Here is a 52,586-nt window from a genome sequence, read left to right on the forward strand (position 1 = left end):
TGGGGCGCCTGAACCCGTTCCGCAAGGATCGCCGTCGGTGGGGGCGCAGGCACAACCCCGATGGCACCATGACGCTCGTCGATCACCTCTACGAGCTGCGGTACAGGTTGGGCGTGGCCATCGTGGCGGTGGTCGTCGGCGCGATTTTCGGGCTCTGGTGGTTCTCCCACTCGCTGTTCGGGCTGCCCACGCTCAGCCATGTGCTGCTCGAACCGTACTGCCAGCTGCCGGTCACCCAGCGCCTGAGCCCGAATGGGACATGCCAGCTGCTGCAGACCGAGCCGTTCGAGATCTTCATGCTGACGCTGAAGGTTGGCGTGTCGGTCGGCGCGGTGCTGTTCAGCCCGGTGTGGCTCTACCAGTTGTGGGCGTTCATCACGCCCGGGCTGTACGCCAAGGAGCGTAAGTTCGCCCGGCTGTTCGTGAGCTGCGCGACTGTGCTGTTCGTCGCCGGGGCGGTGTTGGCGTACTACATCCTGCCGACGGCCCTGGGGTTCATGTCCGGGTTCGGCGGGGACGCGTTCTTCACCGCGCTCACCGGTGGCAAGTACATCAGCTTCATGCTGCTGCTGCTGATGATCTTCGGCGTCAGCTTCGAGCTGCCGCTGATCCTGGTGATGCTCAACCTGGCCGGGATCGTCAGCTACGTCAAGCTGAAGAGCTGGTGGCGGGGGCTGGTCTTCGCGCTGTTCGTCTTCGCTGCGATCGCGACGCCCGGGCAGGACCCGTTCTCGATGCTGGCGCTGGCGTCCGCGCTGTGCGTGCTGTTCGCCATCGCGATGCTGATCTGCCGGGTCAACGACAAGCGCCGGGCCAAGAAGCTCGAAGGCCAGGGCCTGGAGGGCCTGAGCCCGGACGAGGCTTCGAAGATCGACTTCCGAGCCTCCGAACTGGACAGCACGCCGTCGCCGAGCCCGAAGCAGCACGACGACGTGACCTGAGATCCGCAATTTCCATTTGAAATCGAAGATCCGATTTCCATTTAAATTGCCGCGTCGCTGACCAAGGCGGGGCCGCGGGGGAGCGGATCTTGCCTCGCGCGCGGCGTTTGCGACCTGCGGACGGTGCTCGCCGCTGATGCCCACGGCACCGCCGGTACGGGCTGGCGGTGGTGCGGGAGCTGGTGGGCCTGCGCAAGACGAGCCTGGAAACAGTTTCAGGTTGTTGTGATGGGTTGCGCATGGCTTCTGGCGCTGGGGCTGCGACGCACGTCGGTGTGATGTGAAAGCCTTGGGGTGTGGCTGCCAGCCGTTCATACCCCACCAAGCTGTCTCCGGCCGACGCCTTCTCGGCGCACGCCCGTCGCAGCGCGCACCCCCAGTTGGCCGGGTTCGCGGGCGAGCTGTCCTTCGAGCTCGACCCGTTCCAGCGCACCGCCTGCCAGGCCCTGGAGGCCGGGCACGGCGTGCTGGTGTGCGCGCCCACCGGGGCCGGAAAGACCGTGGTCGGCGAGTTCGCCGTGCACCTCGCGCTCAAGGAGGGCCGGAAATGCTTCTACACCACGCCGATCAAGGCACTGTCCAACCAGAAGTACGCCGACCTGTGCGAGCGGCATGGTAGTGACGCGGTCGGGCTGCTGACCGGCGACACCTCGATCAACGGCGAGGCGCAGGTGGTCGTGATGACCACCGAGGTGCTGCGCAACATGCTCTACGCGGGCTCCCGCAGCCTCGACCAGCTCGGCTATGTCGTGATGGACGAGGTGCACTACCTCGCGGACCGCTTCCGCGGCGCGGTGTGGGAGGAAGTGATCCTGCACCTGCCGGAGTACGTGCAGGTGGCGAGCCTGTCGGCGACGGTCAGCAACGCCGAGGAATTCGGCGAGTGGCTGCAGGAAGTGCGCGGCGACACCACGGTCGTGGTCGACGAGCACCGGCCGGTGCCGCTGTGGCAGCACATGTTGGTCGGGCCCCGGATGTTCGACCTGTTCGGCGGCGAGAACCCGGACCGGGAACTGCAGATCAACCCGAACCTGGTGCGGCAAACCCAGCAGCTGGCCCGCGTGCACGTGCCCTACGGCGGTCGGCGAGGCGGGCCGAACGCCAAGCGCAAGGGCCCGCGCCCGCCGCGGTTCTACCCGCCGTCGCGGGTGGAGATGCTCACTGGGCTGGACGCGGCCGGGCTGCTGCCGGCGATCGTGTTCATCTTCAGCCGCAACGGCTGCGACCAGGCCGTCTCCCAGTGCATGCGGGCGGGGCTGCGGCTGACCACCGACGCGGAGATCGACGAGATCCGCGAGGTGATCGACGAGCACACCGCCAACCTGCCGGAGTCCGACCTGGCGGTGCTGGGCTTCTGGGAGTGGCGGGAGGCGCTGGAGCGCGGCCTGGCCGCGCACCACGCGGGCCTGCTGCCGGCGTTCAAGGAGACGGTCGAGGAGCTGTTCGTCCGCGGCCTGGTCAAGGCCGTGTTCGCCACCGAGACGCTGGCGCTGGGCATCAACATGCCCGCCCGCACGGTGGTGCTGGAGCGGCTGGTGAAGTTCAACGGCGAGTCGCACGTCGACCTCAGCCCCGGCGAGTACACGCAGCTCACCGGCCGGGCCGGGCGGCGCGGCATCGACGTCGAGGGCCACGCGGTGGTCGTTTGGCAGCCGGGCGTCGACCCCAAGCAGGTCGCCGGGCTGGCCTCGACCCGCACGTACCCGCTGCGCTCGTCGTTCCGGCCCGGATACAACATGGCGGTAAACCTCGTGCAGCGCGTCGGCCAGGACGCCGCGCGGGAACTGCTGGAGCAGTCGTTCGCGCAGTTCCAGGCCGACCGCTCGGTGGTCGGCCTGTCCCGGCGCGTGGAGCGCAACAACGAGGCGCTGACGGGCTACTCCGAGGCGATGCACTGCCACCTGGGCGACTTCGACGAGTACTTCCAGTTGCGTCGCCGCATCTCCGAGCGGGAGAAGCACCTGGCCCGGCAGAACCGCCAGTCGCGGCGCGCAGAGGCGGCGAAGTCGCTGGAGAAGCTGCGCAAGGGCGACGTGATCGCGGTGCCCGCCGGGCGGCGTTCGGGGCTGGCGGTGGTCATCGACCCGGGGCTGGAGCTGCTGGGCGAGCCGCGACCGCTGGTGGTCACCGAAGACCGCTGGTCGGGGCGGCTGTCGGTCGCCGACTTCACCTCGCCGGTGGAGCCGCTGGGCAAGATCAAGTTGCCGAAGCACGTCGACACCCGCTCGCCGAGGTCCCGCCGGGACCTCGCCTCGACGCTGCGCAACACCGGCATCGAGGCTCCGGGCGGACGCGGTCGGCGGCGCTCCGACGCGACCGATGACGCGGAACTGGCGACGCTGCGGCGCGCGTTGAAGGCGCACCCGTGCCACGGTTGCGACGAGCGGGAGAGCCACGCCCGGTGGGCCGAGCGGTACGAGCGGCTGCGGGGCGAGAACGAGAACCTGCTGCGCAAGGTCGCCACGACCACGCACTCGCTGGCCCGCTCCTTCGACCGGATCGTCGCGCTGCTGACCGAACGGGACTACCTGCCGGTGGCCGGTCCATCGGAGGGCGCAGTCACCGAGCACGGGCGGCGGCTCTCGCGGCTCTACAGCGAATCGGACCTGCTGGCTGCCGAATGCCTGCGGGTTCAGGCGTGGCGCGGACTGGGGCCTGCCGAGCTGGCGGCCGTGGTGTCGTCGCTGGTCTACGAGTCGCGGCGGGAGGGTCTGGCGCCGCAGGTGCCGGCCGGTGCGGTCAGCGACGCGCTGGCCGCCACTTGGCGGCTGTGGGCGGAGTTGGAGGACGACGAGCGGCGGCACAAGCTGGACCGCACCCGCGAGCCGGACGCCGGTTTCGCCTGGCCGGTGTTCCGCTGGGCGCGCGGCGAGTCGCTGGAGAAGGTCCTCACCGCGGCCGAGTCCAGCGGGCACGAACTGTCGGCCGGTGACTTCGTCCGCTGGTGCCGCCAGGTGATCGACCTGCTCGACCAGATCCGCGAGGTCGTCGGGGTGGCGGACCCGGTGGGTTCGTCGGCGGCGAAGGCGGTCACCGCGATCCGCCGCGGCGTGGTCGCCGCCGGCGCCGTGTGACCGCCGCCCGGCCGATTCGGGCGGCAGGGCGGTTGTGGTTGGATCTCCTGGCGTCGGGAATGTCGCGATGGCCAGGTGAACTTCGTCCGGAGGTGCAGATGTCGTCCCCCTACGGCCAGCCGGGGAGCTATCCCCAGTGGGGGCAGCAACCCCAGGGGCCTGGGATGCAGCCGGCAGCGCCGGGCTACCCGCAGCCGGGTGGTTTCGCTCCGCAGCGACCCGCGCGGCAGCCACCCCAGCCGCAGCCTTACGGCTACGGCCAACCGCAGTACCCGCAGGGCGGGCAGTACCCGGCACCGGGCGGCCTCGGGCAATTCGACCAGTTCGAACGGCCGAAGAAGAAGCGCTCGGCGCTGCCGTGGGTGCTCGGCGGGATCGGTGCGGTCCTCGTGGTCGGCGTGGTGCTGGTGCTCGGGTTCCTCACGCCGGGCTGGTTCGTGCGGCCGGTGTTCGATGCGGCCAGCGTGGAGAAGGGCGTCACGCAGACCCTGAAGGGCTCCTACGGGCTGCCGGGGGTCGGGAACGTCAGCTGCCCGAGCGGGCAGCCGGTCGCGGTCGGTCAGCGCTTCGACTGCAAGGTCAGCGTCGACTCGGCGACCAAGACCGTCACGGTGACGGTCAAGAACGAGAAGGGCGTCTACGAGGTCGGCCACCCCAAGTGAAATTCGGTCGACGCCTGCCGGGGAGGCAGGCAAGATCGCTGGCGTGAGCCGGCACGAAGTGCGCGCGTTGTCCGAATCCGGGTTCCGCGGGGCGAACGACCTGTTCCGCCGTGCCCTGCTCTGGCAGCCGTTGAGCGACGAGGAGTGGGCGGGCAACGCGGCCCTGCACGAGCCGGGTCGGGTGCTGGGGGCGTTCGTCGACGGTGAGCTGGCCGGGACGACGAGAACGATTACGAACGTGTTGGCGGTGCCGGGCGGTCGGCGGCTGTCGGCGGGCGCGGTGACGGGTGTCGGGGTCCGCGCCGACCAGACGCGTCGCGGGGTGCTGACGTCGCTGATGCGCGCGCAGCTCGAGGAGGTGCGCGAGCGCGGCGAGGCCGTGGCCATGCTGCACGCGTCCGAAGCGGTGATCTACGAGCGGTTCGGTTACGGCGTGGCCACCAGGTGCCGGAGGGTGGAGCTGGACCGGCCCAGTGTGACGGTGCGCGCCGAGGTGCCGCGCGGCGGCCGGGTGCGGCTGGTGGACCAGGCGAAGGCGGAGCCGCTCCTGCCAGCCATCTACGAGCGGTGCGGCCCGGACCGGCCGGGCCGGATCGGGCGCCCCGACGCCTGGTGGTCGGCCCGGTGGTCGATGTGGGGCAAGGGACTCACCGTCGCCGTGCACGCCGACGAGGACGGAGTGGACGACGGGTTCGTCATCTACGAGCCGAAGACCGACGACAACTGGTCCACCACGGTGCGGGTCATCGACGTTTCGGCGGCCGATGCCACGGCGGCGGCGGAGCTGTGGCGCTTCCTGCTCGACCTCGACCTGGCGGACCGGCTGGTGGCCGGGATCCGGCCGGTGGACGAGCCGCTGGAGTGGTGGCTGACCGATCGCCGCCAGTGCCGGATCACCACGGTCGAGGACGACCTCTGGGTGCGATTGGTGGACGTGCTCGCTGCCTTTCGCGCGCGGACCTTCGGCGCGGCCGATCCGGTGGTGGTCGAGGTTCGCGATGCGTTCCTGCCGGAGAACGAAGGCCGCTACCGCGTCGCCCCAGACGGCGTGGACCGGTGTTCCGGGCAACCCCAGCTCAGCCTCGACGTCGCCACGCTCGCGGCGCTGTACCTGAGTGACCAGTCCGCGTCGGCGCTCGTGGCGGCGGGCCGCATCCAGGCGCACGACCCGGCGGCCGTCCCGGCAGCGGACTCCCTGTTCGCCACCGTCGTACCGCCTTGGTGTGGCACCAGCTTCTGAGCGCCGAGCGGGCCGCGCGAAGGGGTAGTCGCGGCGAGGATGGCGCATTTCGCGCAGGCACTGGAGGGACCGGATTTCAGCAGCGGCTGCCCGGGAGCCGGGACCGCTGCACGACCTGGTGACCGCTCACCGGGCCGAGATCGACGTGTTCTGCGCGCACGACCCGATCGAATTCGAGTGCCACCTCCGGGAAGACTCCACAGTGCATGGATAAACCAGCGCTGCTCCTGAACTCTCAGGGGGTCAGTGCCGCGATCAGGCGGTCGATGCTGGCACCCAGGCCCCAGGAGTGTTGGAGCTCGCGCAGGCGGTCGGTGTCCACAGGGGACTGCAGGAGCGCATCCGGGCGGTCCTGGACCACCGGGGCGTCGCGGGCCACGCGGACCACGGACGGGGCCGCGGCCAGGTAGTCGGCCGCCTCCGCGAGCTTGCCCCGGATCCTCGGGGTCAGGCGGGAATCGCCGCTCTCGGCCGCCGCGAGGAGCGTTTCGAGCGAGCCGAACTGGGTGATCAGCTTCGCCGCCGTCTTCTCGCCGATGCCTGCCACTCCGGGCAGCCCGTCCGACGGATCTCCGCGCAGCACCGCCATTTCCGCGTAGTCGTCGCCGGCGCGGTCGGCCGACAGGGCGTACTTCTCCGCTAGTTCGGCGGGGCCGTAGTCCTGCGCCTTCGCCAGGCCGGCGCCGACGTAGATCACCCGGACCGCGGTGGGCTGTGTGCGCACCAGCTGGAACAGGTCCCGGTCGCCGGTGACGACCGCCACCGCGTCCCGGTCCTCGCGGTCGGCTAGCGCGCCGATGACGTCGTCGGCCTCGTAGCCCTCGGCTTCGGCGGTGGCGATGCCCGCGGCGTCGAGGACGTCGAGGATCACCGGGATCTGCGGGGACAGCGTGTCCGGGACCTCTTCGGCCGCTGGGTCGTCCTCGGCGACGCGGTGCGCCTTGTAGGACGGCAGCGCGTCGACGCGGAACTGCGGCCGCCAATCGTTGTCCAGGCACGCCACCAGCCGCGACGGGCGCCGGTCGGTGATCAGCTTGGCGAGCATGTCGCAGAAACCGCGCACCGAGTTCACCGGCGTGCCGTCCGGGGCGGTCAGCGAATCGGGCAGTGCGAAGTACGAGCGGAACCACAACCCGGCCGAATCGACGAGCATCAGGGGACCAGTCACAGTTCGCCAGCTTGTCACGTCTTCGCCCACCGGTGTGCACGACCTGCCGTGCAGCGCTCGGCCGCTGGATCGGCTGGCGCCTGATCGGGCAACCGGTCATGAACCCGCCCAACCGGGCCTGCCGCCTTGCCGGGGCTGATCGGCGACCCCCTGCAGCGTGGGCATGGGCGTCTACCAGATCACCGACGCGCCGCCGGTCACCGACAACTTCGACGCCGCGAACCGATGTCCCTGGGCGCACAGCACGGTGAGGAGGTCGAGCTCTCCGGCAGCGACGAGGCGGCCCTGGACGAGCTCGTCGCCCTGCTCGAACAGGACCTGGACAAGGCCCCGGCCTGACTCGGTGCCGCGTGGCGCGAACTCCGACCAGCCGGGCGGCGGGTCGCTGCCCCGGGATTAGGCTTGGGGGCTATGGCCACCGTCTCGATTGAGCAGGATCCATCAGTGTTCGCGGCCCGGCTGACCAAAGCCGCGGAAACCGCTGCCGCGGCGGAACTCGACGCGCTGCTGATCACGCCCGGCTCCGATCTGCGCTACCTCCTCGGCGCGGGCGGGGAGTCGCACGAACGGCTGACCTGCCTGGTGCTACCGGCCGGTGGTCGGCCCGCGCTGGTGCTGCCGAAGCTGGAGGAGCTCGGTTTCGCCGACATTCCGCTGGCCGAGCTCGGCATCGACGTCGTGACCTGGGTCGACGGCCAGGAGCCGCACGCGATGGTGGCCGACCTGGTCCGCCGCGGCGGGGCGCCCGCCCGGTTGGCCGTCGCCGACATGATGCCCGCGTTGCACGTGCTCCCGCTGCGCGCAGCCCTGCCCGATGCGGAACAGGTGCTGGCCGGGACTGTGCTGCGCGAACTGCGGATGCGCAAGGACACCGCCGAGATCGAGGCGCTGCGCAAGGCCGGGGCCGCCATCGACCGGGTGCACGCCCGGATGGCCGAGTTCCTCAAGCCGGGCCGGACCGAGGCGGAGGTCGGCGCCGACATCTCCGCCGCGATCCTCGAAGAGGGCCACACCGAGGTGGCGTTCGTCATCGTCGGCTCGGGGCCCAACGGCGCCAGCCCGCACCACGACGTGTCGAACCGGGTGATCGAGCGCGGCGACGTGGTCGTCATCGACATCGGCGGCCCGAACGACGAGGGCTACAACTCCGACTGCACCCGCACCTACGCGATCGGCGAGCCCGCGCAGGCGGACGTCCGCGAGACCTACGCGGTGCTGGAGGCCGCGCAGCGCGCCGCGGTCGAGGCGGTGCGGCCGGGCGCGACCGCCGAGTCGATCGACGCCGCCGCCCGCGAGCCGATCGTCGCCGCCGGGTTCGGCGAGTTCTTCGTGCACCGCACCGGGCACGGCATCGGGCTGGACGTGCACGAGGAGCCCTACATCGTCGGCGGCAATGCCCTGCAGCTGGAGGCGGGCATGGCGTTCAGCGTCGAGCCGGGCATCTACCAGCCGGGGCGCTGGGGCGCGCGGATCGAGGACATCGTCATCGTCACCGAGGACGGTGTGGAAAGCGTTAATAACCAGCCGCACGAGTTGGTGGTGCTGCCGGCGTGAGCGACAGGTCCGCGACGCCTGGCGTCCTGGAAGCCACCGACCGGGCCATCCTACGCGAACTCGCGCGGGACGGACGGTGCAGCTTCACCGATCTGGCCGAACGCGTCGGTTTGAGCGTTTCCGCCGTGCACCAGCGGGTCCGCCGCCTGGAACAGCGCGGTGCCTTGCAGGGCTACACGGCCAAAGTGGACGGTGACCAGATCGGGTTGCCGCTAACCGCGTTCATCTCGTTGACCCCGATCGACCCGGCCGCGCCGGACGATTACCCGCAGCGGCTGGAGCACCTGCCGCAGATCGAGTCGTGCTATTCGGTAGCCGGCGACGAGTCCTACATCCTGCAGGTGCGGGTGGCCTCGCCGCTGGGCCTGGAGGAGCTGCTCCGGCAGATCCGCGAGGCGGCGAAGGTCTCCACCCGAACGACGGTGGTGCTATCGACCCCGTTCGAAAACCGTCCCCCGGCGATTTAAGGCGTGTTTCGAAAGTGGTTTGCGTAGCGGTGCGGGTAGCGGAACCTCAGAGGACTTCTCGCGCACGTGTTCCCCGACATCATGAACGCCAATTCACCGCGTCGGGGCTGTCCTCGCCGAGAGGCCTTCGGCGGGCACAGCCCCTGAGAACCCGCGGCGGTGCCAGTTCAGTCCCACACCGCAAGGGCTGCCGCCGCTTGTAAAACACGTCCTAATCGCCTATTCCAGGCTCGTTTTGCGAAGCGTTGCGGGCAGCGAGGGGATCAAGGGTGGGCTTGGACGGCCGCGACGTGTTCCGGGACCGGCCTCAGGTTGCCGCGCTCGTCCGGCAGGCACATCGCCGTCGGGGCATCGGTGGCCATGAACTCGCCGAGGCAGTGGCCCAACTGCGCGTGCCCGGCGGCGTTGGCGTGAAACGATTCCTGCATCGCGTGCGGCGCCCGCCGCTCGTCCTGGAGGCTCGGCCAGTCGACCGTCAGCCGGGTGAACCACTCGCCCTCTGCCGTGCGCGGGTTCCCGGTGCACGCCTCGTGCCCGGAGCCCGCCCGGGACAGGTCCAGGAACCGGGCGTCCGCCTGCCGCGCGACATCCCGCAGCCCGGCCGACAACTGCGGCACCCCGGTGTCCCGGATCCACTCCAGGTCGCCGGTCAGGAACGGGCAGCCGGACAGGTCCTGCAGCTCGGGCTTGACCCCGGGGCCGACCGGCGAGGCGTAGGACTGCACGATTAGCGAGTAGCTGCTCGGCGTGTAGCCCGCGCTGTCCATCGCCGCCCGGATGTCGTGCAGCGTGCCCAGCACCTTCGGCTTCATCTGCTCCACGTGCTGCGGCCAAGCGGTGCGCAGTGGCGCCGCGCAGCCGTCCGGGGCCTGCCGCACCCAGGCCTCCACGCACTGGTTGACGACTTCGGTGAAGCCCGGGTCGTCATTCGCGCCGACCTGCACCACGACGTCGGTGATCCGGTAGCGCCGCGCCAGCTCGGCCAGCCGCTGCGACTGGGAACCCTCGGCGTGGCCGGGTTCCGGGTTCGCGCCCACCAGATCGGTCCGCGCGCCCGAGCAGGCCAGGTTGATGCGGGTCACGGTGGGCGGCAGCCGCAGCTGGTTGACCGGCGCGGCGGCCGAACGGTGGCACCAGTTGTCCTGCTCGCCGTTGGTGCCGGCCTCGTAGTTGCCGCCGCCTTCGCCGGACATCGTGCTGTCGCCGAGGGTCACCACCGCAACCGGGAGCTGCTTGGGCTGTAGCGGCAATCCCGGCAGGTACTGATCGCTGATCAACACCGCGAGCGCGAGCACGGTGCCGACCAGCAGCAGGATCAGTGGTTTCGACTTGTGCGCCAGCATCGCGTGGAAGTCTATGGGGCCGCCGCGCGGCGGCCTTCATCACCTCTGCGGGTTTTGGGAGCATTTGCGGGGTCTGGTTCGTTGAATCGGGTGACTGCCACCGACAGGAGGTCTCCGCGCCGTGCAGATCCTCGCCCTTCTCCTCGTCGCCGGTGTGGTCGAACTCGCCGTGCTGGTCGCCATCGGCCTGGCGATCGGGGTGCTGCCCACCATCGGCCTGCTGGTCGCCGCCGCAGTGCTGGGCAGCTGGCTGCTGCGCTGGCAGGGCCGCCGGACCCTGCAGGAGTTCCGCGAAGCCATTGGCCAGCGACGGCCTCCGGAGAAGGAGCTCTCCGACGGTGTGCTCATCGCCGCCGCGGGCATTCTGATCATCCTTCCGGGGTTGCTCAGCGACGTGGCCGGCCTGCTGTGCCTGCTGCCACCGGTCCGCGCCGTGCTGCGCAAGCGGATGCTGCGCGCGGCGGAGCGGCGGTCGAAGGCGATGCAAGAACGGATGTGGCTGCACTCCCAGCAGGCCGACCGCCGGCAGGGCGCGACCGGGCCCGGCGGCGACGTCATCGACGGCGAGGTGGTTTCGGTCACCGAAGACGACGAGCCCGCGGCGGCCGGCCCGGAACTGCTTCCCCCGCAACGGTCTGCGCAGGCAGAACGGCCTGACGGGCGCTCGGGCCGGTGATCGGTCGCCGTCGGCGTCAGCTGGTGCCGGGCGGCGGGTAAGCTCCCCAGAACGATCGCGGCCGGGTTCGCGCTGGGGGCCGGTTCGATCGCGGGATCGTGCGTCGACGCCTTCGGCCGATCTCGACCTGCGCAGATGGAAAACCCGGAACGGGGAAGCACGAAGGACATGTCCGAGACCACGTTGTTGCTCGGTGGGCGGATCCACTCGCCCGCCGACGCCGGTGCCACCGCGATGGCCGTGACCGATGGCACCATCGCGTGGGTCGGCACCGACGAGGTCGGTCGTGCGCTGCATCCCGACGCCGAGGTCATCGACCTCGAAGGCGCGTTCGTGGCGCCTGCCTTCGTCGACGCGCACGTGCACGCGACCTCGACCGGCCTGCTGCTCAACGGCCTCGATCTGACCGGATGCGCGTCCCTGACGGAATTCCTGCACGCGCTGCGGGATCACGTGGCGGAGTACCCCGGCACGTTGGTGTGGGGCCACGGGTGGGACGAGACGTGGTGGCCGGAGCGGCGGCCCCCGACCCGCGACGAGATCGACGGCGCCGCGGGCGGAGCGCCGGTGTACCTGTCCCGGATCGACGTGCATTCCGCGCTGGTGTCCACGGTGCTGGTGGACCAGGCGCCGCTGACCCGCGGGGCCGAAGGCTGGAGCGAGCAGGGCCCGCTGACGCGCGTCGCGCACCACCACGTCCGCCGAGCCGCACGAGAAGCCCTCGGTGCCGCGCAGCGCCAGGAAGCGCAGCTGGCCTTCCTGCGGCACGCGGCCTCTCGGGGCGTGGCGTGCGTGCACGAATGCGGCGGGCCGGACATCTCCGGGGCGGACGACCTGGCGGATCTGCTGGCGCTCGCGGCGCGAGGCGGCGTGCCGGAAGTCGTCGGCTACTGGGGCGAACTGGGCGCGGTGGACCGGGCCCGCGAGCTCGGTGTCCGCGGCCTGGCCGGTGATCTCTTCGTCGACGGCGCGGTCGGTTCGCGCACTGCGGCGCTGCGCGAGCCCTACTCGGACGACCGGACCACAGCGGGCGTGCTCTACCTCGATGCGCAAGCGGTGGCCGAGCACCTGGTGGAGTGCACGCGCGCCGGGATCCAGGCGGGATTCCACGTGATCGGCGATGCCGGGGTGGCCGAGGTCTGCGATGGCTTCCGCAAGGCGGCCGAGATCGTGGGTGCTCCGGCGCTGGCCAGCCTGAGCCACCGGCTGGAACACCTGGAGATGGTCGACGAGCACCAGGCCGCCGAACTGGGCAGGTTCGGCGTGGTGGCGTCGGTCCAGCCGTCCTTCGACGCCGCCTGGGGCGGTTCCCACGACATGTACGCGCGGCGCCTCGGCGTCGGGCGCGGCACCCGGCTCAACCCGTTCTCGAAGCTCGCCGCCAACGGCGTGCTGCTGTCGTTCGGTTCGGACGCACCGGTCACGCCGGTCGACCCGTGGCGCGCGGTGCAGGCCGCAGTGCACCACCGCACCGCCGGTTTCGGCATCTCACCGCGAGCCGCGTTCAGGGCGCACACCCGGGGCGGTTGGCGAGCCGCTGGGGTCGACGACGGCGTCACCGGCACGTTGGTTCCCGGTGCGCCCGCGACCTACGCGGTGTGGGAAGCCGGGAATCTCGTTGTGGCGGTGCCTGATTCGCGGGTGCAGCGGTGGTCCACCGACCCGCGGGCGGGCGTGCCGGGCCTGCCGGACCTCTCCCCGGGCGCCCCGCTGCCGCACTGCCTGCGCACGGTCCTGCGCGGGGTGACCATCTACACCCGAGCCGCCGAGGACGACGAACTCGTCTAGCGCTTTATTGGAACGCGCCCATGCCATCCGACGGCCTACCGATCCACCTGCAACGCGTCTCGTGATCCGCGGAGTCTGGGTCTTCTGCGGGCCGGACCCCGCGGACGTGGTTACGCGTTCAGCGGTCTGCTCAGGGCTGCCAGGACCGATTCGTGCACGGCTTCTGACAGGGTCGGGTGGGCGAAGACCGCCTCGGCGAGGTCGTCGGCAGTGGCCTCCAGCGAGTGGGCGATACCGAGGCCCTGGACCAGTTCCGTGACGTCCGGACCGACCAGGTGCGCGCCCAGCAGTTCGCCGGTGGTGGCGTCGAAGATGGTCTTGACGAAGCCGTCGGCTTCGCCGATGGCCATCGCCTTGCCGCAGGCCTGCAGGTCGAACCGGCCGATGTGCAGCGGGCGTCCCGTTGCCCGGGCCTGGGCCTCGGTCAGGCCGAGCCGGGCGACCTGCGGTCGTGCGTAGGTGCAGCCCGGAATCCGGCTCGGGTCAAGCGGTTTCACGTGCTCCACCCCGGCGAGTCGCTCTACGCACACCACACCTTCGTGGCTCGCCTTGTGGGCGAGGCACGGGGCGCCCGCCACATCCCCGATCGCGTAGACACCGAACACGTTGGTCCGGTACCACTGGTCGGTGCGGACGAATCCGCGTTCCAACTTGACCCCGAGCCCTTCGAGCCCGAGCCCCGTCACGTTGCCCTCGACGCCCGCCGCGACCAGGACCCGCTCCGCGACGAGCCGCTGCGCCGCGCCGTCGGCGAGGTTCAGCGTCGCGGTCACGTGGTCGGCCGCCGCGGCGACCTCGGACACCGATGCGCCGGTGTGCACCCGGATGTCGCGCTTCTCGAACTTCTTGCGCACGTGCTCGGCGACCGCGGCGTCCTCGGCGGGCATGACCTGCGGGGCCACCTCGACGAGCGTGACCTCGCTGCCGAGATCGTTGTAGAGGCTGGCGAATTCGACCCCGATCGCGCCGGAACCGATGACCAGCAAGGACTTCGGGACCTCCGTCGGCACCAGCGCCTCGAAGTACGTCCAGACCCGGTCCCCGTCGGGCACCACACCGGGCAGCGAGCGGGGGCGCGCGCCGGTCGCCAGGATCACGTGGTCGGCGCGCAGCGTCTTCGGGTGCTCCCCGGCGACCTCGACCACGTCCTTGCCGGCCAGTCGGGCGGACCCGTTGACGACGTCGATGCCGTTCTTGCGCATCAGGTATTCGACGCCGCCGGCGAGGCGGTCCGAAACCGAGCGGCTGAACGCCACCAACTGCGCCACGTCGAACTCCACCCCGCTCGCGGTGAAGCCCAGCGGCCGCAGGTTGGCGAGCATGTGGGCGACGTCCGCGCCGTGCAGCAGCGCTTTGGTCGGGATGCACCCCCAGTTCAGGCAGATGCCTCCGAGCCGATCGCGTTCGACAACGGCCGTGCGCAGCCCGAGCTGGGCGGCGCGGATGGCGGCCACGTAGCCGCCGGGGCCGCCGCCGACGACGAGCACATCGTATTTTTCGGTCATCGCTGCTCCTAGACCAGCATCAGGGCCGGTGATTCGACGAAACGTTTGAGCTCCCGGAGGAACGTCGCGCCGAGCGCACCGTCGATCACGCGGTGGTCGCAGGAGAGCGTCACCGTCAGGACCGTCCGCGCGATGATCTGTCCATTGTCGACGCACGGGCGCTGCTCGCCGGAGCCGACCGCGAGGATCGCCGCCTGCGGCGGGTTGATGATCGCGTCGAACTCGCGCACCCCGAACATGCCCAGGTTGGAGACCGTGAAGGTGCCGCCCTGGAACTCCTCGGGCTTGAGCCGGCCGGTCTTGGCCTTGGTGACCAGGGAGTGCACCTCGCCGGAGATCTCGGCCAAGGACTTGGTGCCGGCCCCGCGCACGATGGGCGTGATCAGGCCCGAGGGCAGCGCCACCGCGACGGAGATGTCGGCGGCGGAATACCGGAGCACCGCTTGAGATTCCTCGTCGAACTGCACGTTGACGTCCGGGATCTCGCGCAGCGCGGCCGCGCACGCCTTGACGATGAAGTCGTTCACCGAGAGCTTGACCGCCGGCACCGTGGCGTTGATCTGCTTCCGCAGGGCGAGCAGCGCGTCGATCTCCAGGTCCGCGGTCAGCCGGAAGTGCGGGGAGGTCTGCTTCGAAGCCTGCAGCCGACGGCCGATGACCTTGCGCATCGAATCGAGCGGTACGGTCTCGAATTCCGTTTCGGGCGGGGCGGTTTCGCGGACCTCGGGTCCGGCAGCGGGCAGGAACTTCCGCTCTGCCTCGCGGACGTCCGCGACGCACACCCGGCCGCGCGCACCCGTGGCCCGGCAGTCGTGCAGGTTGATGCCGAGGCCCGCCGCGAGGCGCCGTGCCACCGGGGTGGCGTTGACGCTGCTGTCGTCCTGTGCGGACCGTGTGGGAGTGGCGTTGCGCTGCGGTGCAGGCGGTTCTGCGACTGTGCCTCCCGCCGCGCGGATGGCGGCGTAGACGTCGGCCACCGAAACTCGGCCGATGCGGCCGGAACCCGTCACCTCGCCGAGATCGATCTGGAGCTTGGCCGCGAGCTTGAGCGCGTGCGGCGTCGCGAAGACGTCGCCGTTCGTCGAGCCTGCCAGCGGTTCTGGGACCACGGTCGTTCCCGGTGTCGCGACCGGCGCCGCTGCCGCCATCGGGGCAGCGGGCAAAACCGCTTTCGCCACAACGGGTTCCGGTGTGTTAGACCCGTTCGCCGCCAGGAACTCCTCGATCGCCGCATCCGGGACGTCGGCGTCTGCCGACACCGCCATCGCGGCTCCCACCGGTAGCGTCTCGCCCGGCTTCGCGAGGACGCGGCGCAGCACCCCGTCGAAGGGCGCTTCCATCTCGTTGGTGATCTTGCTGGTTTCGACCTCGCAGATCGGATCGCCCTTGCGGAACCCGGCGCCCTCGTCGACCAGCCATTTCGTGATGGTGCCCTCATCCATGGAAAGGCCCCACTTCGGCACTTCGATCAGGTTGATGTCGGCCATGATCAGTTCGCCACCAGCCTGCGGATCGCGGTTTCGATGCGGGCCGCGTCCGGCAACCAGGCCTTCTCCAGTTTGGGGGAGAAGGGAACCGGCGTGTGCGGCGGAGTCACGAGCTCGACCGGCGCCCGCAGCGAGTCGAACGCCTTGGTAGCGATGAGCGCGACCACGTCGTGGCCGAAACCGCAGCGGGCCGCGGACTCGTCCACGACTACCACCCGGCCGGTGGAAGCCACCGATTCGAGGATGCCCTCCTCGTCCAGCGGCGAGACGGTCCGCGGGTCCACGACCTCGACCGAGACGCCCTCGGCGGCCAGCTTGTCGGCCGCGTCGTTGGCGGCGCCGACCATGGCGGACAGGGCGATCACCGTCACGTCCGTGCCCTGCCGGGTGTAGTTGGCCACTCCGAACGGGATCGCGTAGGGCTCGTCCGGCACCTCGGCCTTCATGTCGTAAAGGGTCTTGTGTTCGCAGAACACGACCGGGTCGTCGTCCCGGATGGCCTGGATCAGCAGCCCCTTGGCGTCGTAGGCGTTCGACGGCGCCACGACCTTGAGGCCGGGCACGGCGGCGAACACGTTGTAAGGCGACTGCGAGTGCTGGGCGGCAGCGGAGAACCCCGCGCCGATCATGCCGCGCATCACCATCGGCGTGCGCGCCTTGCCGCCGAACATGTACCGGAACTTAGCCGCCTGGTTGTAGAGCGCGTCGTAGCAGACCCCGAAGAAGTCCATGAACATCAGCTCGGCCACGGGCCGCAGGCCGGTCAGCGCCGCGCCGGCCGCCATGCCGATGATCGCTGACTCAGTGATCGGCGTGTCGATGACGCGCTCGGAGCCGAACTGGGTCCACAGGCCCTTGGTGACGCCGAGGACGCCGCCGAACGCTTCGACCTTCTTCGTCTCCAAGTCCGGGTTGGTGCCGGCGTGGCCGCCGCGCAGGTCCTCGCCGATCTGCACGACGGTCTCGTCGCGCTCCATCTCCTGGCAGAGGGCGTCCTTCACGGCCTCGCGGTACGTCTTCTTCGACGTGGTCATCGTTGCCAGCCCTTCAGTAAGAGACGTAGACGTCGGTGAGCAGGTTTTCGATCGGCGGGTACGCGGCGGCGCGGGCGCGGGCGACCGCGTCGTCGACGAGCCGCCGGGATTCCTCGTCGATGGTGTCGAGTTCCTTCGTGCTGGCCTTCTTGCGGTCCACCTCGTCGCGGAAGTTCTGCAGCGGATCCCGCGTCCGGCGCAGCTCCGCGACCTGCTCCGGGGTCCGGTACAGCTGCGCGTCGCCCTCGAAGTGGCCCCAGAACCGGTTCGCCCGGGCTTCGATGGTGGTCGGCCCGCCGCCGTCGCGGGCCCGCTCGGCGGCCTGTCGAGTGGCCTCGTGCACCTCGAAGAAGTCGGTGCCGTCGACCTTCACCGCAGGCATGCCGAACGCGGCCGCCCGGGCGGCGATGTCCGGCGCGCCGACCGCGTAGTCGGTGCCGGTGGCCTCGCCGAACCCGTTGTTCTCAATGACGAAGATGATCGGCAGCTTGAGGACCACCGCCATGTTCATGGCTTCGAAGGTGGTGCCCTGGTTCGAGCCCCCGTCGCCGGTGAACGACGCGGCGATGCCGCCGTTGCGCAGCGTCTTGGCGCTCAAAGCGGCACCGATCGCCAGCGACGGTGCGCCGCCGACGATCGCGTTGGCGCCGAGCATGCCGACCGACAGGTCGGCGATGTGCATCGATCCGCCCTTGCCGTGGCAAAGGCCGTCGTCCTTGCCGAAGATCTCCGCCATCATCCCGCGTATGTCGCAGCCCTTGGCGATGCAGTGCCCGTGCCCACGGTGCGTGGAGCCGATGTAGTCGGTGTCCCGCAGGTTCTCGCACACGCCTACGGCGATCGCCTCCTGCCCGGAGTACAGGTGGATGAACCCGGGGATGTCGCCGGTGGCGTTCTCCTCGTGCAGGCGGTCCTCGAACGCGCGGATCTCGGACATCTTTCGGTAAGCGCGCAGCAGCTCTTGCTTGTTCAAGGCCATCTCGCTCCTCTTCCGCATGCGGTCCGGCGACCTGGCGATGTGCGGATGGGGCGGGGGTCCGCCCGATCGGATCGCGCAGACCCGCCGTGGCTCTTGGTGGGCAAACGTAAGCGGATCTCGAAAGAGCGGACCAGCGTTGCAGGGGGTTGCATGTGGGATGTCGCCCAGTGGCAACGATCTTCTGGGCAGTTCTATGTCCTCTGTGGATTGAATCGCACGGAGGTTCGAAGGTCTCGACGCGGGATGCAACCCTGTGCAACTCTTGCGCATCCGCCCCGTTACGCCGTCTCCTATGGCGACGTGACGCGGCGAGATACAGCGTTGTTGCGGGACCGACAGGAGCTGGCCATGCGGACCCATCGCCTCGACGAGGCCGCGCTCCCCGTGGGGATGGATACGCGGCAGTACGCCCGTGCGGTCGCCCGTGCGCACGACGCCGTGGTGAGCGGTCGCCGCCCGGCGGTTCCGCCGCGGCCCCTGATCGCCGAGTCCTGGAACCGCGCGCGCAGCCAGGGTGTGAACCCGGACCACGGCGCGGAGTGCCGGCCGGTGTCCGCTGGCGAGGTCGAGCATCGTCGAGTCACCTGCGGCATCACCGATGACGCGCTGCTGGCGCTGCGCAGCGGCCTGGTCCCGGCGGCCGAAAGCGCCGGGCACATCGTGGTCATCGTCGACGTCGAGGGACGAGTCCTGTGGCGGGACGGGCACCCGGGTGTGTTCCGCCGGGCCGACCGCCTCGGGTTCGTCGAGGGCGCGTGCTGGCTGGAGAACACGGTGGGCACCAACGCCATCGGCACGGCGCTGGTCGAGGGCGTGCCGATGCAGGTCCACTCGGCCGAGCACTACGTGCGCAGCCACCATGCGTGGAGCTGCGCGGCCGCGCCGATCCGCGACCCGCGCGACGGGAGGCTGCTCGGTGCGGTGGACGTCAGCGGGCCCGCCGACACCATGCACCCCACCACCCTCGCGCTGGTCCGAGCCGTGGCCGGGTTGGCGGAGGCGAGGTTGCGCGATGTCCACCGCACCCGCCTGGACCGCCTGCGCGCCGTGGCCGCGCCGCTGCTGGCGAAGATCGACGGGCAGGCCCTGGTGGTCGATCCGTTTGGCTGGGTGGCCGCCTCGACCGGCCTGCCGCCGCTGGACCGCGTCGCGCTACCGGACCGGCTGGATTCGCAGGAGGTGTGGCTACCGGCCTTCGGCGCCTGGTCATTCGAACCGCTGCCGGAGGGCATCCTGCTGCGCCCCTGCGCGCCGGACGCGCCGTCGGCGGCCCGCGTGGTGGTCGACGTGCGCCGACCGGGTCGCCCCGCCCTGACCGTGCACCGCACGTCCGGGAGCTGGACGTATCCGCTGAGCCGGCGCCATGCGGAGATCCTCCTAGACCTGGCCGAGAACCGGCCGGGCCGGAGTGCCGCCGAGCTCGCCGAGCAGCTGTTCGCCGACCGGACCCGCACGATCACGGTGCGGGCGGAGATGTCCCGGTTGCGCAAGCGGTTCGGCGATCTCCTGGACCACCGGCCGTACCGCTTCCTGGCGGACCTGGACGTGACCGCGGTCCGCTGACCGGTGAGCTCAGCAGCTGGGCTCACCGAGAAGGGACGCGCCCGACCTGGTCAGCGAGGTGGAATCGGTCGCCTGACCCGGCTCGGAAAGCCTTCGAGGGGCGCCGTGGGGGGCACCCCTCGAAGGTTCGTCGCTGCGATCAGGCTGTGGGGGTCACACCGACGTCACTGCTGTCCCGAGATATCCCTGGCCAAGGCTATCCTTCGTCATTCTGCTGCTGCGGCTGCTGTTCCTGCTGCTGTGGCTCTTGCTGCTGCGGCTGCATTTCTTGCTGCTGTGGCTCCTGCTGCTGCGGCTGCTGCTGCGAATCAAAGGCGGGCAGGATGTGGAAGTCCGATTCGGCGGTGGGGGTCTCTTCAAGCCAGGAGCTGACATTGCTCGGCAGCTGGAAGGTGGGCTCCTCGTCGGCGCTGGCGATGCCCTGGGCGCCGAGAAGGAGGCCGGTCGACGCCGCAGCGGCGAGGACGAGCTTGGCAGTCGTACGCATTTGCTTCTCCTGTTGGTGGGGGTTGGTGCGCCTGGGAATCTGCCGTGCTTGGGGCGTTCCAGCAGCGCCGGGGCCACCAATGTGTGTCACCCCGGCCGCCGTGCTTCGCGTCGTGATCGTCGGTGACCCGTTCGGACTGCCCACTTTGTCCCCCGGCCGCTGATCAGGGGAAAGCCGGATCGTCGACATCGCCGGCGCTGGTTTGCCGGTAGCGGCGACGGTCGCGTTGCGTGTCGGAGACACCTGATGGCGTCGGGTGTGCCGCCCGGGCGTTACCACATCGGTCTCGTGTTGCACAATGGTTTCGGCGGCGCATGTCCGACCGCTGCGATCTCCAGCCGCTACCACCACTCTCGGGGTGAGGATTGTGCCCAGTCACGCCACGTCCGGTAACGACGTCGCGCTCCACCGGCCGGTCGAGGGCCGACGTGCTTGCCCGGTTCCGAGCGACCTGATCGCGGTGCGGGGCCCGTGGGGTACCCGGCGGCCGAGGCGGCAGCTCGGCACGACCGGCATCGTCACCGCCGACGTCGTCCGGGTCTGACCCGGCCCGGCTACCAGCCGGGCCTGCGGCAGCGGTAGGACCGATGCTGCCTGCGAAGCATCCAGGCCACCGCGTAGGCGATAACGCAGCTCGCGGCGAACGTCGTCGCCACCGCCAGCACGTGCGGGGGTTGCGGCGCGGCGCGCTTCGCTCGCCGCTGGGTGCGCGCAACGGCATGGCACACGGCCCGCTTCGACCATTCGCGGAAGTTCGTGCGGCGCGTGAGCTCGTGGAGCGAGTCGGCCAGTTCGTCGCGGGTCAGGTCGTGCTCGGCCCGGAGCCCGGCGATTCCGGCCGTGCGCTCGCTGCTCTGCCGCTCGCCCGCGTGCTCTTCGGCGGTCATCGTCGCAGCGCCTCGCGCAGATCGCGGTAATCGCGTTTGATCGTTTCCAGCGATTCCCCCGGCAGAACCGGTGAAAGCCGATTCAGCCGTGATCGGCCCAGCAGCGCCGCGACGCCCCCGACGAGTAGCAGAACAACCGCAACGATCAGGGCGGCGAGCCACGCGGCGAGCACGAGGTTCAGGGCGAGCACCGCAGTCGCGACCAGCATCAGGCAACCGAGCAAGCCCAGGGCACCGCCGAGGCCGAGCAGCCCGGCCGCCATCCCGGCCTGCTTGCCCTTGCTGCGCATTTCCAGCCGCGCCAGCCGGACCTCGGTGCGCATGAGGCGTGCGAGCTGGTCGCCCACGTCCCCGATGAGCCCCGTGGTGGATCGTTGCGACAGGTCGGGCGCGTTCACCGGTTCGATGTGCATTGTTCCCGTCCCCCCACACGGCACTGGTCAACCGGGATTACCCGTTGCGCGATGTGGCCATTCCTGCGTCATGGATGCTGGCGCCCGTTGCCACCGTGCTCCGGGACCGGACGTGTCTGCGCATGGAGGGTGCGGATCACGGTGTTCGCCGTGGCGACGAGCGGCACGGCCAGGACTGCGCCGCCAACTCCGGCGAGGGTGAAACCGGCGGTCACGCTGAGCACGACGGCCAGCGGGTGCAGCCGCACGGCGTGCCCGAGCAGCAGCGGTTGCAGCACGTGCCCCTCCAACTGCATCACGCCGACAACCACGGCCAGCAGGATCAGCGCGTTGACCACGCCGTTGGCGGCGAGGGCCACCAGCACCGCCAGGCTGCCGGTGACGACCGCGCCGATGTAGGGCACGAAGGCGCCGAGGAAGATCAGCACGGCGAGCACGAAGGGTAGCGGGACGCCGAGCATGGTGGCACCGATGCCGATCACGGCGGCATCGATGAACGCCACCGCCGCTGTGGCGCGAACGTAGGCGACGAGCGTGATGAACCCCTGCCGACCCGCGTTGTGCACGCGGAAGCGGATCGCGTGCGGCATTGTGACCCGCACCAGGAACGACCAGATCGAGTCGCCGTCGCGGAGGAAGAAGAACAGCGTGAACAGGCCGAGCAGCATTCCGGCGAGGAACCGCAGCAGGGTTCCGGTGGTCGCCAGCGCGGTCGTCGGCAAGCCACCCCGGTCAATTCGCAGGGCCTGCGAGAGCTGTTGGAAGACCTGGTTGAGCTCTTGCTGGCTCAGGCTCAACGGCCCCCGGATCAGCCAGTCGTGGATCTGCTGGAAGCTGGTCACCAACTGTTCGCTCAGCCCGGACAGTCCCGCCACCAGAGTGTTGATCACCACGGCCAGTACGGCACCGAGCGCGGCGAGCCCGCCGACGAGCACCAGCGTGGTCGCCAGCGTGCGGTTCAGCCCCCTGCGGACCAGCCAGTGCACCGCCGGGGACATCAGCGCCGCCAGCAGCGCCGCCACTGCAACCGACATTACTTCGCCGTAGAGCAGGCTGAAAACCTGCCACAGCACCCAGACAACGGCGACCAGCACCAGCAGTCGCCACCCCGTGGCGGCGGCGATACGCAGGCCTCGCGGTATCGCCCCTGCGACACCGCCCCGGCCGCCGGAATCGTCCACGTCCCGTGGTTGGCCCGCAAGGCTGATCATCAAACGTGCCGGACCCGCGGGTTTGCCCCGGCGCGAAACGGGGTACGGCCCAAGGTGATCATCCAATGAGGACGGAGGTCACGCGGCGATCGCGAACGCCAGCACCGCGGTGCAGGCGGCGAGCATGCCGGTGCAGTTCAGGAACAGGTTCCGGCCGAAGTCGCGGGCGCGGATGTGCAGTGTGAACGCGATCAGGAAATAGCAGACGAGTGCCGCGCTGGTCAGGATCGCCGACGGGCGGAATGAGATGCCGACGACCAGACCGGCGGCGGCCGCGAACTTCAGCGGCGGCAGCAGCCGCCAGTACCGCTCGGGGAAGCCCACGTCGACGAGGCACTGGCGGACGAATCCCACGGGCTTGATGCACAGCAGCGCATCGCCGAAGTGGATGAGGGCCAGCACGGCTAATGGCCACCACGGTTCGATCATGTTCGCGCCTCGTTCGGTCGGTGATTCGTGCTTCCCCAACAGGACGAGGTAACGCGCCGAGATGTGACAGGCCCGGTTTCAGCCGGCGGCGGGGTGTTTCCCGATCGCCATTGCGCGAGGTGGTCGTGGAGGCCGCGCAGGGCGTCGTGCGAGCTGCGGTACGCCTCGTACAGGGGCGTGAGGCGGTCGGCGTCGGGGGAGGGGTTGAAGACCCGGTCCACCGCGACGGTGGTGGCGGCAGCGGTCTCGACATCGGGGTAGGCACCTGCGGCGACGGCGCCCAGCATGGCCGCGCCGAGCACTGCGCTGTCGTGCACCCGCAGCCGCTCGATGGGGCGTTGCATGACGTCCGCGTGGATCTGCGTCCACAGGTCGCTGCGCGCGCCGCCGCCGGAGAAGGTCAAGGACGGCAACGGGATTGCGCACGCCCGCTCCACCGGCTCAAGCACGTGCCGACCGGACATGGCCACGCCTTGCAGCACCGCCAGGGACATGTCGGCCGTCGACGTCGCCGAGCTCAGCCCGAAGAAGCTGCCGCGGACGTCGCAATCCCACAGCGGCGCGCGCTCGCCCATCAGGTGCGGGGTGAAGACCACTCCCGGCGCGCCGGTCGCCGCCGAGGCGAGCACCTCCTCGATGCTGCGCCCCGCGACCCCGCACCACCAGCGCAGCGCGTCGCCCGCGGCCTGCGTCGGACCCGCGTGCACGAAGAGCCCGTTGCGCGGCGGGAACGTGACGACTTCCCCGACCGGCGCCGACTCCCGCGATGCGCCCGCGACCACCAGCGACGTCCCGCACGACACCATGCCGCGACCGGCCTCGGTCGTCCGGGTGCCGAAGACCGCGCCGAACGCGTCCATCGTGCCCACCGACACCTTGGCGAAGCCGAGCGCGGCGTCCTTCGCCCGTTCCACCGGCGCCTCGGGTTCGAGGATTTCCGGCAGCTTCTCGGCGAGGCCGTCGACGAGCCCGACGGCGTCCGGGAGGTACCCGGCGGAACCGGCGACGCGCACCCCGGAGAGCTGGTCCGTCGCCAACCGGCCGGTGATCCTGGCGACCACGAAGTCCTTCGGGCTGAGCACCCACCGGGTGCGCGCCCACTGCGCCGGTTCGGTGCGGGCGAACCACTCCGCCCGCGCCCCGACGAACGACGCGTCGAGCACGATCGGCCCGCCCCAGATCCGGGTCTTCTCCGCCGGGGTGAACCGCGCGTCGAGTTCGCGGACGACCTCGGCGCAGCGCTGGTCCTGCCAGATGATCGCTGGTGCCAGCGGCTCCAGCCGCTCGTCGACGAACACGTGGGTGTTCACCTGGCTGACCACGCCCACCGACCGCACTGCGCTCGCGGGGAGCCCGGCGAGGACGGCGCGGATGCCGGCCTCGCACCCGCGCCACCAGTCGAGCGGGTCCTGCTCGGCCCAGCCTTCCCGGGGCCGGGCGATCGGGTAGCCCGTCGTGTGCGCGGCGACCGGTTCCCCGTCCAGGCTGAAGGCGGCTACCTTGACGGCCGTCGTCCCGACATCGATGCCCAACATCAGCTCTGGTGCGTGCATGAGCAAGGAGTACCAGGAGCGAGGCGTACTCGACACGGGCTTCGACTATTGGGTGCGGGACCAGGTGGTGCCTCACCCGCATGCCGCACCGGCACCCGGACCGGCCGCAGGAGCGGTGCCAGCGGGCGGCAATTGCGTTACGCACCGCCGGATTCGCCGTCGACTCCAGCGGCGGACCCGGTGAGGTGGAGCTTGCGCTGGACGCGTTGGTAGAAGGTGGTTCGGCCGAGCCGCACGACCCGGGCGGCGGCCGGCTCGACCGTGATGTCGAGGACGGTCCCGGCCGACCGGTGCGCGACGAGCTGCCCGTCGACCTCCACGCCGAGCTCGCTGCTCGTGGGCAGGATCCGCAGCGCGAGCCTCTCGCCGTGGGACAGGAAGATCGCGCGGTTGAAGACCGAGTGCGGTGCCACCGGCGTGACCAGCAGCCCCTCGACCCTGGGGGAGATGATCGGGCCGCCGGCGGAGAAGCTGTAGGCGGTGGACCCGGTGGGGGTGGCGACGACGACGGCGTCCGCCGCGTAGCTGACGAACGGGTGCCCCTCGACCTGCACCTCGACCTCGGCCAGGCCCTGACCGGGCACCCGCACCACAACGATGTCGTTGAACGCCACCACCTCGTGGTCGGCGGTGGTGATGTGCAGCCCGGAGCGCGTCTCGACGGTGAAGCCGTCCTCGTCGATGGCGCACAGCGCCCGGTCCAGCTCGGGAACGTCGATCTCGGCCAGGAATCCCAGCCGCCCGAGGTTTACGCCGAGGACCGGGGTCTGGTGCTCGCAGGCGAGCCGCAGTGCCCGCAGCATGGTGCCGTCGCCGCCGAGGCTGACGAGGAGGTTGGCGCGGCGGGCTAGCTGCTCGGGCGCGAGTGCGATGATCGGCTGGGCGTAGGCGTCGATCTCCTGCGGCGCGCCTAGCACCTCGATGCCCCTGGCCCGCGCCCAGTCCATGACCGTCTCGATCACGTCGGGGCGGTGCCGCCCGGGGTGCAGCACCAGCCCGACCGCCTTGATCAATCCCATGGCCAGCCGCCCTTCGGTCCGGGTGGGGGTCCGTGCCGGATCTCCCGTCCACTGTAGAGGTTGACGGGTCGGTAATCAGGTCCGGCGGAGTCTGCTTCCGACCGGGCCGAGATCTCCAACAGGTATTGAGATTTTTCACGTTCTAGGGCTTGATCGGCTCCGCCGCGTGCCTTGGTGCTGAACATGCGTCACCGGACCGGATGGTTTGCCTCCCGTTCGCCCGAGCGGCGGCGGACATCCGGTCTGCGGCGATGCGATCATCAGAATCGTCCAGCCCGGCGACTCCGCAGGCGTTTCCTCGTCGATCTCGGGGCCCGGTGCCGAACCGGATGGCACGTCAAAGCCGCAACGGCCCGATCAATCAACATCCCGAGCCGGCCGCTCGGCGCGCAGAACGAACGGAGATCCCTGATGACTTCGCAACTCGGTCTCGCATCGCCGGTACCCGCGGCCCGCACCGCGGTCGGTCAGGGGACCGCCACGTCGCGCCTCGTGCACCTGGTGGGCTCGCTGCCCGGAGACCTCGCCGCCGATCAGCGAACCAGGATGCAGTGGGTGCTCGATCGCTGCGGCGGCGCCCGGTTGAGCGCGGTGCCGTGCGACGACGATCCGTCCTGGATCGTCAACTACCTGCGCTCCCGGGCGCAGGTGCCCGCGTTCGAGGTGGTGCGGGGCGGCGAGTGCGCCGACTACGCCGATATGCCGGTCTACCGGGTGCGCCAGGGGCATCGGCTCACGGTCGAAGACGTCTCGCTGGGCCGACCGGAGGAGGTCTACCGGGCGGTCACCACGTGGCACCAGCTGGGCGGGCCCGCGGCGCTTCCGCCGGTGCAGGCCAGCGTGCCGTCGCCGCTGGACGTCGCGATGTTCACGCTGGGCGAGCCGGCGCGGATGTTGCGGCACTTCCCGGTGTTCGAGCGGATGATCTGCACCGAGGTGGCCGAGATCGTGCACCGCCACGGGCCGGACGAAGTGGTGCTCCAGCTGGAATCCCCGGTGGTTCTCTACCTGTTGCACCGCGCGCCCCGGACGACGCGGTCGGCGATCGCGCACCTGCTGGCGCACCAGCTCGCGCGGGTGATCGTTTCGGCGCCGCGCAGCGCACGGTGGACGCTGCACCTATGCTACGGCGACCTGGGGCACGTTTCCCTGTTCGGCCCGGAAGATTTCGGTCCCGCGGTGCTGGTGGCCAACGCATTGGCGGCGCACCTGCGCACCTACGGCCGCCGGATGCCGACCGTCCACATCCCGATGGCCCACGGTGATCAACCACCGCCGGTGGATGCCGCCGCCTACGCCCCGCTCCACGGGCTCGCGCGCGGCATCGACGTGATCGCGGGATGCGTCGACGAGCGGCAACCCGAGTTGTCGGCGAAAGCGCTGTCGCTCGCCGAAACCGCGCTCGGACAGCGGGTCGTCGGAGTAGCAGCGGCCTGCGGTCACGGTCGCCGCACCCCGACCGAGGCGGCGGTCAACATCGAGCTGGCCAGCCGCCTCGCCGACAGCTGACCGGGGATCGTGATCCTGCGAAACACGTTGCCGGGCAACGTTTCCCCGGTCGGTCATTGGCCGGGCAGCTCATCGCGGCTGCGCGGGTGGCATTCTTGGCAGCGGGTCCGCGCGCGTCCCACCCGGCAGGCGAGCAATCCCGCGATCACCGCGAACACCAGCACCGGTAACACCTGCACCAGCAGCGGCGTGTTCGCGGCGGCGCTGAGCAACGCGGAGATCGTGCCGATGTTCCCGGTGAACGTCAGGGCGACCGCCACGTTGCGCCTCCCGGGCACCCGCTCGTCGTGGCTTCGGTCGTGTCGGTGCATCTTTGCCCCTTTCCGCGTGCAGCGCCGGGACTGGCCGACGCTGTCCAAGTGCGTTCACGGAAGCGGCGAAGCGTCAGGCCAGCGCGGACAACTCCTTCGCTGCCACGGCGAAGCGGTTGCAGTCCTCGCACAGTTGCACGGCGCACCACTGCGGGATCAGGCCCTGCGCGACCAGGTCGGCGAGCCCGGCGCGGAGGGCCGCGTCGGGGGCGACGGGTTGGCGCCGGAGGGCAGCTACCAAGACGGCGACGACCCGCGCGTCGAGTTCCGCGGAATCGTCGGCGACTTGTTCGGGGTCGTGCGCGGGCAGGTTCGCCGCGTCGCCGCACTCCGGGGTGGCGATCGGCTTGTCGGCGCGCCGCGGCCTGCGGCCCATCGGCCGCTCGATGTAGCGCTCCCACCAGGTGACCTTCTCCGGTTCCGCCGGGGTGCCCGCGTTGACGCGGGTGCCGGAGCGGCAGTGCCGCTCGACGACAGCGACGCCGGCCGCGACTCGTGTGCGGTAGTGCTCCGCTGCGCCGCCGAACTCCGCGGCGCAGCGGGTGGCGAGCCGGCGCAGCAGTGCTTCCTGGCTGTCCAGCGGGGCCATCACGCCCGCCTCGTCCGCGAGGTACTCCAGCAGGGCGCGGTGAAACTCGTCGGGTAGGCCGAGGGCAATCGCGGACTTCCGGATGCGGTCGACCCGGGCTTGCGCGCCGACCTCGGTGCGCCGCCGCCGGATCCAATCGTGCGCGGCCTTCTTTCGCACGTGCACGCGCGCGGCGCCCAGCGGGTTCACGAGCTCGCCAGTCCGGTCGGCCAGGTGCCGGTGGCACTCCACGAGCATGTCGACGAGGAAGTCGCGGCAGACGCAGTCGCCGTCGAGTAGGACCGTGCCATTCGGCTGCAGGTTCCGGCTGGAAGTGCTGATCCGCAGGTCGCAGCGCGTGTCGGGCAGGGCCCGGTGGATCGCCGCGCGGTTCGCGCGCGTCTCGTGCCAGATCACGTCGAGGAGCTCGGGTACGCCGACCGCCTGCTGCGACCGGTCGCCGGTGGGGCGAAGGCCTGGAGCCACTGTCGTCATGGCACGAAATTTTACGAGAACACAAAAATGCTCGTCACGGTTTTTTTCGATAAAATCTCGGACATACGATGTGCACATAGACTGAGTCGAGGAGGGTGAATGGGCCTGCTGCCCGCCGAGGTGCCGGATATCCCGGAGGCCAGGTCCGAGATAGTCCCGGCGAGACTCGCGCGGAAGCTCGCGCCGCTGTTCGGCGTGCCGTGGGAACGCGGCCCGTTCGGCCCGCAGACCTGGGTCTGCGACTACAACAAGATCACCTTGTCGGAGATCGCGCGAGGGGCACCGCTGCGGACCCGCGGCCGGGCCAAAGCTCCCGTCGCGGACCCCGAGACGTGGGCAATCGTCGATCGCATCGCGGTTACCGGCCCCGGCGGGTCCCTGCCGAACGAGATCCCGAACGCGACGCTCAACAGGTTCGGGCCCGACACGAAGGCGGCGGTCGTGCTGACCGCGACGAACCGGCTGCTGGTCCCGGTCGTCAATGCCGTCGAGTCCGCGATGGGGCTGCTCGTCGCGGCCGACGGGTCGGAGCTGTCGGTCCGGTCGCGCCTGGCCGCGTGGGCCGCGCTGGTCCTCGAAGCCTTCCGGACGCAACCCGCCCTGGTCGCCGCGGCGATCCGGGCCCGCACCATTCAACGCGAGCTGCTCGTCGACTGGCACCTGCCGCTCGCCGGTGCGTCCGCCGAACTGCCGCTGGCGCGTTGCGAAGTGGGCGGGCCGCACGCCGACGGCGGCGCGGGCACCTTGTCGCGGCCCCGCGACCTTCAGCTGGCCGACCACACGGTCCGGCTGCTCGGATCGGATGTGCCGGGCGAGGTGGTGGACCGGTTCCTGCGCGAGCTGATGGCCATCGGAACCCAGCGGAGTTCCAGCCACCTCTGGCTCAGCGAGCGCCGCCCCGGCCAGCTCGTCGTGGAGGCGCTCGTGCCGCCCACCGAACAGGTCGACCGCTACGTCGAGCAGGTGACGCATCTGCTCGGCCCGGACTCGTCCCCAACGGGAGTGCTGCCGCACATCCCGAAATCGACCGAGCTGGCCGAGCTTCCGGTGCTCGCGCGGCGGGCGGTGTTGATCGGTCTGCTCACCGTGCTGCGGCAGGTGCAGTTCGACGCCGAGGGGCGCGAGCAGACCAGGGGCGCGATCGTGCCGCTGCTCGCGGAGGTGGCGACGGTCGCGACGGAGTGCCTGGGGGACGGCGATCCGTTGACGGTCCTCGCGCGGTGCCGCGCGGCCGACATGACCGTGCACACGCTGCGCCACGACCGCCGCAACGACCTGGCCGGAGCGGTCGGGGAGCTGATGGCGCAGGTCGAGCGGTGCATCGAGCTTGCCGAGGAAGGGGTCGTGGACCGGGGCGCCGCCGCCGAAGCGGTCTCGTCGGCCAACGTCGAGATCAACATCGTGCGCCGTACCAACGCCGCCGATCCAGCGGCCGAGCTGCCCTCGCCCGCGGAACTGGACGACTGGCTGCAACGCACCTGGGACGCCTACCAGCGCATCCTGCAGATCACCCCGGACTGGCCGAGCGACCCGGACTCGCGGCTGGCCGTCGGGCACCACCTGCACAACTACGCGTCGTACCTGGCCTCCCACCCGGACGACGAGTCCGACCTGCTCGCCGCCGTCGAGCTCTTCGCCAACACCGTCATCCCCGCCCGCGAGCTGTACTGGAAGCGGACGCAGAGCTTCCTGCCGCTGCGCCAGGCGTTGCAGGTGGCGACCCGGGCGACGACGACGCTGAGCAGGCTTGCTGCCGAGGCCGGGCAGCGCGCGCAGGCCGCCCGCTGGGCGGAGTGCGGGCATGACTGGATCTGCCAGGCGCTCGACGACCGGGAGACCGCCGAGCTGTTGACCCGGCCGACCGAACCTGCGGCGCACTTCTGCATGCTTGCCGTGTCCGCGCTGCTCGCGGCCGTCGACGCCGGGGTGGCGGGACCAGACGAAGTCGAGCGGGCCGAGCGGTTGCTGGCGGTGGCCGAGGACTGGGTGCGGCGGGTCACCGACGGCAGCGAGGCCAGCTACAGCCACTACGAGCTGTTGGCCGACCTCCGCCGCCGCCTCGACGCGATCTGGACACACGAAAATCGGGGATCCCGAAGCCCGGACGCCGCCTGTAATTCCGGCAGGGGAGCCGCTACCAGCACCGCTTCGCCGTTTGAGTCTGGAAGCAGTCCCTAAAAGCTGTTGCCCGGCAATGGATTACTGGTGCAGCAGCTCGGGCCAGGGGCCCTTGTACCGATCCAGCTGTCGGCGTGCCGCGTCCGGCGCGATGCCTGCGGCGTCGCCCAGCGAACGGTAGTTGTCCACCAAACCGGTCTCGCCCCACTGCCGGTGCGGGCAGATTTCGTCCGCCGCAACGGGTTCCCGGGGCGTGGCCGGGGCCGACCGACCCGCTTCCGGGCAGCACGGTTCGCGCAGTGGCCTCGCGGATCGCTCCACGAACTGCATCGGTGCCCGCGTCCCGTGCCGGGCGATGAGCTTGGCCTTGACGAGGACCTTGGCCGCGCCGTCGGTGCTGTCCTTGCTGGCCGTCGGTGTCAGTTCCGCCACCAGGTAGCGGGTGAGGGCTTTGACGGCGGGTACCCGATCTGACCACAGTGGACTCAGCGCGTTCAAGGTGAAGTGGTGGACGCCGACCAGCGTGCACCCCGCGACGGCGGACGGGCCGGCGACCGCGGCCAACCCTGCGATCAGGTCCTCGAACTGGCCCTGGGTGATTCCCGCCGGTCGAGGTGGCCGGGCGGTCGAGAGCTCGTCGGCCCGCGCGAGGCGGCCGAGCCGATAGGTGGCGACCCGAAGCCTGCGCACCAGCACCGGCAAGTCCTTGGTCTTCGGGTATTCGCCCGGCTTGCTGCGCAGCCATGCCAGCAGCGGGTTCCTCGCGGCGGATTCCGCGTCCCCGAACAGCGTCGCGACCAACCAGCCGGCCAGCTGCTCGACGTCGGAGAGCCGCTCGCCGTGGTCCGGTGCGCCGGATGACGGCTTCTGGTCGAGGTCCTCGACCGGCAACTGGTCGGGGCGTTCATCGAGGTGGAGCCGGTGGTTCAGCACGCGGTGCACAGCGTTGACGCGCTTGCCCGCCGCGCCTCCCCCGGGCGCAGCGCTCCCGAGGTGGACCGCGAACTGGTCGATCGCCACCGCCACATCGGATTCGTCGGGACCGCGCCGCGTCCAGGTACCGGCCGGGCGCGTCATCGCCCTGTTCAGGGTGCCCGCGAGCTCGGGCACGGACTTCGCCAGTTCGTCGAGCGGATCGGTCCCGGCCAGGCCACGGCGCTCCGCGATGGCGACGCGGTAGGCGGCGAGCCGGACCAGGAAGTCGGCGTTGCCGGTGACCGGGAGCGGATTGGCCGCGCTCGGGATGGGCAGCCCGGCCACGCGGTACTCGGCCGTGAGCCGGGCGCCGCGCTCCAGCACGTCGAGGACGACCGCTGCCGCGTCGGCGTCGGAAACCGCCGGTTGCCCGGGGATTTCCACGAGCGCCTCGACGATCGCCGGTACCACCACGTTGAGCAGCAACTCCGGCTCGCCGACCGGGCGGGCCCCGGTCACCAGTCGCCGGATGCGCACGGTGCGGGCCAGCAGGGCGATGGTGCGGTCGTCATCGTCGGAGTCGACCCGGCCGACCCGGACCAGGACGTCGAGCGGGAGACCGGGGAACCGGCGGTAGCGACCGAATTTCGCCGCGGCGTTGCCGGTGTTGCGCTGCACACCGGAATGCCAGCGACCCCATGTCAGGCACGCCGCGACGAGTACGCCGCACTCGTCCGGCTTGACCGGCGCATCGGCTTTCGCAAGTTTGGCAACCACTTTCCCCGCCCGGTCGACGACGGCGTCCCGCAGCGCCGCTAGCGATCCGAGCTTGTGGACCAGCGCGTGCAGGTCGTCCGCGTAGATGCTGCCGAACAGCTCGTCCGCGGCCGCCGCCAGTTCGTCGCGTGAGCTCATGCCGACCTCCGGCTCTCGGAGCGGAACCGCACGACGGCCGGATCGCCGGAGGCGACCAGCCCCGCGCGCATGACACCGGAGGGACCCGGCTCGAATGTTTCCCAGTGCTGCGAGCCGTCGTCCAGGCCCGCCTGGAGCACGGCGTTCGCCGCACCTCCGGCGGGCCGAACGGCCAGGTCGATCTCGACCGCACCCCCGGCCAGCGGTCGAATCGTCCACGTCACCTCGGGTGCCACCCCGACCGCGGCGGCGAGTTCGTCGGGCAATCGCCAGATCTCCTGCGCTTCGGGCGGATCCGGTGCTCGCTGGCCGGATTCCCCGGATCTGAACCGCAGTTCCGGGCCCCGCAGGGCATCGGCCCAGCCCGCCAGGTCCAGCCGCGTCCACAGCTCGCCCGCCCAGGCGCCCAGCGTGCCCCGGGGCGCCGGGAGTGCCGGGTCCAGCGCCACCGCCCGGTACGGCGCCCAGGCCTCGGCGAGGCCGTCGACCTCACCGAGGTCGAGTTCGAGCCAACCCCCGGGGCCGCCCGCAGCGATCGCGTCGGAGACGGCCGCAGCCACGCGCGGGCCCAGCAATTCCGCCACGTCGTCCGGAATCCCGTTGTCCCGCAGGGCTACCGAGACGAACGTCGGCGGCCCCTCCGGATCGGAGGCGACGAAACCGGCGACGAGACCGCTGCGCAACTGCACCTCCAGGGTCGGCTCCGCGGTCAACAGCGTGACGGCGACCGTGCCGCGGTCCGGGAGGTGGTCGATCCGCAGGTGACCGTCCCAGGTGATGACGCTCATGAGCCTCCTCCGCAGTCACCGGATGTCCGCCGCACCGCGACGGTTCGCCATCCGGTCGTCCGACCCCGGAAGGCCGATCCCGGCCCATCCGAGGACCGTGCCGGACCGATCGGAAGGAGCGTCGCCATGCTTGGTGGTTCTGACGACAACCCCTGACGGACGACTGGAACGGGCGGCGCCTTCGGCCGTGGCGGACGCGCCCCCGAGCGGTGGTCATCGTGCCACGCGACGCCGGGACCGCTTCCTCGTCCGTCAGTGCACGATCGCAAGCCCTTGCAGATGCGGATCGCAGATCATCGGAAGGCAGCCATGACCGACCCGACCCGCCGACGGTGGCGCCCGGCCGTCACCGGGTGGCTGATCGTGCTCACGCTGCTGGTGGCCGACGCCTGCTCCTGGCCGGGCTCCGGAGAACCGGGCGAGGAGGACGCCCACCTCGTCTCGTACTCCAAGGCCGCGTCCTGGCTGGCCGGGCTCGACCCGGCCGAGGCCGAGGAGCAGATCCGCGACTGGGCCAGGCTGGCGCTGGCGTCGTCGCTTGGCGTGGACCAGGACCGCATCGTCGATGCCCTGCACGACACGACTCCGCTGCGGGATCCGTTGTTCGACGGGCTCGTCGAGCAGCCCGTAGGCCCCGGCCGGTCGCTGTTCGACGGCCGCACGCTGCACCTGCTGGTGCCGGAGAACGACCCGTACCCGTCCCGCACCGTCGGTCGGCTGCTCGACCAGCACCGGGTCGATGCGGGTTCCGATCCGGTCGACGTGCAGGTGCACCGGTACCGGATGCGCCCGGAGAACCAGAAGGTCGAGCTGTACGCCCAACCCAAGACTCCCACTGCGGAGTTCCGCGCGGCCAACGGCTACCGCGAGGCGCGGCTCGACCAGCAAGCGGACCTGGAAGGGTTCCTCGCGGAGACCAATCACCTCTCGCGGCTGGAGCTGCGCAACGGGCAGGTCTGGGCGGCCGGATGGGACTGGCCGGGCCTGCCCGATGGCGACGTCCGGCCGGAGGACGTTTCCGTGCTCCAGCGCGGCTACCACCAGCAGGGTGCACCGGGGCCGGGATTTTCTCTGGACCCCAAGCAGATATCGAGCCCGGAGGAGATCCGTGCCGCCATTGCAGACCTCGCACCCGAGCTCGTCGGCGGCGTCGCCGGGGGGAACTGGGATGCCGAGCTCACCGACCTCATCGAGGGGCACCTGTTCCGCGGCGACCCGCCCGCCGATGCGCTGCGCGCCCGGGGCCTGCCTGCGGACCGGACCCAGTTGTGGGCGCTGCACAACCTGCTCAGCGGGTTTCCGGCGGTCAACGAAGCCCGCTACGAAGGGGGAATCGCCGGTACCGAGGTCGGCATGACCGCCTTCTACACCGACCTGGTGATGAAGGACTGGGTGGCCGGAGTGGGCGCGGGGGTTCCTTCCGGCGGAAGGGTTCCGGGGTTCGTGCCGAACCCGGAAGCCCCCACCCCGCCTGGTCTTTGCCCGCCGGCGGGACAGCGGTCGCCGCCCGCGGAATCGGCGCGGCTGTGGCTGGGCCAGGCCGACGGCGCGTTCGACTACCGATCGGACGGCGTCGACATCGGTGCCCAGGCGACCCGGCTGTTCGTGCGCTCGCAGGGGCCCGACGGGCAGGAGCTCGAAGCCACCTACCGCATGGGGCGCGCATCGGCCTGGTGGGATCGCCACTACGCGGACGTCGCCGATTATGAACCCGAGTTCTGGCGCATCGAGGAGCTGATGCGCTGGTCCGGGGCCCTCGAATGGCTCGCCGGGAGCGGGCATTCCCTGCCGCAGCTGCCGGACGACGAGATCAGGTCCGACCTGCGGTTCGCCGACTGGCACGAGCGCAACAGCGAGCTGCGCGAGCGCGCGCGCCCGGTCTTCGCGTCCCTGCCCGGACGGGCGGAGTCCGTGCTCACCGTTGCCTCGCCCGCGTTCTCCGACTGCGGACTGTCCTATGTGTACGGTGGAGTAACGCTCGGCGATTCCCTGGCGCGGCATGGCGGTGTACCCGCCGAAAACCCGCTCCCGCCCGGGATGCGGCGGGCCAGGCCGGTCGACCCCGCCGCCACCAACATCGATCAGTCCACCGGAACGGCCCAGATCAAGCAGCTCGGCGACGCGGGGTCGCCGGAGGGCCTGACCCGGGGTGTCCGGCGCGGCCCGGACGGTGCCTCGGTGGTGACCGAAGGCGCGCCGCGCAGGGAGATCCCGTTCGGCGAGGCACGGTTCCGAGGCGAGGGCGGACGCCTGGTCGAGATGGGGATGCGTTCCGGCGAGTACGGCATCTCCGCCGGTGTCAAGGCCCAGGGGCAGCCGTTCGGGACGGTGGCCGCGCTGCGCCCGGAGGCTAGCGGGGTGCGGCAAACCGACATCGTCGTGAACCTCGGTCTGCTCGGCCGGTTCCGGGATCTGGTCAAGCGGGATCGGCAGGACCTGGCGCACGGGCTGGAGAACGCGCCCGGCTTCCTCTACAGCTACCCCGAAACGGTCGGGACCGGCTACCGCTTCGCCGATGGCTGGGTCCGGAAAACGATCGGTCAGGCGCCGAACCGGGCGGGCTTCGTCGCGGAGGTGGTGCCCGGCGAGTCCTACCTCAGCGTCGAGCGGCCCGCGCACCTGCCGGGCATCGAGATGTCCAGGTTGCAGGAGATCTCGGAGCCGTTCACCACGACGTACGGCGAATTGCTCCGCCAGGTGCCCGCCACCGCCTCCGTCTACGTCCTGGCCGATCGGTCGACGCACCTGCCGCGGCCGATCGAGCGAGACGCTCAGGTGCGCGTGAGGATCGCGGAGCCGGTAGTGGCCCTCGGCCCGGGTGCAAGCCCGATCTCCACGCAAGGGCAGGTCTGGTCGCTGCTCGACACTGGCACCGTCAGCGCCCTCACCGCCCCCGACCGGGACATCGTGTTCGGTCGGCCGTTCGGTGGCGGTGGCGGGCCGGGCGGCGGTGACTGGGGATCCGGGCCGTTTGGGGTTCCCCTGCCCGTCAGCCCCAACAACCAGGTCGTGCTCGTGCAGCAGTGCCAGCCGAGCGACGGCGTGAATTACGGCGTGAATCCGCCGACGTGGGACAAGGAATGCGACTCATGACCGAGCCAGCGGAGTACACGGTGGACGCGGGGTCGCCGCTGGCCGTGGCGCTCGCCGCGGCCCGGGAAGCGTTCGAACGGCAGGACGTGCGAGCGACGGACCGGTTGTACCGGAAGTCGGTTCGGCTCGCCGCCGGTAATCCGGCGCTGGCCTCCGCGCTCGCCGTGGAGCACGTGAGCCGGCTCCGGGCCCTCGACGACAGCACGACCGCGTTGGCCCGCTGCGAGGAATACCTCAACAGCGACGGTGAAAGCCTCCAGCTGAGGCTGCTGCGCGCCGAGACACGCCTGGCGATGGGGGACAACTCCCGGATAGACGCGGAACTCGACGAGATCGCTCGGCGCGCCGCCGGGCGGCACCTGCGGCGCGAGGACGAAGCCCACCTCGACCGGCTCCGGGGCATCGCTGCCGCTCGGCGCGGCGACACCGGCCTAGCCCTGCGTAACCTCCGCAGGGCGCGCGCGGCGTTCGCCGAGTTGGACGACGAACCTGCGAAGTCCACAGTGGACCTCGACATCAGGGCGATCGAAGGACGACGCGGCGACGCGCCGGAGCCGGTGCGCGACGATGACGATTCGCCGCAGGCCAGGATGGTCCGGGCGGAAGAGCTGCGGATGGACGGGTGGTACGAGAAGGCCCTCGCCGAGCTGGCACCGGCGCTCGCTGGGAAGCTGGATCCGGCCATCCGGTTCCAGTTCCTCTTCGCGAAGATCCGCCTGCTGCGCCTGTTGCACTCGACTGAGGCCGACGAGCTGCTGCCGGAGCTCTACGCGGCGGCAGAGCAGTCCCCGCGACCGGAGGAGAACCGCCTCGTCGCAGGGCGGCTCGATCCCAGCGCCGACAGCTTCAGCGTGGTGGGCATGGGTGGGCGTCCGCTGCAAGCAGCCCGCGCCTACGCCGAAGCCGCAATGCGGCTCGCCGAGCCCGGACGCCCCGACGAGCCTGGACAACCCGATGAGCCCGGACAACCCGACGAGGCCGAGCGGCGCGTCCTGGCCAAACAGCGGGTGGACGAAGCGGAACGGCTCTTGCTCGCCGAGCAAGCCCCGCCCGAGACAACCGGAGGGCACGCCGCCGAATGGCACCTCGCCGCGGGCGAAATCGCCCTGGCGATCGCCAAGCTGGAGCATGATCCGGCCACCGCTGCGCAGGCGGTCCGGCACTTGCAGGAGAGCACATCGGCCGAGAATTCGCCGGTAGTCAACCGGATTGCCGCGCTGCGACGCCTCGGCGACGCCCACGACCAGCTCCGCGAGCTCAGCGGCAGCGCCGACGGCCTGGCGAAGGCTGCGCAAGCCTGGGCCGAAGCGCACCGGCTCGAGGAACACTTGGCGTCGCGGCAGGAAGACGACGAGAACCGCATCCGGATGCTGCTGGCGAATCCGACGGAGTTCGACAAGCGGATCGAGGCGGCGGCCCGGGAGATCGAACGCGGCGCGAAGCACGCGGCGGTCGCCGCCGTCGTCGCGATGGAAGCAGCCAGGGGTTCTGCGATCCTGCCGCGGATACTGCCCGACGAGCAGCCTCTGGTGCGCGACCTGCCCGGCCTCGGCGACGTCGCCGGTGCGCGACGGTGGATTCGCCAGGCCGCGCGCGGTCTTCCGCGCAAGCAGCTGATCTGGATGCTGCACGCCACCCCGGACGGAGTCCACCACGCGTTCGTCTGGCGCAGAGGGCCGTTCGGGGTGCACGTGCGGCACGCATCGGTGCGCGGCGCACCTGGCAGCACCAAGATCGACCTAGCGGAGGCGATCGGCGAACTGAAGGACTGCTGGGACAACGGCGACCGGCTCGAAGGGCGGCTGCGGAAGCCCAGGAACTCCGAGGAATGCCACTTCGACCAGAAGCTGCACGTGGTCGTGCGCAGGTTGGGGAGCGGTCGGCTCTGGAAGCTGCCCGGGCACATCGAGCGGATCGCAGTGGTCGCCGGGGGTGACCTCGCGGAAATCCCGTTCGCGCTGCTGCCCTGCCCGGGGCCGTCGGGCGAGCTGCTCGGCGGCAAGTACGCGCTGTCCGATCTCCCGTGCCTGTCCATCAGGCGACCGCTGCGCCGGCGCGCCCGCGGGCAGCGGGGAACGTTGGGGGAGCAGATGTTGCTGGTGCAACCGGCCGCCGCGGCAGCGGAGGCCCCGGGCGTCGCCGATGAGGAGGAGGCGCTCGAGGCGGCCACGGAGGTGACCGGCCGCAAGGTGCTGAGCCGGGCCGCGGCTACCCCTGCGGCCCTGCGCGAGGAGTTGGCGTCCGGGCAGTTCCGCCTGGTCCGCGTCGACGGGCACGGTGAGTTCCAGCCCGCTTCCGCCCCGGACTCGATCCTCTTCCTCGAGCCGAAGGGGAAATCCGGGCACCTGAGCGCACGCGAGTTCCAGGAGATGAACCTGCGCGGCACCGGCACGCTGATGCTGGGCGCGTGCGAATCCGGGATGGCTGAACGCCTCGGACGTGACGAGCGCACCGGTTTCGTCCGCGCCGCGTTCCTGGCCGGAGCTTCGTCTGTGGTGGCCGCCCGGTGGGACGCGCTCGACGTCGTGGCTGCCCGGGTGCTGGATGACTTCGAGAAGAACCTCCGCCGCCACCCGCGCGACGTCGCGCTTTTCCGGGCGCTGCGCGAGGAACACGTACAGCACCACGCGGACGGCCATCCGGCGCGCTGGGCGTTGTGGACGCTCTACGGCGACGTCGGGCACCAGAACATCTGGTACGAGCCGCTTTACCGGTGGTGGCTTGCGGTGCGTCGACGCTTCGGGGGAAGGGATGCGTGAATTGCGATCGGCAACCGGGCGGCGGGCCGTCAGGGCCGCAGCGCTGCTGCTGGCCGGTGTGGTGTCGCTGACCGCGCTGCCACCGGCGTCGGCGCAGGACGCGCCGCCCGCGCTGCAGCCGGTGCAGATCGTGCTGCTGGTCGACCAGTCCGGGAGCCTGACCGAGCAGGACGTAGCCGCTGAACGCGACGCGGCGCGGGTGATCGTCCAGGGTGAGCCGGCCCGGGATTCCACCGTGTCGGTGCTGGGTTTCGGCAGCGCGAACGCGCCCGGCCGGTCGGCGGTCGACCCGGTCTGCCCGCCGACGAAACCGGATTCGCCGCAGAGCCGCCAGTTCCTTGGTGACTGCGTCGGCGGCATCCACCGGCGCACCCCCGCCGAGGGCGACGGCACGGACCACGTCCAGGCCCTGCGCCAGGCGCTGAGCTACCTCAGCCAGCCGAGCGCCGAGGGAGGGCCCAAGATCGTCTTCCTGTTGACCGATGGCCTGCTGGACGTGCGCGACAGCCCCGAGTACGGCAAGACCGCCGATGAGCGCAACGTCACCGCGCGGTTCCGGCTCTCCGGCGTGCTGGACGAGCTGAACCACGCCGGCGTCAGCGTCTGGCCGCTGGGATTCGGCCAGGCCGACCAGAAACAGCTCGACGAGTTCGCCACCGGTGCCGCGCAAGACCGTTGCGGGCTGCGCACCGCGCCGCCGAGCGCGACGGTGATCAAGGAGTCCGCCGACCTGTGGGGGGCCATCGGCCGCGCATCCAGCTCGGCCCGCTGCACGAGCGTCGGGCAGCCCGTGCCCGACCAGCTGCCCTCCGGCGGGACGGTCGAGCTGCCCGTGGAGGTCCCGGCCATCGCCAGCGAAGGCACGATCCTGGTGTTCAAGCGCGACCCGCGGATCCTGGTCAGCTACCTCGACCCCAACGGCGGGAAGGTCCCGGCCAACGGCGACTTCGGCGGCTCCCACTTCGAGCTGGGCGGCCAGGACACCGAGGCCGAGGCGATGCGGATCCTCAACCCGACGCCGGGCCGCTGGACCGTGCTGCTGGAGTCCCGGCCGGGAGTGCCGCCGCAAGAAGTCGGGGCCATGACGGTCTTCCAGGGGGCGGTCCGCGCGCTCCCGTACATCGCGCCGCAGACCCCGGCCCCGGGATCTGCGGTGCAGTTCTTCATGCGGGTGCGCGGCGCCAGGACGGCGATCAAGGACCCGGACCAGCTCAAGGGCCTGACGTTGACCGCGGAACTGCGGGGGGACGGGTTCGCCCCGCTCCCGGCGGTCGAGCTGTCGGACGAGGACGGCGATGGCGAGTACCAGGGCCGGGTCGTCGTGCCCGAGACCGCGACGGGGCGACTGGACTTCGTCGGCGGCATCACCGGGGTCGGCGTGAGCGGCGACCACCAGATATTGCCCACCCGGATCTCGTCCGGAGCGGGAGGAGTGCAGAGCGTGCTGAACCTCGATGACGCGGAAGCCGAAGTCATCGCCGGAACCTCGCTGAACGGCAGCATCGACGTCAACAACGCGACCGGTCAGCCCAGGACCATCCGGATTGAGCTTACCGATCTCAGCCAGGGGGCGCTGGTGACGGCCTCGCCCGAGAAGCTGGTGGTCCCGCCGGCAGCGGGCTCGCAGCGGCTGGGCTTCACCCTCACCTTCGACCCGGCGACCGCGCTCGGATCAAACCAGGGCCGCATCCGGCTGGTCGACGAGGCCACCGGCGCGGTGCTGCGCGATCCGGTGTTCGAGCGTGAAGTCGTCGCGCCGCCGTCGTGGCCCGAAACCCTTTGGTGGCTTTGGGTCCTGCTCTTCGCCGCGGCCGCCGCGGCGGTCGGCGCGGTCCTGCTGCGGAGGCGGCGGCGCCACGCCGAGCGCGACGTCCGCGGGATCCGGGTCGAGCTGCGCCGCCACGGACAGCCCACCGGCAACTCGGTCAAGGCGCACCAGCACGGGGTGGAGTTCCGCTTCGGCGTTCACCGCGGTGAAAGCGCCACCGACACCCGCATCACCGCGGGTTCCGGCGGGGATCGCTACCGGGTGCAGCGGGCCGCGGGCGGGCCGGTTTTGACCGGGCCGTCCGGCGAACCGCTCGGCCTGGCCCCGGGCGGGGTGCTCGAACTGACCGACGGCGTGGAACTGGTCGTCCACGACCGGCCAGCCCGGCGGCGCGCGGCGAAACCCCCCCGCGGCAAGGAAGTCCGAAGTGGACGAACGGCGAAACCGAAGCGGTCGTACGACCCCTACGACCTCTGAGAACCTGTCGGCGAATGCTGTCCACGCCTTTGGAAGCGGCGCGCCGCTTCCAGCCACCTTGCCAAGACGACCATCGGCGGGTTCTGAGAGGTTTCCTGACGAGCACGGCCCCTCAGCCGCGTATTGGACATACATAAGGAGGGGCACCCGCAGTCCGGGGAAGCTCTCAGGTTCCGCTAAGCGACCACCCACCCAGACCAGTCACCAACAGGCTCTGAAGTGAGGACCCACCATGAAAATCCACCAGCCGATGCTGTTCCTCGGCCTCGGGGGCACCGGATGCCGCGTCGGCCGCGAGCTGGAGCGCGTGCTGCGCGAGTCGCTTTGCGGCCCCGACGGCACCGAGCTCATCGCGCGCATGCACGGGCACGACTACCTGCCCTACCAGCTGCCTTCCTGCCTGCAGTTCGTGTACGCGGACCTCAGCATCGACGAGCTGAGCAAGGTGCTGCCCAACGTCGTGCCCAGCTCCGACCACCACGCCGCCGCGCAGCACACCACGCACCTCATCGCGAACCTCGTCCCGCCGAACCACCACAACAGCGCGCAACTGGCCCAGGCGATGCGGATCACCCTGGACGAGCCTATTGGCTGGCTGCCCGGGCCGGAGACCGATCCCCGGGTGGCGCCGCTGAGCGCGGGTGCCGGCCAGCTCCCGACGGTCGGCCGGGCAGTGCTGTTCGAGACGATGCGCCAGGGCCACGGACCCAGCGCCGTGCTGCACGGCGTAACAGCGGCGATGCAGCGGATCAAGGCCTCCGGAGCTGTGCTGCACGAGCTCGGCGGGAGGCTGGGAAACACCGTCGACGTGTTCGTCGCGTTCTCGGTGGCCGGCGGCACCGGCAGCGGCATCTTCTACGACTACCTGCACCTGATCGGCGAGCACCTGCGGCAGGCCGGGACGGAGGCCCGGATCTACCCGCTGGTGCTGATGCCCTCGGCGTTCAAGGAAGGCATGGGCGGCGGCCGGGCCGCCGTGCTCAACTCGGCCACCGCGCTCGTCGACCTGTTCCGCCTGATCGACGACCAGAACGCCCAAGGGGCCGGGGACGAGGTTGGCGGCGCCCAGGACCGGGGCCCGCTGTCGGTCTGGTTCCCGGGCGAATCCCGCCCGACCAGCCTGCAGCCCGCCACCGTGCAGACCGCCTTCCTGTTCGGCCGCCCGAAGGACGGGGTGAGCGGCGATGACCTGGTCCGCTCGATGGTCTCGCTGGTCACCACCCTGATCGGCGCCGGCTCCGAGGGCGATCAGTCCTTCGCCGATCGCTTCATCAACGACACGGCCAGCCGCTCGGCGTTCGCCGACACCGGCATCGGCCGGCGGGGCGTGTCGACGTCCGCGGTCGCCTCGCTGACCATCCCGCTCGCGGTGCTCGCGGACGTGGTCAGCTCGCGGCTGCTGGCGGAGGCGGTGCGGGTCATGCGGCAGGCGCCGACCGGGGCCGGGGTGCGCAACCGCGACCTCATCGAGCGCTTCGACGCCGCCTGCGGACTGGCGGGCTTCCTGACCTGCGCGCCGCTGGAGCCCTTCGCAGACGTCGAGGACGTCCCCGTCGGCTACGACTCGATCATCCAGGCGCTCAGCGCCCGGGCGCGGGCCATGCAGGAGAGCCTGGACCGCAACGAGCGCCTGCTCGGCCCGCACCTCGGCCGGTTGGCCCGGGACTTCGACCCGACCAAGGCTGCGGAGGAGATCTCGCGCACGCTCGACCCGTTCCGGCTGCGGCGGGTCCTGCGCGGCGATCCGGCCTATCCCGAGAAGCTGGACCGGGGCGGGTTCGAGAAGATCCTCAACGACCGCAAGGAATCCCGGCGGGCTTCGGACGAGTTCGGGCTGCACCCGCCGCAGCCCGAGACCGTGCAGCGGCGGCGCACGTTCCGGCGGCTGCGCTGGCAGGACCAGGGCGTCCAGGAGGCGGTCGAGGACCAGGACGCCTGGTACCAGTGGCGGGTCCGGCGGCAGTGGCACGAGGCGTGGCGCAACAACGAGCGGGTATGGGAGCCGCGCTGGCGCTCGTTCTGCGACCGGCTCACCGCCATCACCGACGCATTCGCGGATCACATCGCCGCAGACGACCGGCAGTTCTCCGAGCGCGCCGCGCAGCTCTACGCGCCCCTGCTCGGGGTGTCCTACCTGCTGCCACCCGGAAAAGGCGGGTTGGAGGGCTTCTACTCGCGGGTGCGCGAAGCCCTGGTGGAACGCTTCCGCGACCGGCTCGGTGTGAACCACACTGCGGCCGACATCGTCGGGCTGATCCTCGGCGAGGATGGCTGGTCCGGTGCCTACCGAGTCGGCCGGGAGCAGCCCGAGGCGGCAGTTCACCTGGTTCGCCAACGGATTCGCGGCGCCGTCTCGGAGTGCTTCCGGCCCGGCGGCGGCGAGCGGGCCCTCGTCCCGTCGATCCGGGACCTGCTCGCGGCGACCGTCGGCCGGGCCGACACGGCCATCGATGATGCCGACATCACGCACTTCCGCAAGCAGCTGGCCGGGCTGGTCCCCGGCGGGTACGCGCCCGCGGGCGAGGGGGAGCTGAAGGTGCTCATCTCCTACCCCGGCAGCGCGCCCGACCACGCCGTGGAGACGTTCCTGCGCAGAGAACTGCTGCCGTCCGACCACGCGCCGTCGATCGTATTCCGGCCGAACGAGTCCGATTCGCTCGTCGTCGTCTTCTTCCGCACCGGCATGGGCATCACCCAGGTGCCCGAGGTGCGCGAGGCCGTCCAGCTCGCGGCGGATGCCCGGCGGTTCGAGCGGGCCGACGACCGGCTGTCGTGGCGGCAGCGGCTCGGCAGGGCCCCGGGCTATCTGATCTCCACCCCGACCGACCGCGCGCTGATCCTGCAGAGCTTCCTCAACGCGATGTGGAACGGCCTCGTGGAGGTGGACCCGCCCGGACAAGACCGCAGCCCGCAGCGGATCCGGGTGCACACCGGCCACACCGACGCCCCGCCGCTGGTCCTGGACCTCACCTCGTTCCGGGAGCTCTCCTCGTGGGGCAGTCTGCTGCAGACCTACGAGGAGTGGGTGATCAGAAACGGCAGCGGTACCAACCGTGACCTCGCCGCGGAGCTGATCGCGATCAAGCCGCGCAACGTGGACCGCGATCCCGGGCCGCCGTCGCCGCTGTACACCACGCTCCACCAGCTCCCGGCGAAGGAAGCGCAGTTGCTCGACGAGATCCGCAACCGGCCTGGAATCGGCGCGGGCGAACAGCTCGACCTGATCGAGGAGTTCTGGACCCGGACCCTGCCCGCCGCGCTGGAACTGCCCTTCCGGGGCGTGCAGGCACCGTTCGCGAACCTGCGGGACATGACCGACTACTTCGACTACCAGTCCCCGGCGGTCGACCGGTGACCGCCCGCCGCGACGACCCCGTCCTCGTAGTCGACCTGCGCAACGGCGAGTGCGATGCGGAGCAGGCAGCAGGCGCGGTCCTGGTGCTCGACGATGCGGAGAAGGCCGCCGAGCACGACGACGTTTACCAAGCGCTGCTCGGGAATCCCGCGGTCTCCGGGGTGCTCTGCGTCGCCATCGACGCCGGGAACGCCGACGGCTCGGTGCGGATCCGGCCCGCGCCGTCGCTGGCGCCCGTCGGGCGGGCGGCGACCGTCTGGATCGGCGACTCCGACGGGATCCGGTGGCGACCGGCCGAGCCGCTGGTGCGAACGGTCGCGCGAACCGCGATCTCCGGCCTGGGGCAGCTGGTCGACGCCCTAACCGATCCGGCGGTTTTCGCCGCCGTGGTGGAGGCCGTCAACACCCTGCCCTACAGCACGGCCAGCGCGGGCATGGTTCTGGAGCGGACCAGCCTGCACGAGGTCGAGCTGCGCCGGGCGCAGGAGGAAGCCATCGCGTGGTTCACCGACCCGGATGCGGGCGGGGTCCGGGCGCAGGAACTGCCTCGGGACGAATTCCGGGCCGCCGTCCGGGAAACCATCGAGGTCGACCCCGCCGAGGACGTCCTGCTCCCCGGCTCGGAGCTGACCGAGGCCCACACCCGCGCCGTCACGGCACTCAACGCGGCTGACCACGCGCTCACCCGCGCCGACCACTTCCTCGCCCCGCTCCCGAAGCGCCGCCCGAGACCGGCCGTGGGGCCGGTCCTCGCCGAGGCGCGGGCGGCGGTGCGGGACTTCCACGACAAGGCCACCCAGCAGTTGCACCGCATCGACGAGAACCTGCGGGGACAGCGCGTCGGTAGGGACGTCGTCGTGCGGCTCGGGGTGCGCGGCCCGGTTCCGGCGCGACCGCGCGACATCCGCGACCGCTCGCGCCGGCTCGTCGAGGAGTGGCTCGGGCGGTACCGGTCGGTGGCGTGCCTGCTCCCGGACCTCGACGCGGAACGGGTCGGCCAGGAGCCGCAAGGTTGCGCGGCGGCCATCGCAGAGCTGGAAGGGCTGGCATCGCCTGCCGGACCGGCACCGCGGCTCGTGGCGTGGCCGCCGCCTTCGCTGGCGCTGCCGCTAGCCGCGGTGGCCGGCGGTCTGGCGGCGCTTGGAACCCACGCGCTGGGCATCGCCGCCGCGTTCTTCGTGCCCCTGCTGGTCTTGGCCTGGTTCGCCGCTGGTCTGGTGCTGCAGGCACGGGAACCGACCGCGACCGGGGAGCAGGGCTTCGTCGAGGCCGCGCTGCCCGCCGCGTTGTTCTGGGCGTTGCCGGTGTTGGGCGGCTGGCTGCTGGTCTTCCTCGTTGTCGGCGCGGGGATTGCGGACGTGCTGGGCGTGGTCGCGGTTGCGCTCGTGGTGCTGCTGTCCGCCTGGGCGATTGGGGTTGGCTGGCGGTGTTCGGTCCGGCAGTGGCGGCGCAAGCTCGACTTCGACGCGCTCCGGGACCGGTTGGCAGGGGCCGCGCAGCTGGTGGACGGGGTGATCCGGGCCGAGTGGCGGCCCTCGGCCCGGCGGGCGATGTTCGCGGAAGCGCTGCGCCAGGTGTCGATCGGCCTGACCGCCGTCCGGCAAGTGCTCGCCGAGCGCGCGGCCGGCCTACAAGGTTCTCCCGAGCAGCACGATGGAAACCACTCGTACGACCCACCGGACCGGGACGTCCACCAGGAGGTGCGCGAGGTCGTCGTCACCGACCTGGTCGACCTGACGATCGCCGCCCTCCGCCCGTGCTGGGCCGGGATCGACGCCGACCGGCCCGCAGCGCGCGAAGAACACGCGCGGGAGGCCGAGCGGCTGCTCACCGCCTACCGCGAACACCTCGGGCAGTACGGCTTGCTCGTGCCACCGCCCTTCGCCCGCGAACGCGCCCATCGCGCCGAACTCGCCGCCCGGCTGTGGGAGGACTCTCAGGTCGGCGACGTGCTCCGGTGCGACGTCGAAGCCGAGATGACGCAGCTGTGCCACGCCCGGCAGCTCGGTGCGGTCAGCGCCATGGCCGACCGCGCGCAACTCGTGCGGTTCGCACCCGCGTCGGTACGCGGCGGTCGGTGCGGGGATCCATCGGGCGTCACCTGGACCGGCGAAGCCGAGATCGCGGGCACCCTGCGGCTCGTCCCGCTCAGGCAGGGGGTGTTCCAATGACGACCGAGGTGCGGTGCCGCGCGATCGACGGCACGCCGCGCACGATCCGGCTGGCGGTGGTCGGCGACGTCGGTGTCTCCGGTGGCGGCCTGCCGACCCGCCTGGTGTCGGTGGACGACGGCCCGCAGCTGCTGCAGAAATGGGTCCCCCGCGCCGATTCCGGTGGTCTGGGGCGGCTCCGCCCGCTGGACCGCGAGATCCGGGCGCTGCACCGCTTCGCGTGGGCGTTCCCGCACGACAGCTACCCGCCCGAGCTGCCGAGGTTGCGGTACTACGACGTGGACGGCGACGAGCCGTTCGTCCTCGTCGAGCCGTACCGGGGCGAACCCGTCGAGGGGCTGCTGCCGGCACTCGGGGCGCAGCACCGCTACCGGCTCCAGGTAGGGGTGCTGCGTGCCCTGCACCTCGCAGCCGTCGCCGGCGTGACCCACGGCCGGGTGGAGCTCGGCACACTGCGGTGGGATTCCGGGCGCAGGACCGTGCAGCTCGTCGACTTCGAGCGGGCCGCCGGGATCGGCGAGCCGCGGGAGACGCCCGACGGCCAGCGAGCCGACGTCCGCGACGACGTCTGGGACGCCGGACTGGCGCTGTGGCGCACGGTGCACCCGCACACCGGGCGCGGCGCGCCGGACCTCACGGTGGACGGCGGCGCGCTGAGCACGTTGCTCGACGGGGTTTTCGTCAACCCGCCGGAGTCCCGCCCGACTCCGGCGGACCTGCTGACCAGGCTCCGCGAGCCCACGGAGTCGCCGGTCTTCGTTCCCGGCAGCGCCCTGGTTCCGGGCGTCGAAGCCTACGTGGACCTGTTGCGGCGCAAGCGGGGACGCGCGGCGGCGCGGGCGGTGCGCAGCGCCCCGTCGCGGTCCTGGCTGCCCTGGCGGCGCGCCTGGAAGTCCGAAGTAGACGAACAGCCGGCGCTGGTCCGCTGCCCGGTGTGCCTGGACTCCTACCCGCGGCCGCTGCCCGACGACGAGCTGTGGCGCCACGAGGACGGGACGTTCGTCGAGGACGACTCATCCTCGCAGGACCCGCAGAAGCGGCAGTTCCGCAGCCTCAGCGGCTACCGCCGGTGCCCCAACCCGTCGGAAGACGTAGCCGAGCACTTCCTGCCCGCGACGTACTACGACCACGGCCCGCCGCTGGTCGTGGCGATGATCGGCCGCCCGTCAGCGGGCAAGACCCACCTGCTCGCCGCGATGGTCCGCGAGGTGGTCGATCGCGGCGGCCTGACGCCCTACGGGCTGACGGCGACCGCGCTGGACTTGCACCGTCACGACCGCTACCGGAAACAGACCCTCGAACCGGCCGGACGCGGTGCGCAACTGCCGGGCACCCCCGAAGGCCTGACCGACCCGGCGGAGATCCTGCTGCTCAGCGGGCCGGGCGGAATCCGGCCGCTGGTGTTCTTCGACGTGGCGGGCGAGGACCTGCAGGCGGTCGGCGATGCCCGGCTCGCGCGCTTCCTGATCGGCACCGGTGCCGTGATCTTCGTGCACGGGCTGGAGGCCGCGCCCGAGTGCGTCGGCAACCGGGCGTTCGAGATGTCCCTGGCCCGGCTCCGGGCGGTGCCGGATTTCGAGCGGCTTCCCGCGGCGATCGTCGCGACCAAGTCCGACCGGCTGCGATACCTCCCGCCGATCGACCGCTGGCTGCGGCATGGCAACGGTTCCCTCGCGGCGATCGATCCCGCGCTCCTGCACATGGAGAGCAGTTCGGTCTACGCGTTCCTGCGCAACCGCGGGGAGCACGCCGCGTTGACCCCGTTCAGCGTCTTCGACCGGTGCACCCTGCATTTCGTGTCGGCCAGCGGCAGCGAAGCCGCGCCGGGGGAGGAGCGATTCCCGCGCGGGTTCGAGCCCGTCCGGGCGCTGCAGCCGCTGATCGCAATCCTCGCGATGGCCGGGATGATCGAAGCTGACCGGGTCGGTACCTGAGCGCCCAGGCGCGTGCAGAACCTCCGCTTCCGGGAGGGCACTGACTGGTGTTCTACTCCGATCGGGCTACTGTGGACGAGAACTACCCGGTCGAGTGACAAGGCCCGGCTGTGCAGGGCCAACGCGGTCGCCGCCGCCAAGCGGCCATCGGCGGTGCCGGGCGGCCGAAATGGGATCCCGGGCGGTGCGCTGAGTGGCTCTCGATCAATTTGAGCAGCTCAGCGCGCTGCACGCGGGAGCGCAGGCGGCCACATCCGACCGGGGAACGCCACGCACGGGCCAAGGGGCGTTCTCCGGTCGGTGCCGCGCGGGCCGCACGCCTGAGCGCGCAGCGCTCGCCGCGTGGGCATACCTTGGCCTGGAGTGATCGCGGGCCTCCCCTAAACACAGCCGCGGTACCGCGATCGCCCGCCCGTGGCCTGCTTCTTCGGCCTCCCCCCAAAATCCCTCCGAAGAAGCAGGCCACCTCATTGCCTCCCCGGCAACACGGCGATGGTTGCTCTGACAACATGGACCCGCAACCGCGCACCGCCTGGACGTGGCTGGCCCGCGGGGCTGCCTGGCCAAGGTATGCGGCGGTCGTGCTCGTGCCGGTCACCATCTGCAGTGCCATGCAGGTACACGCCACCGATGCGTCCATATAGGACGCCTGCTCGACCGTCTCGGTCTGCTGGCGGGGCGGGAACTCGTAGCCGCCGAGCGTCGACGGCGATGGGCCTGTTCGATGTGGTGGTAAATTTCCAACATGTGCCCGGTTTGGGGGAGGTAATTGTTGGCGCTGCGAGATATGGTTTAGACAGGTGCGCACGAAATAGCCGATCGGCCGTCCTCGAGCTGATTCGAGGACACGCAAAAAAATGGGGGCGAGAGGTCGGGGACCCGCTGCAACGCGAGTCCCCGGTCCCTCGATGGCCACGGAGTGGTCTCAAATGGATCTGTTCACGAGGTGTAGCGACCTCCCGTACGAGCAGTTGTGCGAGGAGATCAGGATTGCTGGGCGGGCGCGCAAGGAAGCTCTGGGGAGGGGTGCGGCCGCCGATGTGGAAGCTGCGGAGTCGGTGCTGAACTGGTTCCTGGAGGAACTGGCGGACCGGCTGAGACAGGGGGTGCACCGCGACGAGCAGCCGCGGGGTGAACCGGTTCCGCAGTGATTCGGACACGCGTCGTGGCGTCGGCCACGACCGTGCCCGGCTCCCGCTTTCCGGGGCGTTTCAGCCGGTGTTACGGGAGTTCAGCCGGGAGCCGGGAGCGGCTAGTTGGCTGCAAGCGGTCACAAGGGCGGTTCGCGCGTCGTCACGGTCGCCCTCGGCCAGGTGGTCGGCGGCGGTGCGGACCGCGGACACGGCGTCGTCGGAGATCTCGATGTGCGGGTGCTGGTCCAGGAGCCCGACCGCGCGGGTCAACGCCTGGTGCGCTCGGTTGTCGGGATTGTGCTGCGCGGTGAGCAAATCGATGAGTGCTGTGTCCACCGCGTCGCGCAGGGCTGCCTCGGTCGAGGTGTGCGGTACTGCAGTCACGAGGCGGAAGTCTATGCGCTGCAACGGTTCTTCAGCGGCCTCGGGCATCACCCACATGGGTGGTCCTTTGGGCTACTGGGTGCGTCGTGAACAGGCGTGTTCTGGATCGTCGGGCCTCGGGTGCGGTCAAGCGGCGTCGGGATGCGGCAGTATCACCGCGTCTGAATCGCTGGGACTTTCGTCCCTGGACCTGTTTCGCAGCGGTGGTACCCAGAGGATGAGGTCGGATGGACCTAGGCGAGGAGGCGCTGCCATGGATGGTGTTGTGAGCAACTCGCTGGACGCATGGCTGTCCGACGCGGACACGCGTCGGCTGCTTCAGGTCGCGAACCGACCCTGGGTGCGCAACGAGTTGCAAGCCGGGCGGGATGCCCGGTCCCGTAGAACCACGGTGAACCTGGCGTTGCTGCGAGCTCCGCTCGACGGCGTGGACCTGGACAGCGAGGACCACGCGATGCTGACCTGGCTCGCCGATCGCGATGCCGACGTCGTAGCGGGCGTGCGCAGGCTCCTGGACCGCGCTCGTGCGGCCACGCCGATCCCCGAAGAGGAACGGGAAGCCCTTTGACATCAAAGGGAGATCCGCGCCCCAACTGCCGATTCCGCTCGGCCCGACGACCGATCACCTGGCCCGGTGGAAGCCGGTCGCCCGGGCCGTAGCGCCCGATCGCCTGCATGATCTGCAGCTCGACTTGGTTGGCGACCGACTCCGGTGACAACCGCTCCCACATCCGCATCCACTTCCAAACCGTTCTGACCGCAAGTCTACGGTCGGCGCCTTTCGCGGCCTGTTGGAGTCGAGCCGATCTGGCCGGGATTCGACTTGCCAATGGGCACCGGCCGTCCCGATCTGGGCTCCGCCGGGGTGCTCGGCAGCGGGTTCAGCGCCGACTCGCCGCACCGGCCCGGTAAAGCCGATTTACCGGCGAACAGGAGGTGTTGTTCTGCCTCTACACCACCGATGATGCACAGGCAGGCTTAGCGACGTTCCTGGAGAAGCGATCGGCGGTGTTCCGTGACGACTGAACTCGAATTGCGAAACGACCACCTGGCGGTGCAGTTGACGCCCGACCGGGGCGCGGACATCACCGCGCTGACCGATGCCCGGACCGGCGCGCAGCTGCTCTACCGCACGCCGTGGGCGGATTCGGCCCAGCCCGGGCCGTGGGCGCCGGAGTCCCGCCAGTCCTGGCAGGCGATGTACCAGGGTGGTTGGCAGCTGCTGTGCCCGAACGCCGGCGATGCGTCGAACGTCGCGGGCGGCACCTGGGGTTTTCACGGTGAAGCTTGCCTGCTGCGCTGGAAGGTCGATTTGTCCACTTCGGACTCTGCGACGCTTTCGGTGCGGTTGAGCCAGGCTCCGCTGCGGATTCGGCGGCAGGTGGTGCTGGACGGATCGGTGCTGAAGGTGGAGGACACTTTCCACAACGAGAGTCCCGACCCGGTTTCGGTGGCGATCGTGCACCACCCGGCCTTCGGCGCACCCTTGGTGACGCCGGGGGCGCGGATCGCATCGGGTGCGCAGAAGCTCACGGTGGACCAGACGTCCGGTCACGTAGTGGAAGCCGGTGCGACGCTCGCGTGGCCGGTCTCGCAGCTGTCGACGCTGCCTCCCGGCGGTCCCGGTCAGGCCACGCTCGCGTACTTCGGGGATTTCACCGAACACTGGGTGTCGATCACGAGCGCCGACGGCGACCTGGGCGTGGCCATGGCGTGGAACGGCGACGTGCTGCCGAATGCCTGGCTGTGGTTCGAAGGCAACGCGACACCCGGATTGCCTTGGTACCGAACGGAATACGTCTTCGCGGTTGAGCCCGCGTCGACGATCCCCGCGGGCGGCGTCGAGCAGGCGAGGGCAAACGGCGGGAACCTCGTCGATATCGCCCCGCGTGGTTCGGTGTCCACCGCGGTGTGCCTGGCGGTGCACCACGATTCCCGGCCGGTCACCGGCATGGACCTGACCGGCCGGATCACGTTCGACCGAGACGACCGATGACGTTCGAGTAACAATGACGCCCCGGTGCGATGCACCGGGGCGTCATACATTCAGCGGTCGAAACGACCCTGCTGCACCGCACGAACGAACGTGCTCACGTCAACAGCCAACGTCGCACCGTCCTGGTCCTTCGAATCGCGGATTGCGTCTAATGTGGTGGCGACTTCGACGCATTCACCATTAACGTTACTGTATGAACTTTTGCGCCAGCGAATCTCGGTCATGACTACCGTGCTCCTCTACCATAATCTTCGCGATCAATTTTGCGGAGTCAGCAAAATTAAGGCTCTTGTGACTGATCCGTGGGTGGTGTGAGCTGGGGTTTTGGGCCCGGAGACGGGGGCACGCCGTTGCTTCGTCTAGGTTTCTGGCTTGTCGAAGGTCAGGAACCGAGGGACGGAGAACGGCGTGCCGAAA

The 52,586-nt window shown here is 70.7% G+C and carries 41 protein-coding genes; 22 read left to right on the plus strand and 19 right to left on the minus strand.

Annotated features, from left to right (window positions below; all coding sequences use genetic code 11):
* Positions 1-68: 68 nt before the first annotated feature.
* The 4 genes from tatC to ACWDKQ_RS04395 all read left to right on the plus strand — a co-directional run bounded on the left by tatC (position 69) and on the right by ACWDKQ_RS04395 (position 5,917).
* Positions 69-941 carry a twin-arginine translocase subunit TatC gene (gene tatC / locus ACWDKQ_RS04380; protein WP_450137329.1) on the plus strand — a complete coding sequence of 291 codons (873 nt, stop codon included), beginning with the start codon at positions 69-71 and terminating at the stop codon, positions 939-941.
* A gap of 296 nt (positions 942-1,237) precedes the next feature.
* A complete protein-coding gene (locus ACWDKQ_RS04385; protein WP_450137330.1) occupies positions 1,238-4,015 on the plus strand; it encodes a DEAD/DEAH box helicase in 2,778 nt (925 codons plus the stop codon).
* A gap of 98 nt (positions 4,016-4,113) precedes the next feature.
* Positions 4,114-4,677, plus strand: a complete 564-nt coding sequence (locus tag ACWDKQ_RS04390) for a DUF4333 domain-containing protein (protein WP_450137331.1) — start codon at positions 4,114-4,116, stop codon at positions 4,675-4,677.
* 43 nt (positions 4,678-4,720) lie between these two features.
* Entirely contained in the window at positions 4,721-5,917 is a 1,197-nt protein-coding gene (locus tag ACWDKQ_RS04395) for a GNAT family N-acetyltransferase (RefSeq protein WP_450137332.1), read from the plus strand.
* A 235-nt stretch (positions 5,918-6,152) separates the two neighbouring features.
* On the opposite strand, the gene ACWDKQ_RS04400 is transcribed toward ACWDKQ_RS04395, so the two are convergent.
* On the minus strand, positions 6,153-7,070 hold the full coding sequence (locus tag ACWDKQ_RS04400) for a 5'-3' exonuclease (protein WP_450137370.1): 918 nt from the start codon (positions 7,068-7,070) through the stop codon (positions 6,153-6,155).
* Positions 7,071-7,310: 240 nt separating this feature from the next.
* Here ACWDKQ_RS04400 and ACWDKQ_RS04405 point away from each other — a divergent pair, with 240 nt between their 5' ends.
* From ACWDKQ_RS04405 to ACWDKQ_RS04415, 3 genes are all read left to right on the plus strand, one after another.
* Positions 7,311-7,424 (plus strand): HPr family phosphocarrier protein, encoded by a 114-nt coding sequence (locus ACWDKQ_RS04405; RefSeq protein WP_450137333.1) that lies wholly within the window; start codon positions 7,311-7,313, stop codon positions 7,422-7,424.
* Between the two features lie 72 nt (positions 7,425-7,496).
* Positions 7,497-8,639 (plus strand): M24 family metallopeptidase, encoded by a 1,143-nt coding sequence (locus tag ACWDKQ_RS04410; RefSeq protein WP_450137334.1) that lies wholly within the window; start codon positions 7,497-7,499, stop codon positions 8,637-8,639.
* 26 nt (positions 8,640-8,665) lie between these two features.
* Positions 8,666-9,106 carry an Lrp/AsnC family transcriptional regulator gene (locus ACWDKQ_RS04415; protein ID WP_093155725.1) on the plus strand — a complete coding sequence of 147 codons (441 nt, stop codon included), beginning with the start codon at positions 8,666-8,668 and terminating at the stop codon, positions 9,104-9,106.
* A gap of 263 nt (positions 9,107-9,369) precedes the next feature.
* Here the strand turns inward: ACWDKQ_RS04415 and ACWDKQ_RS04420 are convergent, their stop codons facing one another.
* On the minus strand, positions 9,370-10,449 hold the full coding sequence (locus ACWDKQ_RS04420) for a GDSL-type esterase/lipase family protein (protein WP_450137335.1): 1,080 nt from the start codon (positions 10,447-10,449) through the stop codon (positions 9,370-9,372).
* Between the two features lie 121 nt (positions 10,450-10,570).
* Between ACWDKQ_RS04420 and ACWDKQ_RS04425 the strand changes: the two genes are divergently transcribed.
* The gene (locus ACWDKQ_RS04425) at positions 10,571-11,125 is read left to right on the plus strand and encodes an FxsA family protein (RefSeq protein WP_450137336.1); all 555 of its coding nucleotides are present in this window, start codon (positions 10,571-10,573) and stop codon (positions 11,123-11,125) included.
* A 168-nt stretch (positions 11,126-11,293) separates the two neighbouring features.
* On the plus strand, positions 11,294-12,913 hold the full coding sequence (locus ACWDKQ_RS04430) for an amidohydrolase (RefSeq protein WP_450137337.1): 1,620 nt from the start codon (positions 11,294-11,296) through the stop codon (positions 12,911-12,913).
* Positions 12,914-13,023: 110 nt separating this feature from the next.
* Here ACWDKQ_RS04430 and lpdA read toward each other — a convergent pair whose 3' ends face one another.
* The 4 genes from lpdA to ACWDKQ_RS04450 are packed head-to-tail and all read right to left on the minus strand — an operon-like array spanning position 13,024 to position 17,918.
* Positions 13,024-14,418, minus strand: a complete 1,395-nt coding sequence (gene lpdA, locus ACWDKQ_RS04435) for a dihydrolipoyl dehydrogenase (RefSeq protein ID WP_450137338.1) — start codon at positions 14,416-14,418, stop codon at positions 13,024-13,026.
* A gap of 8 nt (positions 14,419-14,426) precedes the next feature.
* Positions 14,427-15,905: a 2-oxo acid dehydrogenase subunit E2 gene (locus ACWDKQ_RS04440; RefSeq protein WP_450137339.1), complete on the minus strand. Its 1,479-nt coding sequence runs from the start codon at positions 15,903-15,905 to the stop codon at positions 14,427-14,429.
* Between the two features lie 2 nt (positions 15,906-15,907).
* Positions 15,908-16,939, minus strand: coding sequence for an alpha-ketoacid dehydrogenase subunit beta (locus ACWDKQ_RS04445; RefSeq protein WP_450137340.1), 1,032 nt, complete (start codon positions 16,937-16,939; stop codon positions 15,908-15,910).
* 13 nt (positions 16,940-16,952) lie between these two features.
* Complete coding sequence (locus ACWDKQ_RS04450) at positions 16,953-17,918, minus strand: thiamine pyrophosphate-dependent dehydrogenase E1 component subunit alpha (protein ID WP_450137341.1); 966 nt, start codon at positions 17,916-17,918, stop codon at positions 16,953-16,955.
* Positions 17,919-18,266: 348 nt separating this feature from the next.
* Here ACWDKQ_RS04450 and ACWDKQ_RS04455 point away from each other — a divergent pair, with 348 nt between their 5' ends.
* Positions 18,267-19,481: a GAF domain-containing protein gene (locus ACWDKQ_RS04455; protein WP_450137342.1), complete on the plus strand. Its 1,215-nt coding sequence runs from the start codon at positions 18,267-18,269 to the stop codon at positions 19,479-19,481.
* Between the two features lie 196 nt (positions 19,482-19,677).
* Here the strand turns inward: ACWDKQ_RS04455 and ACWDKQ_RS04460 are convergent, their stop codons facing one another.
* Positions 19,678-19,968: a hypothetical protein gene (locus tag ACWDKQ_RS04460; protein ID WP_450137343.1), complete on the minus strand. Its 291-nt coding sequence runs from the start codon at positions 19,966-19,968 to the stop codon at positions 19,678-19,680.
* A gap of 367 nt (positions 19,969-20,335) precedes the next feature.
* Here ACWDKQ_RS04460 and ACWDKQ_RS04465 point away from each other — a divergent pair, with 367 nt between their 5' ends.
* On the plus strand, positions 20,336-20,512 hold the full coding sequence (locus ACWDKQ_RS04465) for a hypothetical protein (RefSeq protein WP_450137344.1): 177 nt from the start codon (positions 20,336-20,338) through the stop codon (positions 20,510-20,512).
* Between the two features lie 10 nt (positions 20,513-20,522).
* On the opposite strand, the gene ACWDKQ_RS04470 is transcribed toward ACWDKQ_RS04465, so the two are convergent.
* The 6 genes from ACWDKQ_RS04470 to ACWDKQ_RS04495 all read right to left on the minus strand — a co-directional run bounded on the left by ACWDKQ_RS04470 (position 20,523) and on the right by ACWDKQ_RS04495 (position 25,480).
* Positions 20,523-20,855, minus strand: a complete 333-nt coding sequence (locus tag ACWDKQ_RS04470) for a hypothetical protein (protein ID WP_450137345.1) — start codon at positions 20,853-20,855, stop codon at positions 20,523-20,525.
* Positions 20,852-21,268, minus strand: coding sequence for a phage holin family protein (locus tag ACWDKQ_RS04475; RefSeq protein ID WP_450137346.1), 417 nt, complete (start codon positions 21,266-21,268; stop codon positions 20,852-20,854). Before ACWDKQ_RS04475 ends, ACWDKQ_RS04470 begins: the two co-directional genes overlap by 4 nt.
* A gap of 68 nt (positions 21,269-21,336) precedes the next feature.
* A complete protein-coding gene (locus tag ACWDKQ_RS04480) occupies positions 21,337-22,479 on the minus strand; it encodes an AI-2E family transporter (protein ID WP_450137347.1) in 1,143 nt (380 codons plus the stop codon).
* 78 nt (positions 22,480-22,557) lie between these two features.
* The gene (locus ACWDKQ_RS04485) at positions 22,558-22,908 is read right to left on the minus strand and encodes a DoxX family protein (protein WP_450137348.1); all 351 of its coding nucleotides are present in this window, start codon (positions 22,906-22,908) and stop codon (positions 22,558-22,560) included.
* Positions 22,905-24,461: a xylulokinase gene (locus ACWDKQ_RS04490; RefSeq protein WP_450137349.1), complete on the minus strand. Its 1,557-nt coding sequence runs from the start codon at positions 24,459-24,461 to the stop codon at positions 22,905-22,907. The genes ACWDKQ_RS04485 and ACWDKQ_RS04490 overlap by 4 nt, the downstream gene beginning before the upstream one ends.
* A gap of 137 nt (positions 24,462-24,598) precedes the next feature.
* On the minus strand, positions 24,599-25,480 hold the full coding sequence (locus ACWDKQ_RS04495; RefSeq protein ID WP_450137350.1) for an NAD(+)/NADH kinase: 882 nt from the start codon (positions 25,478-25,480) through the stop codon (positions 24,599-24,601).
* 411 nt (positions 25,481-25,891) lie between these two features.
* Between ACWDKQ_RS04495 and ACWDKQ_RS04500 the strand changes: the two genes are divergently transcribed.
* Positions 25,892-26,989, plus strand: a complete 1,098-nt coding sequence (locus tag ACWDKQ_RS04500; RefSeq protein WP_450137351.1) for a hypothetical protein — start codon at positions 25,892-25,894, stop codon at positions 26,987-26,989.
* Between the two features lie 53 nt (positions 26,990-27,042).
* On the opposite strand, the gene ACWDKQ_RS04505 is transcribed toward ACWDKQ_RS04500, so the two are convergent.
* Together ACWDKQ_RS04505 and ACWDKQ_RS04510 are read right to left on the minus strand one after the other, a co-directional pair.
* Positions 27,043-27,300 (minus strand): hypothetical protein, encoded by a 258-nt coding sequence (locus ACWDKQ_RS04505; protein ID WP_450137352.1) that lies wholly within the window; start codon positions 27,298-27,300, stop codon positions 27,043-27,045.
* 73 nt (positions 27,301-27,373) lie between these two features.
* Entirely contained in the window at positions 27,374-28,363 is a 990-nt protein-coding gene (locus ACWDKQ_RS04510) for a hypothetical protein (protein ID WP_450137353.1), read from the minus strand.
* Positions 28,364-28,462: 99 nt separating this feature from the next.
* Here ACWDKQ_RS04510 and ACWDKQ_RS04515 point away from each other — a divergent pair, with 99 nt between their 5' ends.
* On the plus strand, positions 28,463-30,541 hold the full coding sequence (locus ACWDKQ_RS04515) for a hypothetical protein (RefSeq protein ID WP_450137354.1): 2,079 nt from the start codon (positions 28,463-28,465) through the stop codon (positions 30,539-30,541).
* 21 nt (positions 30,542-30,562) lie between these two features.
* Here the strand turns inward: ACWDKQ_RS04515 and ACWDKQ_RS04520 are convergent, their stop codons facing one another.
* Both ACWDKQ_RS04520 and ACWDKQ_RS04525 read right to left on the minus strand, forming a co-directional pair.
* A complete protein-coding gene (locus ACWDKQ_RS04520) occupies positions 30,563-32,311 on the minus strand; it encodes a hypothetical protein (protein WP_450137355.1) in 1,749 nt (582 codons plus the stop codon).
* Positions 32,308-33,099: a hypothetical protein gene (locus ACWDKQ_RS04525; RefSeq protein ID WP_450137356.1), complete on the minus strand. Its 792-nt coding sequence runs from the start codon at positions 33,097-33,099 to the stop codon at positions 32,308-32,310. The genes ACWDKQ_RS04520 and ACWDKQ_RS04525 overlap by 4 nt, the downstream gene beginning before the upstream one ends.
* A 309-nt stretch (positions 33,100-33,408) precedes the next feature.
* Between ACWDKQ_RS04525 and ACWDKQ_RS04530 the strand changes: the two genes are divergently transcribed.
* The 7 genes from ACWDKQ_RS04530 to ACWDKQ_RS04560 all read left to right on the plus strand — a co-directional run bounded on the left by ACWDKQ_RS04530 (position 33,409) and on the right by ACWDKQ_RS04560 (position 49,807).
* Positions 33,409-36,192 (plus strand): hypothetical protein, encoded by a 2,784-nt coding sequence (locus ACWDKQ_RS04530; protein WP_450137357.1) that lies wholly within the window; start codon positions 33,409-33,411, stop codon positions 36,190-36,192.
* A complete protein-coding gene (locus tag ACWDKQ_RS04535) occupies positions 36,189-38,951 on the plus strand; it encodes a CHAT domain-containing protein (RefSeq protein ID WP_450137358.1) in 2,763 nt (920 codons plus the stop codon). The genes ACWDKQ_RS04530 and ACWDKQ_RS04535 overlap by 4 nt, the downstream gene beginning before the upstream one ends.
* A 1-nt stretch (position 38,952) precedes the next feature.
* The gene (locus ACWDKQ_RS04540) at positions 38,953-41,196 is read left to right on the plus strand and encodes a vWA domain-containing protein (protein WP_450137359.1); all 2,244 of its coding nucleotides are present in this window, start codon (positions 38,953-38,955) and stop codon (positions 41,194-41,196) included.
* A gap of 232 nt (positions 41,197-41,428) precedes the next feature.
* On the plus strand, positions 41,429-44,551 hold the full coding sequence (locus ACWDKQ_RS04545) for a tubulin-like doman-containing protein (protein ID WP_450137360.1): 3,123 nt from the start codon (positions 41,429-41,431) through the stop codon (positions 44,549-44,551).
* A complete protein-coding gene (locus ACWDKQ_RS04550; protein ID WP_450137361.1) occupies positions 44,548-46,722 on the plus strand; it encodes a hypothetical protein in 2,175 nt (724 codons plus the stop codon). The genes ACWDKQ_RS04545 and ACWDKQ_RS04550 overlap by 4 nt, the downstream gene beginning before the upstream one ends.
* Positions 46,719-48,656: a hypothetical protein gene (locus ACWDKQ_RS04555; protein WP_450137362.1), complete on the plus strand. Its 1,938-nt coding sequence runs from the start codon at positions 46,719-46,721 to the stop codon at positions 48,654-48,656. The genes ACWDKQ_RS04550 and ACWDKQ_RS04555 overlap by 4 nt, the downstream gene beginning before the upstream one ends.
* Positions 48,657-49,585: 929 nt before the next feature.
* Positions 49,586-49,807: a hypothetical protein gene (locus ACWDKQ_RS04560; RefSeq protein WP_450137363.1), complete on the plus strand. Its 222-nt coding sequence runs from the start codon at positions 49,586-49,588 to the stop codon at positions 49,805-49,807.
* A 60-nt stretch (positions 49,808-49,867) separates the two neighbouring features.
* Here the strand turns inward: ACWDKQ_RS04560 and ACWDKQ_RS04565 are convergent, their stop codons facing one another.
* Positions 49,868-50,230 (minus strand): hypothetical protein, encoded by a 363-nt coding sequence (locus ACWDKQ_RS04565; protein ID WP_450137364.1) that lies wholly within the window; start codon positions 50,228-50,230, stop codon positions 49,868-49,870.
* 208 nt (positions 50,231-50,438) lie between these two features.
* Between ACWDKQ_RS04565 and ACWDKQ_RS04570 the strand changes: the two genes are divergently transcribed.
* Positions 50,439-50,741, plus strand: a complete 303-nt coding sequence (locus ACWDKQ_RS04570; RefSeq protein ID WP_450137365.1) for a hypothetical protein — start codon at positions 50,439-50,441, stop codon at positions 50,739-50,741.
* Positions 50,742-51,188: 447 nt separating this feature from the next.
* A complete protein-coding gene (locus ACWDKQ_RS04575; protein ID WP_450137366.1) occupies positions 51,189-52,169 on the plus strand; it encodes a DUF4432 family protein in 981 nt (326 codons plus the stop codon).
* Between the two features lie 50 nt (positions 52,170-52,219).
* Here ACWDKQ_RS04575 and ACWDKQ_RS04580 read toward each other — a convergent pair whose 3' ends face one another.
* Positions 52,220-52,393 (minus strand): DUF397 domain-containing protein, encoded by a 174-nt coding sequence (locus tag ACWDKQ_RS04580; protein WP_010310442.1) that lies wholly within the window; start codon positions 52,391-52,393, stop codon positions 52,220-52,222.
* Between the last annotated feature and the right edge of the window lie 193 nt (positions 52,394-52,586).

The organism is Saccharopolyspora sp. NPDC000995, assembly GCF_053599315.1.

What these genes read in the sequence shown, in the direction of transcription:
- tatC (WP_450137329.1), top strand. Translation starts at nt 69, where the DNA reads ATGACGCTCGTCGATCACCTCTACGAGCTGCGGTACAGGTTGGGCGTG.
- ACWDKQ_RS04390 (WP_450137331.1), top strand. Translation starts at nt 4,114, where the DNA reads ATGTCGTCCCCCTACGGCCAGCCGGGGAGCTATCCCCAGTGGGGGCAG.
- ACWDKQ_RS04400 (WP_450137370.1), bottom strand. Translation starts at nt 7,070, where the DNA reads ATGCTCGTCGATTCGGCCGGGTTGTGGTTCCGCTCGTACTTCGCACTG.
- ACWDKQ_RS04405 (WP_450137333.1), top strand. Translation starts at nt 7,311, where the DNA reads ATGTCCCTGGGCGCACAGCACGGTGAGGAGGTCGAGCTCTCCGGCAGC.
- ACWDKQ_RS04410 (WP_450137334.1), top strand. Translation starts at nt 7,497, where the DNA reads ATGGCCACCGTCTCGATTGAGCAGGATCCATCAGTGTTCGCGGCCCGG.
- ACWDKQ_RS04420 (WP_450137335.1), bottom strand. Translation starts at nt 10,449, where the DNA reads ATGCTGGCGCACAAGTCGAAACCACTGATCCTGCTGCTGGTCGGCACC.
- ACWDKQ_RS04430 (WP_450137337.1), top strand. Translation starts at nt 11,294, where the DNA reads ATGTCCGAGACCACGTTGTTGCTCGGTGGGCGGATCCACTCGCCCGCC.
- lpdA (WP_450137338.1), bottom strand. Translation starts at nt 14,418, where the DNA reads ATGACCGAAAAATACGATGTGCTCGTCGTCGGCGGCGGCCCCGGCGGC.
- ACWDKQ_RS04440 (WP_450137339.1), bottom strand. Translation starts at nt 15,905, where the DNA reads ATGGCCGACATCAACCTGATCGAAGTGCCGAAGTGGGGCCTTTCCATG.
- ACWDKQ_RS04445 (WP_450137340.1), bottom strand. Translation starts at nt 16,939, where the DNA reads ATGACCACGTCGAAGAAGACGTACCGCGAGGCCGTGAAGGACGCCCTC.
- ACWDKQ_RS04450 (WP_450137341.1), bottom strand. Translation starts at nt 17,918, where the DNA reads ATGGCCTTGAACAAGCAAGAGCTGCTGCGCGCTTACCGAAAGATGTCC.
- ACWDKQ_RS04455 (WP_450137342.1), top strand. Translation starts at nt 18,267, where the DNA reads ATGCGGACCCATCGCCTCGACGAGGCCGCGCTCCCCGTGGGGATGGAT.
- ACWDKQ_RS04460 (WP_450137343.1), bottom strand. Translation starts at nt 19,968, where the DNA reads ATGCGTACGACTGCCAAGCTCGTCCTCGCCGCTGCGGCGTCGACCGGC.
- ACWDKQ_RS04470 (WP_450137345.1), bottom strand. Translation starts at nt 20,855, where the DNA reads ATGACCGCCGAAGAGCACGCGGGCGAGCGGCAGAGCAGCGAGCGCACG.
- ACWDKQ_RS04475 (WP_450137346.1), bottom strand. Translation starts at nt 21,268, where the DNA reads ATGCACATCGAACCGGTGAACGCGCCCGACCTGTCGCAACGATCCACC.
- ACWDKQ_RS04480 (WP_450137347.1), bottom strand. Translation starts at nt 22,479, where the DNA reads ATGATCAGCCTTGCGGGCCAACCACGGGACGTGGACGATTCCGGCGGC.
- ACWDKQ_RS04485 (WP_450137348.1), bottom strand. Translation starts at nt 22,908, where the DNA reads ATGATCGAACCGTGGTGGCCATTAGCCGTGCTGGCCCTCATCCACTTC.
- ACWDKQ_RS04490 (WP_450137349.1), bottom strand. Translation starts at nt 24,461, where the DNA reads ATGCACGCACCAGAGCTGATGTTGGGCATCGATGTCGGGACGACGGCC.
- ACWDKQ_RS04495 (WP_450137350.1), bottom strand. Translation starts at nt 25,480, where the DNA reads ATGGGATTGATCAAGGCGGTCGGGCTGGTGCTGCACCCCGGGCGGCAC.
- ACWDKQ_RS04500 (WP_450137351.1), top strand. Translation starts at nt 25,892, where the DNA reads ATGACTTCGCAACTCGGTCTCGCATCGCCGGTACCCGCGGCCCGCACC.
- ACWDKQ_RS04505 (WP_450137352.1), bottom strand. Translation starts at nt 27,300, where the DNA reads ATGCACCGACACGACCGAAGCCACGACGAGCGGGTGCCCGGGAGGCGC.
- ACWDKQ_RS04510 (WP_450137353.1), bottom strand. Translation starts at nt 28,363, where the DNA reads ATGACGACAGTGGCTCCAGGCCTTCGCCCCACCGGCGACCGGTCGCAG.
- ACWDKQ_RS04515 (WP_450137354.1), top strand. Translation starts at nt 28,463, where the DNA reads ATGGGCCTGCTGCCCGCCGAGGTGCCGGATATCCCGGAGGCCAGGTCC.
- ACWDKQ_RS04520 (WP_450137355.1), bottom strand. Translation starts at nt 32,311, where the DNA reads ATGAGCTCACGCGACGAACTGGCGGCGGCCGCGGACGAGCTGTTCGGC.
- ACWDKQ_RS04525 (WP_450137356.1), bottom strand. Translation starts at nt 33,099, where the DNA reads ATGAGCGTCATCACCTGGGACGGTCACCTGCGGATCGACCACCTCCCG.
- ACWDKQ_RS04530 (WP_450137357.1), top strand. Translation starts at nt 33,409, where the DNA reads ATGACCGACCCGACCCGCCGACGGTGGCGCCCGGCCGTCACCGGGTGG.
- ACWDKQ_RS04535 (WP_450137358.1), top strand. Translation starts at nt 36,189, where the DNA reads ATGACCGAGCCAGCGGAGTACACGGTGGACGCGGGGTCGCCGCTGGCC.
- ACWDKQ_RS04545 (WP_450137360.1), top strand. Translation starts at nt 41,429, where the DNA reads ATGAAAATCCACCAGCCGATGCTGTTCCTCGGCCTCGGGGGCACCGGA.
- ACWDKQ_RS04555 (WP_450137362.1), top strand. Translation starts at nt 46,719, where the DNA reads ATGACGACCGAGGTGCGGTGCCGCGCGATCGACGGCACGCCGCGCACG.
- ACWDKQ_RS04560 (WP_450137363.1), top strand. Translation starts at nt 49,586, where the DNA reads ATGGATCTGTTCACGAGGTGTAGCGACCTCCCGTACGAGCAGTTGTGC.
- ACWDKQ_RS04565 (WP_450137364.1), bottom strand. Translation starts at nt 50,230, where the DNA reads ATGTGGGTGATGCCCGAGGCCGCTGAAGAACCGTTGCAGCGCATAGAC.
- ACWDKQ_RS04580 (WP_010310442.1), bottom strand. Translation starts at nt 52,393, where the DNA reads ATGACCGAGATTCGCTGGCGCAAAAGTTCATACAGTAACGTTAATGGT.